The organism is Pelomonas sp. Root1444, from assembly GCF_001426885.1.
In the GTDB taxonomy this organism is placed as follows: Bacteria; Pseudomonadota; Gammaproteobacteria; order Burkholderiales; family Burkholderiaceae_C; genus Pelomonas.
On record NZ_LMFP01000011.1, the window covers coordinates 297,056 to 338,755 of the forward strand.

Below are 41,700 nucleotides of genomic sequence, written 5' to 3' on the forward strand. Positions count from 1 at the left end.
CTGGCATGCCCGGACGGGAAGCAATGCCCGCCGCCGCCGTCGCGCAGGCCCAGCGCCCAGTGCGACACGTAACGCGCGGCGCCGCCGAACTCGTGCAGGTCCCAGGGGCAGCTCGTCAGGCTGACACGCTTGATGAGCGACACCGCGGCCAGGCATGCGAGCGTCACGAGCAGCCAGCTCAGGCGCTCGCGCCGGTTCAGCGCCGGCAGCACCCGTGCCGGCCGCAGGTTGGCGAGCACGATGAAGGCGAGCACCAACCATGACAGCAGGCGGCCGCCCTGGTGGATGAACTGGCCCGTGAACCATGCATCGCGCCAGGCAAAGCCCGTGGCGCTGCCGACCTGGCGCATCGCCCACAGGTCCAGGCCGCTCGCATCCCACAGCAGCAGCGCCAGCAGGCCGGCGCCCAGCGACCACAGGCCCGTCGGCAATGGAGCGACGCGTGGGGGGTGGGTCGACAAGCGGGTCTGCATGGCGGCGGATTGTTGGGCGCACGATCCGCGGCAGGCTTGCACCTGGCTGGCACGACACCTCCCAGAAAACCCGCGGCCCGGCGGGCCTCACGCCCGCGCCGCCGCGCGGCCCTTGTCTACACTGGCCGCATGAGTGCTCCCCCCTTTGCCGCCGAGCGCGCCATCCGCATGGGCCGCGAGGCCCTGGCGGTCGAGGCCCGCGCCCTGAGCGAGCTCGGCCCGCGCCTGGGCGAAGCCTTCGCCCGCGCTGTCGAGGCCATGCTCGGCTGCCGCGGCCGCGTCGCCGTCATGGGCATGGGCAAGAGCGGCCATGTCGGCCGCAAGATCGCCGCCACGCTGGCCTCCACCGGCACGCCGGCCCTGTTCGTCCACCCCGCCGAGGCGGCGCACGGCGATCTCGGCATGGTCACGCCCGGCGACCTCGTGCTGGCGCTGTCCAATTCCGGCGAGAGCGACGAGCTCAACGCCATCCTGCCCGTGCTCAAGCGCCTGGGCATCCCCGTCGTCGCGATGACCGGCAGGCCCGAGTCCAGCCTCGCGTCGCATGCGGACGTGGTGCTCGACAGCGCCGTGTCCGAGGAAGCCTGCCCGCTGCAGCTGGCGCCCACTGCCAGCACCACGGCGCAGATGGCGCTGGGCGACGCCCTGGCCGTGGCGCTGCTGGACGCCCGCGGTTTCAAGGCCGAGGACTTCGCCCGCTCCCACCCGGGCGGCGCCTTGGGCCGCAAGCTGCTGACCCATGTGCGCGACCTGATGCGCAGCGGCGACGCCCTGCCCCGCGTGGCCGCCACGACGCCGTTCACGGAAATGATGCGCACGATGAGCGCCAAGGCCCTGGGCCTGGCCATCGTCGTCGACGCGGACGACCATGTGCAGGGTGTCTTCACCGACGGCGACCTGCGCCGCCTCATCGAGCAGGGCCACGACCTGCGCGCGCTGACCGCCGCCGAAGTGGCCCACCCCAAGCCGCGCACCGTCGGTGCCGAGGCGCTCGCCGTCGATGCCGCCGACCTGATGGAAGCCGCACGCATCACCGTCGTGCTGGTCGTCGACGAGGAGCGGCGGCTGCTCGGGGCGGTGAGCATCAACGACCTGATGCGCGCGAAGGTGATCTGATGGCGGCACTTCGCTTCCCACCCGAGCTGCTCGTCAAGGCCCAGGGCACCGGCCTGGCCATCAAGCTCGCCATTTTCGACGTCGACGGCGTGCTGACCGACGGGCGCATCTATATCGGCGAGCGCGGCGAGGAGTTCAAGGCCTTCAGCACGCTGGACGGCCATGGGCTGAAGTCACTGCAGCAAGCAGGCATCACGCCGGTGGTCATCACCGGCCGCGACAGCCCCGCCGTGCGCCGCCGCGTCGCCGACCTGGGCCTGATGCATGCCGCCTACGGCATCAAGGACAAGCTCGCCGCCGCCGAGCCCTTGCTGGCGCAGCTGGGCGCGAGCTGGGGCGAGGTGGCCGCCATGGGCGACGACTGGCCGGACCTGCCGCTGATGACCCGCGCCGGCTTCGCCTGCGCCCCGCCCGGCGCGCACGCCGAGGTGCTGGCCATCGCCGACCACGTGACACGCGCCCCGGCCGGCCATGGCGCCGCGCGCGAATGCTGCGACCTGCTGCTGATGGCCGCGGGCCACTACGAGCGCCTGCTGCATTCGCATCACGACACCCTCGACGGGGGCGGGCCGCCGGAGGCCGAGCGCCGGGCCGCTCCCGAGCCGGCCCCCATCCCCGCGGGGGATCGCTCGACGTACCCGTCGGGCGAGGGGCAAACATGACCCCCGCCGCGCTGCCGGTACCGACCCCGCGCCGCCGCCCGCCCCAACCCTGGCTGTGGCGCGTGCAGAGCCTGTTGTCCAACTACCTGCCGCTGCTGCTGATGGCCTTCCTGGCCAGCGGCACCTGGTGGCTGGTGAAGAACACACCGCTGATCGGCGAGCCCGGCGAGCAGGCCCCGCCGCGCCATGAGCCCGACTACCGCATGGTCAATTTCGAGATCCAGCGCATCGGCGCCGACGGCCGCCTCAACGTGCAGATCGCCGGCGCCGAGCTGCGCCACTTCCCCGACACCGACACCGTCGAGATCGACCAGGTGCGCGTGCGCGCCGTCGCACCCGATGGCAGCCTCGCCATTGCCGAGGCCAAGCGTGCCGTCAGCAACGGCGACGGCAGCGACCTGCAGCTGTTCGGCAACGTGCACCTGCGCCGCCTGCCGCCCGGCTCGGGCGAGAACGCGCCGGCCCAGCTCGAGGTGCGTGGCGAGTTCCTGCAGGCCCTGTCCAACAGCGAGATCCTGCGCTCGGACCTGCCCGTCACCATCCGCCAGGGCGGCGCGACGCTGCAGGCGCAGAACTTCGAGTACCGCCACCTGACCGGCCAGGTCCGCTTCACCGGCAGGGCGCAGGGGCAGATCGCCTCGCCGGCCAAGGGCAGGCCGTGACCGCCATCCAGGCCGAGCACGCGGATCGGCGCGCGCACCCGCGGGACCAGGGGCTTCAGTGACCGAGCTCGTCTTCATCACCGGCGCCTCCAGCGGCATCGGCCAGGCGCTGGCGCTGCGCTACTACCGCGATGGCGCGCGGCTCGCCCTGGTGGCACGACGCACCGCGGAAGTGGCGCGGTGGGCCGCGGAACAACGGCTCGACGCCGCCCGCTTCAAGGTCTACGGCGCCGACGTGTCCGACCTGGACGCCATGGCCCGCATCGGCCGCGACTGCATCGCGGCGCAAGGCCTGCCCGACGTCGTCATCGCCAATGCGGGCATCAGCATCGGCATGGACACGACGCAGTTCGACGACCTGGACGTGATGCGCCGCAGCTTCGCGACCAACAACGTCGGGCTGGCCGCCACCTTCCATCCCTTCGTGGCCGCGATGAACGCACGCGGCTCGGGCACGCTGGTCGGCATCGCCAGCGTCGCGGCCATCCGCGGCCTGCCGGGGCACGGCGCCTACTGCGCCAGCAAGGCCGCCGTCGTCGCCTATTGCGAAAGCCTGCGCGGCGAATGCCGGCCCTTCGGCGTGCGCGTCGTCACGCTGCTGCCCGGCTACATCGACACGCCGCTGACGCGCGGCAACCGCTACAGCATGCCCTTCCTGATGCAGGTCGACGACTTCGCCGACCAGGCCGTGCGCGCCATCCGCGCCCAGGTCAGCTACCGCGTCATCCCGTGGCAGATGGGCGTGGCGGCCAAGCTGCTGCGCCTGCTGCCCAACTGGCTCTACGACCGCGCGCTGGGCAGCCGGCCGCGCAAGAAGCGGGCGAGCGAGTAGCCAGCCGCGCGGCGGCCTCGCTACACTGCGCGCCTTCGGACCGAGAGCCGGCCCTGGACGGGCGGCGAAGGAGGACATCATGGCCAAGGTGCTTCACCCCTGCTAACGCCCTTGCGCTGACGCCCCAGTCAGCCGCACGCCGGTTGCCGCCCCAGAGCGCGCAGCCCACCTGATTCCCGCGGCCGCCCGATGGCGGTCGATCCCGGACGACCTTCATCCATGACCTCCCGCCTTCTCGGCCTGGGCCTGCTCGCCCTGGCCCTGCCCGCCTGGCCATCCAACGGCCCTGCCCATCCCACCGCACTGCGCCTGGATGCCGGCGCGGCCCCGCCCCTGATCGACGGCCGCCTCGGCGACGCGGCCTGGCAACGCGCGCCGGTGTACGAGCGCTTCGCGCAGTTCCTGCCTATCGACAAGCAGCCCGCTCGCTGGCGCACCACCGTGCAGGTGCTCGTCACCGATGACGCCCTCGTCTTCGGCATCCGCGCCTGGGACGCCGAGCCCGGCCGCATCCGCGCGCCGCTGGCCCGCCGCGACCAGGTTAAGGCCGACCAGGACTACGTGGCCGTCTTCATCGATCCGGTCGGCCACAGACGCACCGCGCAGTACGTGCGGGTGAGCCCCGCCGGCGCCCTCGAGGACGGCCAGTTCTCCGCCGAGGAGGACAGCGAAGACACGGCGCCCGACTTCGACGTCGAAGCGGCAGCGATGCGGCTGCCGGACGGCTACAGCATCGAGCTGCGCTGGCCGCTGGCGGCCCTGCGCTTTCCGCATGCCGGGGGTGCGCCATGGCGCGTCATGGTCGCGCGCAACATCCCACGCGAGGACCGTACGCTCAACGTCAGCGCGCCGGCATTGACCAAGGACGCGCTGAGCTTCATCGCCGAGCTGCAGCCGCTGGACGGCCTCGATGACCTGGTCGAGCAGGTGCGCGAACGCAGCTTCATCACGTTCCGCCCCGAGTTGACACTGCGCACGACTCGCGACAGCGACGAGGCCGGCACGCGCCGCGCCCGCAAGGCGTCGCTGGGCGCCGAGTTCAAGTGGCGGCCGCGCGCCGACTGGGTGATCGACGCGACGCTGAACCCCGACTTCTCGCAGGTCGAACTCGATGCGCCGCAGCTGGCCGGCAACACGCGCTTCGCGCTCAGCGTGCCTGAGAAGCGCGGCTTCTTCCTGGAGAGCGCCGACGTCGTCGGCCCGACCCAGCCCGACGAATCGGGCGAGAACCGCAGCCTGGCCGCCTTCTACACGCGCGCCATCACCGACCCCGAACACGGCCTGCGCGCGACCTGGCGCGGCGCCGGTGCCGAGGCGACCGCGCTGAGCCTGCGCGATGCCGGCGGCGGCCAGGTCCTGCGGGCCGGTGCCTTCGCGACGGGCAGCGGCCTGCAACCTGAAGGTTCGCAAGCGAGCTTCGCGCGGGGCCGCATGCAGTTCGGCGGGCTCGGGCTGGCCGGCCTGGTGTCGCTGCGCGACTTCGGCGAGGGCTTGTCGACCGAGGTCGTCGGCAGCGACGGCGTCTGGCGCGCCGGCGACAGCGACCAGTGGCGCGGCCACCTGCTGCTGTCACGCACGACGCTGGGCATCGCCGCCGACGGCCAGGTGCAGCGTGTCGGCCGCGAGCGCGGCCACCGCGCTTGGCTGGGCTGGCGCCACCGCGACGGCGACTGGGTGGCCAACGTCAACGTCGAGGAGGTCAGCCCGCGCTTTGCCAACGACAACGGCTTCGTCAACCAGAGCGGCATCCGCCGCGCCTCGGCCATGGGCTACCTGCGCCTGGGGCCGCGCGAATTGCTCGTGGACATGCACGAGAGCGAGGTCCAGCTGACGGTGCAGGAGACGCGCACGCTGGCCGACCCGCTGCTCGGCGTCGCGGGCGGGCAGGTCGTGGACCGGCTCTTCCAGCCCGGCTTCTGGTTCGCCGCGGCGCGCAACACCGGCGTCTGGGGGCATGTCGGGCTGGACAGCCACCGCGCGAAGAGCGGCGGCCGGCTGCACGCGACGCGCACGCTGCTGCTGGGCTTCGAGTCCAACCCCGGTGAGCTGCTGAGCTTTCTGATGGGCGAGGTCGAATGGGGCCGGCGCCTGGATGTCGACGCCGACCGCGTCGGCCTGGGCTTGCAGGCCGAGTTGCAGGCCAAGCTGCGCGCGCCGTTGCCGGCGGGCCTGTGGCTGGAGTTCGAGCAGCGCCTGGGCCTTGGCTGGGTCGAGGGGCCCAACGGCCAACGCGCCTTCACGGACCGCAGCGCGCAGAGCCTTGCCGTGTTGCACCTGAGCCCGCGGGATTCACTGCGGATGATCAGCCAGCACACCCATTTCACGCGCCGCGAGGATGCCAGCGTCGCTCTTGCTGCCGAGGACGGCCGCGACCGCCAGCTGTCGGTGATGTTCCAGCACCGTGTCGGCTTGTCGCGCCTCTTCAGCATCGGCCTGACCCGCGCCAGCGAACGCCCCGGCCAGGTCCGCCGTCGCGAACTGTTCGCCAAGTTGGCGCTGGGGTACTGAGGCCCTTCGGGCGGGCCAGCTTGGCGAACTGAAGGCGGGCACAAGCGGTCTGTGCGGACTGTTTGTCCTCGTCGCGGAAGGCCATGGACTTCTGCCCATGGCAGGCCGGCTCAGCAGCGTCGCATGGGGCGCCATGGCCGCGCCCCAAAAAGCACAAGGCGCCCGCAGGCGCCTTGTTCATTCATGCTGGGTCAGCAGGGCTTAGTAGCCACCACCGCCGTAGCCGCCACCGCCGCCGGAGCGACCGCCGCCGCCGTAGCCGCCACCGCCGGAGCGGCCACCGCCGCCACCGCCGTAGCCACCGCCGCCGCCGCCGTAGCCGCCGCCACCGCCGGAACGGCCACCGCCGCCGCCGCCGTAGCCGCCACCACCGCCGGAACGGCCACCACCGCCGCCGCCGTAGCCACCACCACCGCCGTAGCCGCCACCGCTGCTACCGCCGCCGAAGCCGCCGCCGCCGGAACGGCCACCGCCGCCGCCGAAGCCGCCCGGGCGCTCTTCACGAGGACGCGCCTCGTTGACGACGATGGCGCGGCCTTCGAGGGCCTGGCCATTCATGCCGTTGATCGCGGCTTGCGCCTCGGCATCGGAGCCCATTTCGACGAAGCCGAAACCTTTGGAACGGCCCGTTTCACGATCCATCATGACCTTTGCGGAGGTCACGGTACCGAACTGACCGAACGCTTCTTGCAGCGATTCGTCACGCACGCTGTAGGCCAGATTGCCCACGTAAAGCTTGTTTCCCATGGGGAAGCCCTTCTCTTCTCAAAACCAAAAAACCATGTGGAGCTTCAACCCATCGTGAACCATTCAAGCGAAGGTGCGGCGTCCAGACACAGGCAAATCATTATGGTGGCGAGGTCAAGGAATACGAGACGCCCCTCCCGTAAGTGTTGTTTTTACGAGCTAGCACAAACCCTGGCGGTGCGAAGCCTTCACCGCACCGTCATCGCTACCATCGCCGCCCGATGACGCCTCCCTTGATTTCCGCCCTCGCCCGCGTGCTCGCCAGCATCGACGCGCCACGCAACCTGCGCGCCCTCTACGCGCTGCTGGCCAGCTTCTGCATGACCGGCCTGCTGCTGGCGATGGCGCGCTCGGCGTTGGGGCGTGACGAGGGCTTCATCAGCGCGCTGTGGCTGGGCCTGGGCCTGGCTGTCGCCTTTTTTGGCGTCAACGCCACCGGCCTGATGTTGATGGACCAGGCCTGCGGTCGACGCGTTAGGGATCCGCAGGACGCGCTGTCCCAAGCGCTGCGCAGCGCCCATCGGGTGCTGCTGGCCCTGCTGGCCTGCGTGGCGCTCGCGGCCGTGGCGGTGCTCGCGCTGGCCGCCCTGCTGTGGGCAACGCACCTGCCGCTGGTCGGCGCGCCGCTGCTGGCCGTGGTGCTGCCGGCCGGCGTGCTGATGCTGGGCGGCATCGCGTTCGTGCTCGTCATCCTGGTGGGGCCGTTGGCAGGGCCGGCGGTCTGGGCCGGCCTGCGCAGCCGCGAGGTGCTGGCCTTTCTGCGCCACCGCCTGCGTCACGGCCTGCCCGAGACGGCGCTGTTGATGGCGGCCGTCTACCTGATGGTGGCGCTGGCGACGGCCGCCGTCAGCTTCGTCGTCGTCAGCGGCAGCCAGCTGCTGGCCGGGCTGGCCATCCTGGGCGCGGGGGTCGAGCTGCCGGCGCGCGAGCTGCTGGCCGGCGTCACGGGCCTGGGGCCGCGCGGCATGGGCGCCAGCGGCGTGCCGCTGCAGGGCGGCAACCTGGGCCTCGCGGCGCTGATTGGCGGCGGCGTCGTGTTCGCGCTGGCGCTGGTGTTGCCGACACTGGTTTGGCTGCGCGGCTGCTGCGCGGTGTACCTGGCGCTGACCGAGCCGGCATGAGCCCGCCGCGCATCGCTTCGCTCGTGCCCAGCGCGACGGAGACGCTGGTGGCCCTCGGCCTGGGGCCTTGCCTGGTCGCCCGCACCGGTTTCTGCATCCACCCCGCCGAAGCGGTCGCCGCCGTGCCCAAGGTGGGCGGCACCAAGGACGTGAACCTCGAGAAGCTGAAGAAGCTCGCCCCGACCCATGTGGTCGTCAACGTGGACGAGAACCGGCGCGAGACGGCCGAGGCGCTGCGGGACTTCGTGCCCCAGGTCATCGTTACGCATCCGAGCCGGCCGGAGGACAACCTGGCGCTGTTCGAGCAGCTGCGCGCCGCCTTTGCCGGCCAGCCCGGCGTCAATGAGCGGGCGGCCGCGCTGTCGGCCGAGTTCACGGCAGCGCTGGCCCGCTGCCGCGTACAGCGGTGGCTAGGCGAGCAGGTGCTGTACCTGATCTGGCGCGAGCCATGGATGACGGTAGCGTGCGACACCTACATCTCGACACTGCTGGCCGAGGTGGGTTGGCGCACTTGGCCCGACGTGCAGGGCGGCGAGCAGGGCGCCGGCCGCTATCCGGCACTGGACGGCAACGAGCCCTGGCTGCGTGGCATCGACCGCGTGCTGCTCAGCTCCGAGCCCTACCGCTTCGGTTCAGCGCACATCGCCGAGGCGCAGGCGCTGTGCCCGCAGGCGCGCGTGCAGCTGGTGGACGGCGAGCTGTTGAGCTGGTGGGGCGCGCGCGGCGCGGCCGGGCTGGACTACCTGCGCGGGCTCAGCCAGGCCACGTGATGCGATCGAGCAGCGCCTTGAGTTTTTCGGCCTTGCCGGGATTGAGCTGGGTCGCCCAGGCCACGCGGCCTTGCAGGTGGCGACGAAAGTCGGCATGCCCGTCGCGGTTCTGTCCGGCCGGGCCGTCGACGACACAGCGGTGCAGCACGGCCTTGAGCCGGTCGAACTCGTCGCGCGGCAGGTTGGGCCGGTCGTTGACGACGATGCCGCACACCGACTGGCGCTGCGCGATGCCGAGGCTGCGCGTCTTGCGCGGGTTGACGACAAAGCCCTCGTCCTCGGCGATCGCGGCGACCCAGGCGCCCACGCTGCGAACCGGCAGCGCCGCGGGGCCGGAGATGACGAGGTCGTCCGCATAGCGGCTGTAGCGCGCGCCGAAGCGCTCGGCCAGGCCCGTCAGGCGGGCGTCCAGCGCGAAGGCGCAGAGGTTGGCGACGGCCGGGGAGGTCGGCGCGCCCTGCGGCAGGTGCGGGTCGCGCAGGCGCTGGCGTTGCAGCCAGCCCAGCCGCGGCTCGGCACGCAGCCAGGCCTCCGGCGTGGCGGTCGTGCACAGCGCCGTCAGCGCACGGGCCACGGCGGTCGAGTAGCCCAGCGTCTTGAACAGCGCATGCACGCGCGCGGCGCGCACGGTCGAGAAGAAGTCGCCCAGGTCGAAGCGCAGGACCCGGCCCTGGCCGACATGCCGGGCCGCATGCTGCACGACCGAGCGGCCGCGCGCGTAGCCGAAGGCAGCGTCGTGCGGCGGCAGGCCGTTCAGCAGTTGGGCCAGCAGGCGGCGCTGCACCGCGCGCAGGTGCGGCTCGGGCACCTCCAGCAGCCGCCAGCCGGCGCCCTCGCCTCGCTTGGGGATCAGCGCCTGGCGGTAATGCTGCTGCGCCAGCGGCCGGCAGCGCTGCCAGTCGGTGGGCAGCGTCAGCCGCCACAGGCCCGCCGGCGTCATGCCCAGGCCGCGCGCCAGGGCACCGACGGTGGGCCAGTCCGGGCGCTCCAGGCCGGCAGGCGCCGGTGCCGGCGCGTCAGGCGCGCGCAGCAGCCAGCGGCGCGCCTCGGGCCGGGCCGCGCTGAACCAGGCCTCGGCAAAACCGTCGTGCGCGTCGACGCGCCGGGCCAGCGTCGCCACGTCCAGACGCCGCCAGACCTCGCCCGGCACGCGCGCCATCGCCTCGGCCAGCGCGGCCAGCCAGGGCGGGCGTGCATCCAGGCAGGCGGCCATGCGCGCCGCCAGGCCGCCCGCCTCGTGCGGACCGGCGAGCATCGCGCGGGCCAGCGCCCGGGCGGTCGTGGTGCGGGCAGCGTCCACCCTGTTCGTCTCCCTGATGACAAGGTGCGGCGCGCTGCCCGAGCGACGGGTGATGCGTGAGCTGCCTGGCGCTTTGCGCCACCGGGCTCGCGCCCTGCCGGACGAGAGATTCAAGACCCCCGGGGGTGCCCCGGAGTGCCCGCCCGTGAAGGCTGGCAAAGACCTCGGGCAGCGGCCGCGCGGCGATGGTAGCCGCCACAATCACCCGCCATGGACATCTACAAGCCCCTCGTCGCGCTGCTGGCCATCGTGAATCCGGTCGGCGTGGTGCCCTTCTTCATCCACTTCACGTCCGCGTTCTCGCGCGCGCAGCGGCGCCGCACCATCCTCGTCAGCGCCTGCACGGCCGGCATCGTCATCGCGCTCAGCGCCCTGTTCGGCCTGAAGATCATCGAGTTCTTCGGCATCTCGCTGGCCAGCTTCCAGGTCGGCGGCGGCTGCCTGCTGCTGATCAGCTCGCTGCAGATGCTCAACGCCAAGCCAGCCGAGGCCCGTCCGCAGGACGTGAGCGACGGCGACAACAAGGTGGACGCTGGCGCCAGCATCGCCGTCGTGCCGCTGACCATCCCGCTGCTGACTGGGCCGGCGACGATCTCGACGATGGTCATCTACGCGGACAAGACCCGGCACTGGTGGGAGCTGGCCATCCTGTGCGGCTACGGCGTCGTCGTCGCGCTGGTGACCTTCATCGCCTTCTCGGCCTCCAGCAAGATCGCACGGGTGCTGGGGCAGACCGGCATCAACATCATGACGCGGCTGATGGGCCTGATCCTCGCGGCGCTGGCGGTGGAACTGCTGGCCGACGGGCTGATCAAGCTCTTCCCGGTGCTGGCCGCGCGAACCGTGGGGTGAACATGCTCTTCGACCTGCCTCCGATCTGGATGGCGCCGATGGCCGGCGAGGCCGCCAGCGCCGCGCTCGTGGCCGCCGTCAGTGCGGGTGGCGGCTTCGGCCAGCTGGGCGCGGCCTACCTGAGCCCCGAGCGCATCGCCGAGACAGCCGCCGACATCCGTGCGCACACCGACCGGCCCTTCGGCATCAACCTGTTCTGCCCGCAGGCCTGGCTGCGCGACGACGAGGCGCTGGACGGCTACCTCGCCCGCCTGGCCGTCTGGCATGCCGAGCTGGGCCTGCCGGCGCCGCTGCGCCCGGAGCGCTACGAGGAGGATTTCGAGGCCCAGCTCGAAGCCACGATCGCGGCCCGGCCTGCCGTCATCAGCTTCGCCATGGGCGACCCGGGCGTGGCGCGGGTGGCGGCGTTGAAGGCCCAGGGCTTCAAGGTGGTGGGCACGGCCACGCAGGTGTCCGAAGGCCGCATGCTGCAGGCCAGCGGCGTCGACGCCGTCGTGGCCCAGGGCTATGAGGCCGGCGGACATCGCGGCGGTTTCCTGGGCAGCCCGGAAGGCGCGCTGATCGGCACGTTGGCCCTGGTGCCGCAGCTGGTCGACGCGCTCGACATCCCGGTCATCGCCGCCGGTGGCATTGCGGACGCGCGCGGCGTCGCGGCGGCGCGGGCGCTGGGGGCCAGCGCGGCGACCGTCGGCACGGCCTTCCTGCTTGTCGACGAATGCCCGTTGTCGCCGGCCTACCGCGCGGCGCTGCTGGCAGCGAGTGATGCCGACTCGACGTTGACGCGCGCGTTCTCCGGCCGCTTCGCGCGCGGCGTGGCCAACCGCGTCACGCGCGAGCTGGACGGCGTGGCACTGCCCGCCTTCCCGCAGCCGAACGCGGCCAGCCGGCCCATGCGCCAGGCGGCCGCCAAGGCCGGGCAGGCGGACTTCATCAGCCTGTGGGCCGGCCAGGCGCTGCCGCTGAACCGCGCGCCGGGCTCGGCGGCCGCGCTGGTGGCGGCACTTCACAAGGGCTGGCGCGCTTGAGCCTGCTGCTGCTGGAAGACGACCCGGCCATCGCCGACACCGTCGTGTTCGCGCTGCAGCGCGAGGGCTTCACGGTCGAGCACCGCGCCTGGCTGGCCGAGGCGCGCGAGCGGCTGCGCGAAACGCCCGCGCCCGAGCTGCTCATCCTGGACATCGGCCTGCCCGACGGCCATGGCCTGGACCTGTGCCGCGAGCTGCGCGCCGGGCCGCTGAAGGCCTTGCCCGTCATCGTGCTGAGCGCCCGCAGCGAGGAGATGGACCGCGTGCTGGGCCTGGAGCTGGGCGCGGACGACTACCTCGCCAAGCCCTTCAGCCCGCGCGAGCTGGTGGCCCGCGTGCGCGCGCTGCTGCGCCGCGCCCAGGCGGCACCGGCCGTGGCGGCGGGCTTCGTCGTCGACGGCGCGCGCGTGCGGCTGGACGGCGTGCTGCTCAACCTCACCAAGCTGGAGCTAGGCCTGCTGCTCAAGCTGCTGCAGGCGCCGCAGCGCATCCACTCCCGCGAGGTGCTGCTGGACGCCGTCTGGGGCACGAGCGCCGACAGCGGCGACCGCACGGTAGACACCCACATCAAGACGCTGCGCGCCAAGCTGCGCGAGGCGGCACCGACGCGCGATCCCATCAAGACGCATCGGGGCATGGGCTACTCGCTGGAGCCATGACGAAGCACTTCGCCTGGAGGTCCTGACATGCGCCTGGGCCTGCGCGTCTTCTTCGGCTTCTTCCTGATCGCCGGCCTCAGCGCCGTGCTGCTGCTGAAGGTCTTCCTGGCCGAGGTGAAGCCCAGCGTGCGCGAGGTCATGGAAGACCTGATGGTGGAGGCCGCCCACCTGCTGGCCGAGACCGCCGCGGACGAGATGGATGGCGACGGCCTCAAGCCCGGCAGCCGGCTCGGCGCGCAGCTGCAGCGCTACGCGAAGCGCGAGGTCGACGTGGCGATCTGGGGGGTGCGCAAGCAGAGCCTGGACCTGCGCCTGTACGTGACCGATGCGCGTGGCCGTGTCGTGCTGGACTCCGGCCAGCCGTCGGCCGTGGGCCAGGACTATTCGCAGTGGAACGACGTCGCCCGCACGCTGCGCGGCGACTATGGCGCGCGCTCGACGCGCTACGCGGCCGACGACCGCAGCACCATCCTCGTCGTCGCGGCGCCCATCTTGAAGGAGGGCCGCGTGCTGGGCGTCGTCAGCGTCGCCAAGCCGGTGGCCAGCGTGCAGCGCTTCATCGACCGCGCCGAACGCCGCGTGTTCTGGGCCGGCGCCGCGCTGCTGGCGGCCAGCCTCGTCGTCGGCGTGGCGGTGACGCTGTGGCTGGTCGCCTCGGTGCGGCGGCTGCGCCGCTATGCCCAGCAGGCGCAGGCCGGCCAGGCGATTGCGCCGCCGGCGATGCCGGGCGAGCTGGGCGACCTGGCGAACGCGATGGACGACATGCGCCGCCGGCTGGAGGGTCGCGAGCAGCTGGAGCACGACGTGCGGGCGCTGACGCATGAGCTCAAGAGCCCGCTGGCCGCGCTGCGCGCCAGCGGCGAGCTGCTGCAGGACGAGCTGCCCGCCGCGGACCGCCAGCGCTTTGCCGCGCAGGTGCTGGACCAGACCGCCCGGCTGCAGACGCTGGTGGAGCGCGTGCTGGCGCTGTCGCAGCTGGAGGCGCAGGTGGGCCTGGGCGAGCGGCAACGCCTGGCGCTGGCGGACTGGACCGACGCCCAGCTGGAGCACCAGGCGCCGCGGCTGGCGCGCAAGGGCCTCGGCGTCGTGTGGACGGCGCGCGACGCGGTGACGGTCGACGCCGATGCCGCACTGCTGGAGCTGGCCTTCGGCAACTTGCTCGTCAACGCCATCGACTTCGCGCCCGCCGGCTCGACGCTCGAACTCGCCGTCAGCACGACGCCGACGAGCGTGCGCCTGGCGCTGCGCGACCACGGCCCCGGCGTGCCGGCGGTGGCCTTCCAGCAGCTGGGCAAGCGCTTCTTCTCGACGGCGCGGCCGGGCAGCCTCGTCAAGGGCTCGGGCCTGGGCCTGGCGATTGCGCGGCGCGTGGCCGAGCTGCATGGCGGGCGGCTGGCGTTCGAGGCGGCGGCGCCAGGGTTGAAGGTGACGCTCATCCTGCCGCTCTGACTTCACGCTCGCTTCACGCACTTCGTCATGCGCTCACCACCGCTGGCGATGCTGGCGGCATGAACAAAGCCCTCCTCATCAAGCTGGCCATCCTGGCCGTCATCTCCGTCCTCATCTGCATCGTCCTCGCTCAGATCGGTGGGCTGGTGTACGAGCGCCAGCAACGTCAACGCGAGGCGACGCAAAGCGTCGAGCAATCGCTGGCCGGTCCCCAGGCGCTGGCAGGGCCGGCGCTGGTGCGCGCCTGCAAGGAAACCTGGACCTACATCTCGGACAAGAAGGAAATCACCGACTCGCGCGACTTCTGGCTGACGGCCACACCCTCGCAACTGCAGATCAATGGCGGTCTCAGCCCCGAAGAACGGCGACGTGGCCTCTTCAAGGTCAATACCTATGCTGCCCAGCTCAACATCGATGCGCGCTGGGACACGTTGGCCAGCCTGACGCCCAAGGCCGAGCACGCCAACGGTCGGCTCAGCTGCGACGACCCGGTTGTCGTCGCCGCGCTCAGCGACGCGCGCGGCATCCGCACCGCAGAGCTCAAGCGAGATGGTGTTGTGCTGGCGGTCTCTCCGGGCACACCGCATCCGTCGCTGCGTGGCAGCCTGCACGCCCGGCTGCCGGAACAGCGCCTGGACCAGCCGCTGACCGTGACGCTGAAACTCAACCTCGTCGGCAGCCAGCGTTTCGGTGTCGTGCCAGCCGCCGGCAGCACGCAGGTCACGCTGCAATCCAGCTGGCGACATCCCAGCTTCACGGGTCAATTCCTACCCATCGAGCACCAGATCGGCGTCAGCGGCTTCACGGCGCGCTGGGCCGTCTCGTCGCTGGCCAGCTCGGCGGCAGCCGATCTCGTGTCGGGCGGCGCGCTGCCCGACCTGTCGGAACGTTTCTCTCCCTACCGGATCGATGCACCTCAAGCGACGCCGAATCGCAAGGGTCTCGACGTCCTCGCCGTCGAACTCATCGACCCCGTGAACCCCTACGTCATGAGCGACCGCGCCATCAAGTACGGCCTGATGTTCATCGCGCTCACCTTCGTCACCGTCGGCCTGACCGAACTGCTGACGGGCCGGCGCGTCCACCCGGTGCAGTACCTGCTCGTGGGCCTGGCGCTGAGCCTGTTCTTCCTGCTGCTGCTGAGCCTGTCGGAGCACCTGCCCTTCCTGGTGGCCTACCTGATCGCGGCCGGCGCGGCGGCCGCGGTGCTGACGCAATACGCCGCGGCCATGCTGGGCGGCTGGCTGCGCGGCCTGGCGTTCGGCGGCGGCATCGCGCTGTTGTATGGCGCGCTCTACGTGCTGCTGAGCCGCGAGCAGACGGCCCTCGTCATCGGCGCGGTGCTGCTGTTCGCGGTGCTGGCGGCGGTCATGACGCTGACGCGCAAATTGGACTGGTACGGCATGGGCAGCGCCGTGCCGAAAGGGGAGTGAATTACGCTAGAGCTTGCTGCGCGCCGCGCAGCGCCCTGCACTGTCTTCAATGTCCGCACAAGGTTTCGACTACATCATCGTGGGCGCCGGCACCGCCGGCTGCCTGCTGGCCAACCGGCTCAGCGCCAACCCGCAAAAGCGTGTGCTGCTCATCGAGGCCGGCGGCAAGGACGACTACCACTGGATCCACATCCCCGTCGGCTATCTCCACTGCATCGGCAACCCGCGCACCGACTGGTGTTTCAGCACCGAGGCCGAACCGGGCCTGAACGGCCGCAGCCTGCGCTACCCGCGCGGCAAGGTGCTGGGGGGCAGCTCCAGCATCAACGGCATGATCTACATGCGGGGCCAGAGCCGCGACTACGAGCACTGGGCCGACGTGACCGGTGACGACACCTGGCGCTGGGAGCGCGTGCTGCGCGCCTTCCGCCGCCACGAGAACCACTGGCGGCTGGACAAGCCCGATACCGCGCCGGAGGGATTTGCCGAGATGCACGGCCACAAGGGCGAATGGCGCGTGGAGCAGCAACGGTTGCGCTGGCCCATCCTCGATGCCTTCGCCGCGGCGGCGCAGCAGGCCGGCATCCCGGCCACCAGCGACTTCAACGCCGGCAACAACGAGGGCGTGGGCTATTTCGAGGTCAACCAGAAGAAGGGCCTGCGCTGGAACGCGGCCAAGGCCTTCCTGCGGCCCACGACCTTCGGCCGGCCCAACTTCGAGCTGTGGACCGGCGCGCAGGTGCGCAAGCTGCGCCTGATGCGCGACGACAACGGCCTGCGTTGCGGCGGCGTGGAGGTGCAGACGCCGCATGGCATCGAGCAGCCGTGGCTCAACGTCGGCGGCGAGGTCATCCTCGCGGCGGGTGCCATCGGCTCGCCGCAGATCCTGCAGCTCTCGGGCCTGGGGCCGGCGGAACTGCTGCAGGGGCTGGGCATCAACGTCGAGCAGAACCTGCGCGGCGTCGGCGCCAACCTGCAAGACCATCTGCAGGTGCGCGCCGTCTACAAGGTGCAGGGCGCCAGGACGCTGAACCTGCGCTCCGCCTCGCTGCTGGGCAAGGCCATGATCGGCCTGGAGTACGCGCTGCGCCGCAGCGGCCCGATGAGCATGGCGCCGAGCCAGCTGGGCGCCTTCACGCGCAGCAGCCCGGAGAAGGTCTGGCCCGACCTGGAATACCACGTGCAGCCGCTGTCGCTGGACGCCTTCGGCGAGCCGCTGCACGGCTTCGACGCCTTCACGGCCAGCGTCTGCAACCTGAACCCGACCAGCCGCGGCAGCGTCGGCATCACCTCGGCCGACCCGCTGGCCGCGCCGTCCATCCGGCCCAACTACCTGTCCACCGAGGCCGACCGCCAGGTCGCGGCCGAGAGCCTCAAGCTGACGCGGCGCATCGTGGCCCAGCCGGCGCTGGCGGGCTTCAGGCCCGAGGAGTACCGGCCCGGGCCGCAGTACCAGACCGACGAGGACCTTGCCCGCCTGGCCGGTGACATCGCCACGACCATCTTCCACCCCGTCGGCACCTGCCGCATGGGCCGCAAGGACGACCCCGATGCGGTGGTCGATTCGCGGCTGCGCGTGCGCGGCGTGGTGGGCCTGCGCGTGGCCGATGCCAGCGTGATGCCGACGATCACGAGCGGCAACACGAACTCGCCGACATTGATGATTGCAGAGAAGCTGGCGGGGTGGATCACCGGCTGACGCCAGTCGGACGACCGGCACTGGGAGGGACGCGGGGGCCATGTTTTCGAGCGCAAAGCCGAGACTGAATCCGCCATGGCAGTCATGCTTGGCGGCCCGCCTCGCCGTATCTCTAGCTTGGGCGGTCTGCTGCGCCCTCGGCTTTGGCCTGCCGCCCTGGCAAGCAGCCCGTGCCGAACCTGCAGCGCCGCCCGCCAAGCCCCGCATGGAGTTCCGCTACTGGGACTGGGGCGCCACCCCGAAGCGCGACGACTACCAGTTCGCGCTGCTGACGCTGGCGCTGGACAAGACCACCAAGGACTACGGGCCCTACCAGCTCACCCGCGTGGTGAAGAGCTACTCCACCTCCCGGCTGCGGCGCGAGATCAACCGCGGCGATGTCGTGAACGTGCACGCCGGGCCCTGGCGGCCGCTGGAGACCAGCGACGACAAGTTGCCGGAGCGCAGCCTGCGCGTCAACGTGCCCATCTTCAAGGACTTGCTCGGCTACCGGAAGCTGCTGATCCGCCGCGACGACCTCGACCGGTTCAAGCGCATCGTGCAAGCGGACGACCTCAAGGAACTCGTCGTCGGGCAGGCCAACGGCTGGGTGGACGTCGAGATCTACCGGCACAACGGCTACCGCGTCAACGACATCGCCAACCCGGCCACGCTGTTGGACATGCTGGCCAAGAAGCGCATCGACTACATCCCCATCAGCCTGATGGACGTCGACACCATCCTGGCGAGCCGCCCCGAACTGGCCGAGCAGCTGATGCTGCTGCCCGACATCACGATCTACTTCCCGCTGCCGGTCATCTTCTACGTCACCATCCACGAGCCACGGATGGCGGAGCGGCTGGAGGCGGGGCTGAACCTGGCCCGGCAGGACGGCTCGTTGGAGCGCTTGTTCAAGAGCAGTTTCGCGCACGAGCTGGAACTCCTGCGCAACGGTACGCACAAGCGTTTCACGCTGACAAATCCCTTCGTTCCCCGGGAACTGGTGGAAGAGAAGAAGCCGCTTGAAGCCGCTGAGGGCGGTGCACATGCTGCGAGTTCGGCCAAAGGACGCTGGCAGGTAGGGCGTTGAGAGCGGCCAATGCGCCCGCCAATTTGACCGTTCAATACAATTAGATCTATATTTGGCGCCAATTTTGGAGCCAAATGATGGAAGCCATTCTTGCCGAAATCGCGGTCAGCATGTCCGAGTTCAAGAAGAACCCGGCTGCCGTGCTGCGAGAGGCCAACCACCGCCCGGTCGCGGTGCTCAACCACAATCGGGCGGCCTTTTACATGATTGAGCCGCGCCTGTTCGAGGCCATGATGGACGAACTGGCCGACCAGGAGCTGTACCGCAAGGCCGCCAGCCGCTTGGCCGACAAGGCGCGCGCCGTCGAGGTGGACATTGACGACCTCTGAGGGCGGCAAGGCGAAGCACAAGTACGCGCTTCGTTTCATGCCCGAGGCGCTGGAGGAATGGCACCGGCTCGATGGGTCAGTCAAGGCGCCGCTGAAGAAGCTGCTCGCCAAGCGCCTGGACAACCCGCGCGTGCCGGGCGGTGAACTGCATGGGCCGCTGGCCGGTTGCTACAAGATCAAGCTGCGACATCAAGGCGTGCGGCTGGTTTACTCGGTCGAGGACGACCATCTGATCGTGACCGTCATTGCCGTCGACAAGCGGGAGGACGGGGCGGTGTATGAAACGTCGCTGGCGCGTGTGTCGAAGGCCGCGGCGAAGGCGCAGGCGAGGCGGGACAAGCTGAAGGGGTAGGCGGCGGCAACACGAATTTGCCGACGTTGATGTTTCGGAGAAGTTCGCTCGAGGGTAGGCACGTGAGCAGTTCTACGAATGCCCTACCGCGACAATTCCGGCATGTCTCCAGCGTCCCCCCGCGTGCTTGCCGTCATCCCCCCGATGACGCAGCTGAACACGCCCTACCCGTCCACCGCCTACCTGACCGGCTTCCTGCGCTCGCGAGGCATCGACGCGCAGCAGGTGGACTTGGCGCTCGCGCTGGTTCTGGAGTTGTTCGCGCCCGCCGGTCTCGCGCAGATCCGCAGCACCGTCCAGGCCCTGCCTGAGCTCCAGCGCACAGCCCAGACCGCCTGGTTCGCCGCCGAATTCGGCACCATCGCCGCCGTCACGCCGCGCGTCATCGCCTTCCTGCAGGGCCGTGACCCGACGGTGGCGCATCGCATCAACACGCGCGCCTTCCTCCCCGAGGGCGCGCGCTTCGCGTCGCTGGACGCCTATGTCGACGAGGACGGCGGCGACCCGCTGGCCTGGGCCTTCGGCGCTTTGGGCCTGCAGGACCGCGCGCGGCACCTGGCGACGCTGTTCCTGAACGACCTCGCCGACGTGCTGCGCGATGCGGTGGACGCGCGCTTCGAGTTCGTCCGCTACGCCGAGTCGCTGGCCGCGGCGCAGGCGCATTTCGACCCGCTGGCCGACGCGCTCGCCGCGCCGCCCAACCTCGTCGACACGACGCTGCAGCGGCTCACGCTGGCGGCGCTGGAGCAGCATGCCCCCGACGTCGTGCTGCTGTCCGTGCCCTTCCCCGGCTCCGTCTACGCGGCCTTGCGCATCGCGCAGACGATCAAGGCCGCGCGGCCGGATGTCGTCACCGTCCTGGGCGGCGGCTACGTCAACACCGAGCTGCGCGAACTGGCCGAGCCGCGCCTGTTCGACTTCGTCGACTACGCGACGCTGGACGCCGGCGAACGGCCATTGCTGGCGCTGCTGGAGCACGTGGCGGGCAAGCGATCGAAGCAACGCCTCGTGCGCACCTTCTGGCGCGACGAAGGCCAGGTCAGGTACACCAACTTCGTCGAACCCGACATCCCCTTCGACGACGTCGGCACGCCGACCTGGGACGGGTTGCCGCTGGACCGCTACCTGTCGCTGCTGGACATGCTCAACCCTATGAACCGGCTGTGGAGCGACGGGCGCTGGAACAAGCTGACGGTGGCGCATGGCTGCTACTGGAAGAAATGCAGCTTCTGCGACGTGAGCCTGGACTACATCTCGCGCTACGAGGCCGCCTCGGCCGAGGTGCTGGTGGACCGCATCGAGGCCATCGTCAGGGAGACGGGTCAGACGGGCTTCCACTTCGTCGACGAGGCCGCGCCGCCCAAGGCGCTCAAGGCCCTCGCGGAGGAGCTGCTGCGTCGCAACGTCGCCATCAGCTGGTGGGGCAACATCCGCTTCGAGAAGACCTTTACGCCCGAGCTGTGCCAGCTGCTGGCCGACAGCGGCTGCATCGCGATCTCCGGCGGGCTGGAGGTCGCTTCAGACCGGCTGCTGCAGCTGATGAAGAAGGGCGTCAGCGTCGAGCAGGTGGCGCGCGTGACCAAGGCGTTCGCCGACGCGGGCGTGCTGGTGCATGCCTACCTGATGTACGGCTTCCCGACGCAGACGACGCAGGACACCGTGGACGCGCTGGAGTACGTGCGCCAGCTGTTCGAGAACGGCTGCATCCACAGCGGCTTCTTCCACCGCTTTGCCTGCACGGTGCACTCGCCCGTGGGCATGAACCCGGCGGAGTACGGCGTCACGCTGCAGCCGCTGCCCGCGGACGGCCGCTTCGCCAGGAACGACATCGCCTTCATCGACCCCACGCCCACCGACCACGACGGCCTGGGCCAGGGGCTGAAGAAGGGCCTCTACAACTTCATGCACGGCATCGGCATCGACAGCGACATCCGCAGCTGGTTCCCGGTGCGCGTGCCCAAGACCACCGTGCCGCGACGCTTCGTCGAACGCGCGCTCGCCACCCCACGCTGATGTTCACGTCCACCTTCACCTTCGCCAAGGGCGAGTACGACGCCGAGTTCTTCGCGCTCGACGAGCGCATCGCCCGGATCGCCCGCGCCATCCCCGGCTATCGCGGCGAAGAGGCGTGGGAGAACCCCGCCACCGGGCTGATCTCCAACGTCTACTACTGGGACTCGATGGACGCCCTGCAGCAGCTGATGAACCACCCATCGCACCGCGAGGCCAAGACGGCCCAGGCGCGCTGGCTGAAGGGCTACCAGGTCGTCATCGCCCAGGTGGTGCGCAGCTACGGCGACGGCGGCATCGCCCACCCGCTGAATCCCCAGAACGCAGTGCCCGACTGACTTTTGTGCAGTGCACAATCGTCGCATCCAAGCGGAGGTGCGGGCGATGCGGCGAGTCGTGTTCAACCAGAAGGGTGGCGTGGGCAAGTCCACGATCACGAGCAACCTCGCGGCGATCGCCGCGTCGCAGGGCAGGAGCGTGCTGGTCATCGACCTGGACTGCCAGGGCAACACGACGCGCTACCTGCTGGGCGAGGCCGCCGATGACGAGCGCACCGGCTCGGCGGAGTTCTTCGCGCAGACGCTGAAGTTCAGCGTGCGCGAGCACGACAACAGCGAGTTCATCAGCGAGACGCCGTGGCAGAACCTGCACCTGATGGCCGCCAGCCCCGAGCTGGACGAGCTGCACGGCAAGCTGGAGAGCCGCTACAAGATCTACAAGCTGCGTGAGGCCTTGCAGCGGCTGGACGGCCATTACGACGAGATCTGGATCGACACGCCGCCGGCGCTGAACTTCTACACGCGCTCGGCGTTGATCGCGGCGCAGGGCTGCCTGATCCCGTTCGACTGCGACGACTTTTCGCGCCGGGCGCTCTACGGGCTGCTGGAGGCCGTCGATGAGATCCGCGCCGACCACGCGCCGGAGCTGCGCGTCGAGGGCATCGTCGTCAACCAGTTCCAGGCCCGCGCCTCGCTGCCGCAGCGCACCGTGCAGGAGCTGCTGGACGAGGGCCTGCCGGTGCTGCAGCCCTACCTGTCCAGCAGCGTGAAGGTCAAGGAATCGCACGAGCTGAGCCGGCCCATGATCCACCTCGACCCGCGCCACAAGCTGACGCAGGAGTTCATCGCGCTGTACGAATCGCTGGGCAGTTAGGGCGCAGGCTTCCCCTCGGCGTCCCGCACCTCGACCTTGCGGCCGATGGCTTCCAGCTGCGGCTGCACCTTGGCCTTGTCGCCCACGGCCACGACGATGAGCTGGGCCGGGTCAAGATGCTGCCGGGCCGCCCGCAGCGCGCTGGCTGCGGTGACCGCGCCGTACTTGGCGGGCAGGTCGGTGACGGCGCTCAGCGGCCGGCCCACGGCCCAGTTGCCGGCATAGCCGCCGACGACGGCGACGTTGGTGTCGAACTGGCCCGGCAGCGACAGCAGCTGGGCGTTGCGCACGCGGCTCAGCTCGGCCGCGGTCATGGGCTTGGCGCGCATGCCCTCGATCTCCTTCCACATGTCGACGAGCGCCGCGCCGGTCACATCGGTGCGCACGCTGCCCCGGATGCCGAACTGGCCGCGCTCGCGGCCCATCGTGTAGCCGGAGAACATGCCGTAGGTGTAGCCCTTGACCTCGCGCAGCTGGTTGTTGATGCGTGACGTGAACAGGCCGCCCAGCGCCGCGTTCATGACCCCGATGTCGGCCGCGTCCGGGGCCGCCGCGAACGGGCCGGGGGCGACGACGGCCAGCGCCGTCTGCGGCGCGCCCGGCTTGTCGACCAGCACCGTGCGGGCAGCGATGGGCCCGGCCGGCGGCAGCGGCGCGGCGGGGGCGGCGTCGCCCACGGGCTTCCAGCGGCCGAACAGCGGCTCCACCAGCGCACGCAGCTCGGCCTCGCCGAGGTCACCGGCCACGACGAGTGCCGCACGCTCCGGGCGGTAGTGCCCTTGCCAGAAGGCGCGCAGCGCGGCGGCGTCGGTGGCCTTGATGCTGGCTTCGGTGCCCAGCGCGTTGGCGCCCAGGGGGTGTCCCTCCCCATAGGTCACGCGGTTGCCTATGGCATTGGCCAGCAGCGGCGCCTGCTCGCGCGCCTGGGCCAGCGCGGCCAGGCGCTGGGCCTGCAGGCGCTCGATCTCGGGCGCGGCGAAGGCCGGGTTGAGTGCCACATCGGCCAGCAGGGCCAGGCCTTGCCCGGCCACCGCCTTGAGGCCGGAGAACTCGACGCGCGCCTCCTCGCCGCCGGCCTGGGTTGTCAGCGTGGCGCCCAGTGCCGCGGCGGCTTCGGCAATCTGCTGGGCGCTGCGGGTCGTCGTGCCCTCGGGCAGCATGGCCGCGGTGAAGCCCGCGAGGCCCGGCTTGTCGGCGGGGTTGGCGCCCTGGCCGGCACGCACGACGAGGCTGGCGCTGACCAGCGGCAGCCCGGCCTTCTGCGAGTGGATGACCGTCAACCCGTTGGCGAGCTGGAAGCTTTGGGCCGCAGGCAGCGACAGCGTGCCGGCCTTGGCCGCGCCGGGCGGCTTGTTGCGCCAGGGCTCCGGCGCGTTCAAGGACTCGCGTTCGCCCTTGGCCGCCTTCGTCGGCATGGGCGGCGTGGCCACCTCGGCCGCCAGCACCTGCTCGCCCGGCTTGGCTTGCACGACGACGCGGGCATCCCGCTTCAACCATCGAGCCACCGTGGCGCTGACGGCGACCGGCGTCGTCTGGCGGTAGCGCGCCAGGTCCCTGCCGACGAAATCGGGGTCGCCGGCCATCTGGTTGTAGTGGTTGACGAGGTCGGCCAGCATGCCCACCTTCTCCATGTGCTGCAGCAGCTGGGTCTCGATGACGGCCCGCGCCTGCGCCAGCTCAGCCTCGGTGGGCGGCGTCGTGGCCAGCTTGGCGACCTCTGCATCGACGAGGGCCTCGATCTCATCGAGCGAGGCGCCGGGCCGCGCGACGATCTCGATGTCGAAGACCGAGCTCAGCGACTGCGATTGCTGGCTGACCTGCACGCTCTGCGCCAGTTGCCGGTCGCGCACCAGCAGGCCGTACAGCCGGCTGGCCTTGCCGCCGCCCAGCACATGGGCGGCGACGTCCAGCTCGGCGTCGCCGGCCGCGAACATCGGCGGCGTGTGCCAGGCCAGGTTCAGGCGCGACAGCTCGATGCGGTCGGTCACGACCAGGCGGCGCTCCTTCGTGATCACCGGCATGGCGACCTTGACCTCGGGCGGCTTCGGGCCGGCCTTGAGCGTGCCGAAGTACTTCGTCACCAGCGCCTTGGCCTGCTTGGGATCGAAATCACCGGCCAGCACCAGCGTGGCGTTGTTGGGCCGGTAGTAGGTGCGGGCGAAAGCCTTCACGTCCTTGAGCTGGATGCCCTGGATGTCGGCATGCGAGCCGATGACCACCGCGCGGTAGGGGTGGCCTGCCGGGTAGAGCGCCTGGTACATCGCCTCCTCGACGATGCCGTAGGGCTGGTTCTCGGTGCTCTGGCGGCGCTCGTTGCGCACCACGTCCTGCTGGTTGGCCAGCGCCACCGAATCGACCTCGTCGATCATCCAGCCGAGCATGTCGGCCTTCAGCCACAGGCCCAGCGCCAGCTGGTTGGACGGCAGCGTGAAGAAGTAGTTGGTGCGGTCGAAGTTGGTCGAGCCGTTGGCATCGGTGCCGCCAGCGGCATCGACGAACTTGTCGAACTCGCCACGCGGCACGTGGCGGCTGCCGGCGAACATCAGGTGCTCGAACAGGTGGGCGAAACCGGTCTGGCCCGGGGCCTCGTTGCGCGGGCCGGCATGCACCCACAGGTTGAAGGCGACCAGCGGCAGGCGGTGGTCCTCCACCAGGATGACCTCGAAGCCATTGGGCAACGTGAACTTCTCATGGCGCACCGCGAGCCGGCCGGCCTCGGTGCTGACGGCGCCCGGCACGGGCGGCGCCGACCAGACGGGCAGCGCGGCGGACAGCGCGCCGGACAGGGCCAGCAAGGCCACCAGGCGGCGGGGGGCGGGAGCGTTCATGCGGGTCAGTCCTCGAAGAGCGATGCAGGGATTGGGCAGCCGGCGCCGCGCGGCGCAGAAGTGCCGGCAGTCAGGGCGGCGGCTGCCAGGGTGAGATCCACGCCAGCAGCGCCAGCCACAGCGGCGCGGTGGCGACATACAGGCCGGTGGAGACGACGGTCGCGGCCGTCACCTCGGCCTCCAGCGCGCGGTAGCGCTGCGCGAAGATCAGCGCGTTGGAGCCGGTCGGCAGCGCGGCGATCATGACGATGACCGCCAGGGGCATGCCGGTCAGCCCGAGGCCCCAATGCGCGACCGCGAGGACGACGGCCGGCATCAGCAGCAGCTTGGTGGCCACCAACCCGGCCAGGCCGCGCCAGGTGCGCGGCCAGCCGTAGTAGGCCAGCGACATGCCGATCAGCGTCAGGCACAGCGGCACGACCGCCGTGCCCAGGCTTTGCAGCGCCTCGTCGGCGACCGCCGGCAGCGGCAGGTCGGTCGCGTTCCAGGCCAGGCCTGCCAGCACCGGCAGCACGACCGGATGAATGACGGTGTTGCGCACCGTCTGCAGCAGCGTCGCGCCGAGGTTGCCAGAGGCGCGGTCGCGTGCCAGGTCCAGTTCGACAAGGGAGGTCAGCAGCGTCAGGATGCACAGCGCATGCAGGCTGACCACGGCGATGTGGATGGCCAGGCCCTGCTCGCCGAACACGCCCGCCGCCACCGGCAAGCCCACCTGCAGCGTGTTGCCGAAGCCCGCGGTGATGGCCTTGACGCTGGGCACGACGACGTTCTCGCCCGGCTGGCGGCGCCAGCGCTGCCAGGCGTAGAGCAGCGCGATCAGCACCAGCACCGGCGCGAAAAAGGCGCCCAGGAAGGCCCAGGGCAGCGCCGACGTGTCCAGTCGCGCCGTGGTGCGGAACAGCAGGGCCGGCACGAAGATGTAGAAGGCCGCATTGGCCAGCACGCGGGCAGGGTCGCCCGGCTCGCCCGGCTGGCTGCCCGCCTCGCCCCCGCCCAGCCAGCGCATGCGGCCGACCGCCCAGCCGATGGCCACCGCCACCAGGATGGCAAGCAGTTTTGCTGCGATGGCCCAGGTCATCGTGCCCCTCGTCCAATCCCGCTGCGCTGAACGCGCGCGGGCTTGGACGGTCTTGCAGACCGCGCTGCGGGCAGTGCCGCAGCTCTTCGGCAGGCACATGCCGCCCACTGGGCGCCATGTGTCCGGCCGAAGCCCCCGGGGGGACGGCGATGCTTGCCGGTTCGACCGGCAAGCACATCGCCCAACGCGGGCCGGCTTGGGGCGGCCCGGCGCTCGGCCCGCAAATCGACCGGTAGCGTCATGCGAGCGCCACCCGCAGCTCGAACGTGAAGCAACTGCCCTGCCCCGCCGTACTCTGCGCGAGGATCTGGCTGCCCATCATGCGCATCAGCTGCTGGCTGATGGACAGCCCCAGGCCCGTGCCGCCGAGGTGGCGCGAGGCATCCGAGACCTGTTCGAAGGCCTGGAAGAGGCGGGCCTGCTGCGCCGGTGTCATGCCGATGCCGCTGTCCGTCACCTCGAAGCGCAGGCGCACATGCCCCCCATGCGGCGGTTCGACGACCGAGGCCGAGAGGCTGACCGTGCCGCTGTCCGTGAACTTGACCGCGTTGGACAGCAGGTTGAGCAGCACCTGCCGCAGGCGCTGGCCGTCCACGAGCACCCGCGCGGGCAGGCGGGGATCGACATCGATCACGAAGCTCAGGTTCTTCTGCTCGGCGCGCAGCCGCACGCTGTCGCAGGTCATGTCGATGAGCGCGCGCAGGTCGGCCGGCGCGAGCTTGAGCGAGACCTTGCCGGCCTCGATGCTGGCCATGTCCAGCACGTCGTTGATCAGCTCCAGCAGGTGCAGGCCGGAGTCGCGCATCAGCTGCAGGCGCGCCTGCTGCGCCGGCGGCATGGTCGTCTCCATCTGCATCAGCTGCGTGAAGCCGAGGATGGCGTTCAGCGGCGTGCGGAACTCGTGGCTCATCGTCGCAAGGAAGCGGCCCTTCGCGAAATTGGCGCTCTCCGCACGCGTCTTGGCCTCCTGCAGCTCGGCGGTGCGCTCGGCGACGAGTTCTTCCAGGTGGTCGCGGTGCCGCGTCAGTTCGGCCTCGGCCTGGTGGCGCAACGAAATGTCGCTGACCATGCCCTCGATGCGGCGTTGCCCGCCCTCGACATCGACCCAGTGCGCGCTGAGCTCCACCCACAACGGCCGGCCGTTCGCGCCGCGCAGCTGCAGTTGTGCCTGCTGCACCTTGCCCTGCTCGCTCATGATGGCGGACACGCGCTGCAACTCCTCGCGGGCGATGCCGGTGACCTCGCTGAGCCGCCGGCCCACCGGGTTCTGCGCGCCCAGGCCCAGCATCTGCGTGAAGGCGCGGTTCATGCTCAGCACGCGGCCCTGGGCATCGGCCTGGAAGATGCCTTCGGTCGCGTTCTCGAACAGGCTGCGGTAGCGCGCCTCGCTGGCGCGCAGGCCTTCGGAGGTGATCTGCACCTGGTCGGCCGCGCTGCGCAGCTTCAGGCTCATGGCATTGAAGCGCGCGGTCAGCTCGCCGATCTCGTCCTTGCGCTCGACGGTCTCCTGCGCGCCGAGGTCACCGCGTGCCACACGCTGGGCCAGCGCGCCCAGCCGCGCCACGGGCCGGCGCACCAGCCAGTCCACCAGCAGGAAGCTGGCGACGACGATGCCGACGACCATCACGGCCAGCAGCTCGACGACGAACAGCCGGGTGCGGCGGATCTGCTCGTCGACGTGGTCGCGCGTGAAGGTCAGCACCGCCGACGCGACCTGCGCGCCGGGCGCATCCGCCGCGGGCTGGTAGGCGATGGCGAACTGGCGCCGCAGCGGCCCGTGGGTCGGCTGGGTGCGCTCGCGCTTGGCGAGGCCGCCGCGCAGGCCCAGGCCCTGCAGCTCGATGGCATGCACCTCCGGGTCGGCCATGACGGCGTCGAGCAGGTTCTCGATGGCCACATGGTCGAGGTTCCAGATCGGCCCGGCAAAGCCACGCTCGATGAGGCCGGCCATGCGTGCCTCGCGCTGGCCCAGCGCCTGCATCAGCTCGTCTTCCTCGCGCGACGTCCACGTCCAGCCGACCATCAGCACCAGCAGGCTCGCGACCAGCGCAATGCCGGCCGTCAACCGGGCCTGTATGCCCAGCCGCACCGGCGGCCGGTTCACCTCACGACCTCCGGGCCGGTGGCTCTGGGCAGGTGCGGCCGGCCTGGATGCATCGGCGTGTCAGCAGGTGAAAGGAGATTCGGCGTGCCCGAAGGGCGGCAAGGCGGGCATGCTGGATTTCCTCTCACCCTCTCAAGCCTTGGCTGTCTTGCGCGCGGCCTTCTTGGCGGGCGCCGCATCCTTGCCGGCCGCCTTGCCCGCAGGCTTGCCCGCGCGCGGCTCGAACTCGAACACGACCTTGCCTTCCTTCTTGTCGTAGGCGAGGAAGGCCTTGAACTTGCGTCGCGTCTTGTTGGAGACGAAGTTCTCCAGCAGGTCGGTCTTGCCCGCGGTCAGCAGCTTGTGCACCTGGGCCGGCTCGATGGGCTGGGTCAGGATGACCTTGCCGGTCTTGAAGTCGCAGGTGACGGTCTCGCCCACCGAGCGCTCGCAGACGTAGTTGGCCCCATGCTCGTAGACATGGCCCGCGCACTTGGGGCAGGCCCCGAGCGAGTTCTGGCCGGAGAAGTCCACCGGCTCGCCATCGCCTTCGGCCTTCTTGGCGTCCTCGCCGAAGTCGAACTCCAGCTTCCAGTTCTGGATCTCCTCGTCGTACACCAGCGCCAGCTCCGCCGTGAACGGCCAGCCCGCCTTGGAGCGGAAGCCTTCCAGCGGGCCGATCTTCTTGTCACGCAGGAAGGTCTCGACCTCGTTCAGCTCGAAGCTGCGCCCGCCGGGGATCTTGCCGATGGAGAAGCCGCAGGCGTCGCTGCCGTCGCCGCTCTTGCCGGTGCAGGTGAAGCGGCGGTAGTTCTCCTTCACGACGCCGCCGCACTTGGGGCAGGGCGTCTTCAGCGTCGCGTAGTCGCCGGGGATGGTGTCGCGGTCGTAGCCCTTGGCCTTGGCGACCATCTTCTCGGTCATGGCCGCGATCTCGGCCATGAACTGCTCGCGCTTGAGCTTGCCCTTCTCCATCTGGGCGAGCTTGCTTTCCCAGTCGCCGGTCAGCTCGGGCTTGGTCAGGTCCTCCACCTCCAGCCCGCGCAGCAGCGTCATCAGCTGGAAGGCCTTGGCCGTCGGGATCAACTCGCGGCCTTCGCGCAGCATGTACTTCTCGGTGATCAGGCCTTCGATGGTGGCCGCGCGCGTGGCCGGCGTGCCCAGGCCCTTCTCGGCCATGGCCTCGCGCAGCTCGTCGTCGTCGATGAGCTTGCCGGCGCCTTCCATGGCCGACAGCAGCGTCGCTTCCGTGTAGCGCGCCGGCGGCTTGGTCTGCAGTGCCTTCACGTCCACGCTCTCGGTACGCACGACTTCATTGGGCTGCACCGGCACGAGGTTGGCGTCCTCGTCGTCCACGTCCTTGCCGTAGACGGCCAGCCAGCCCGGCTTGACCAGCACCTTGCCGTTGGTCTGGAAGTGATGGGTGTGGCCCTGCGCCCCCACCTTGGAGATGCGTGTCGTGACCAGGAACTCGGCCGGCGGGAAGAACACGCCCAGGAAGCGCTTGACGACCATGTCGTACAGCTTGGCCTCGATCTCGGTCAGCGCCTTGGGCGCCTGCAGCGTCGGGATGATGGCGAAGTGGTCCGACACCTTGGCGTTGTCGAAGACCTTCTTCGTCGGCTTGATGTAGCCCTCCTTCAGCGCCTTGGCCGCGTGCTGCGACAGCGCACCCAGCGGGCCCGGCAGGTCCTCGGTGGCCAGCATCTTGGCCGTGTCCTTGGCCACGGCCAGGTAGTCCTCGGGCAGGAAGCGCGAGTCCGTCCGTGGGTAGGTCAGCACCTTGTGCTTCTCGTACAGCGCCTGCGCGATGGACAGCGTCGTCTTGGCCGAGAAGCCGAAGCGCGAGTTGGCCTCGCGCTGCAGCGTGGTCAGGTCGTACAGCGCGCCGCAGCTGGTGGTGCTGGGCTTGCTCTCTTCCGTGACGGTGGCCGGCTGGCCCAGCACCGCCTTGGCGATGGCGTCGGCATCGGCCGCGTTCCACATACGGTCGGCGCGGCGCTCCAGGTCGTCGTTCTTCTTCCACGCCGGGTCGAACCACTTGCCCTCGTACTGGCCGGCCTGGGCGTCGAAGTTGGCGCGCAGCTCCCAGTAGTCGCGGGACACATGCTTGCGGATCTTCTCCTCGCGCTCCACGACGATGGACAGCGTGGGCGTCTGCACGCGGCCGACCGTCGTCAGGAAGAAGCCGCCGTCGCGCGAATTGAAGGCCGTCATGGCGCGCGTGCCGTTGATGCCCACCAGCCAGTCGGCCTCGGAGCGGCAGCGCGCCGCGTCGGCCAGCGGCAGCATCTGCGCGTCGCTGCGCAGCTTCTCGAAGCCCTCGCGGATGGCGGCCGGCGTCATGGACTGCAGCCACAGCCGCTGCACCGGCTTGTTCAGCGGCCCCTTGGCCGGCTGGGCGTACTGCTGGATGAGCCGGAAGATCAGCTCACCCTCGCGGCCCGCGTCGCAGGCGTTGATCAGCGCCGTCACGTCCTTGCGGCGGATCAGCTTGGTCAGCGCGTTCAGCCGCCCCTTGTTCTTGTCGATGGGGTTCAGGTCGAAGTGCGGCGGGATGACGGGCAGGTTGTTGAAGCTCCACTTGCCGCGCTTGACGTCGAACTCCTCCGGCGCCGCGATCTCCACCAAGTGGCCGACGGCGGAGCTGACGACGTATTGCTCGTTCTCGAAGTGGTCGTCATGCTTGTCGAACTTGCCCGCCACGGGAGTCAGCGCGCGGACGATGTCCTGCGCCACGCTGGGCTTCTCGGCAATGATCAGGGTCTTGCTCATCGGTCTTTCTCAAACGCTGTTCAGAGGGCGAAGGACATGAAATCCCCTGCCTACAATCCGGGCCTCGCGCGCACGCTCACGCACACGCGCACCCATGAAATCACCGTACCACAGCGCCGATGCCGCCAAAAACCCCACGCCGCAAGATCGAAGTCCGTGAGTCCGGCGTGCACGGGCGCGGCGTCTACGCGGTGGCGCCCATCGCCGCGGGCACGCGCATCATCGAGTACACCGGCGAGCGCATCACGTGGGAAGAGGCGCTGGACCGCCACCCCCACGACCCCAGCCAGCCCAACCACACCTTCTACTTCCACCTCGACGGCGGCCTCGTCATCGACGCGCTGTACGGCGGCAACGACGCACGCTGGATCAACCACGCCTGCGAGCCCAACTGCGAGGCCGACGAGGCCGATGGCCGCGTCTTCATCAACGCGCTGCGCGACCTGGAGCCCGGCGAAGAGCTGTTCTACGACTACGGCCTGGTGCTGGACGAACGCCACACGGCCAAGGTCAAGAAGCAGTTCGCCTGCTGGTGCGGCGCGCTGACCTGCCGCGGCACGATGCTGGCGCCCAAGACCCGGAAGTCAGGCCGCTGACGCCATGGAACGGCGCCACCTCGCCGAATGCGGCTCGACCAACACCGAAGCGCTGGCCCACCTGCGCGACGGCGGCGGGCCGTTGCTGGTGTCGGCCAGCCGCCAGACCGCCGGCCGCGGCCGCCTGGGCCGGGCCTGGCTGACCGACCACGCGGGCGATGACGCGTCGCTGACCTTCTCCGTCGCCCTGCCCATGCCCGCCGGCCTGGACCTCTCCGGCCTGTCGTTGGCCATCGGCTGCACGGTCGCCGACGTGCTGGACCCGGCCGGCGAGCGCATCCGCCTGAAGTGGCCCAACGACCTGTTCCTGGACGGCGCCAAGCTCGGCGGCATCCTCATCGAGACCGTGCCCCTGCCCGATCAGCGCCGCGGCGTCGTCATCGGCATCGGCCTCAACCTGCGACCGCTGCCGCCCGAAGCCGACCGCAGCGCCTTCACCAGCGGCCATGCGGCGCTGCAGGCGCTGGACCCGGCGGCCACCGCGAGCGCCACGCTGGACCGCCTGGCGCCCGTGCTGCGTGCGACGCTGGCCGATTTCGAGACACTGGGCTTCGCGCCCTGGCAGGCCGCGTTCGCGCGCCGCGACCTGGCCGCCGGCCGGCGCGTGCGCGTCGGCGAGCAGACCGGCATCGCGCACGGTGTCAGCCCGCGTGGTGAACTGCTGCTGGCAACCACCGCCGGCATCCTGCCGATGAGCGGCGGCGAGCTGAGCCTCAGATTGGAGACCTCCCTGTGATGCGCGTCGTCGTGCTGGTGCTGCTGGCGGTGAACGCCGTCTTCTTCATCTGGTCACGCGGCTGGCTTGACATGGTCACCGGCGTGCCCGCCGACGGCGGCCGCGAGCCGCAGCGCGTCGCGGCGCAGCAGCACCCCGAGCGCATCCAGCCGCTGGCCGCCAGCGCCGTCGCGGCCCTGGCCCAGCGCAGCTGCCTGGAGCTGGGCCCGCTGGAGGGCGATGCGGCGCTGGCCGCCGCCCAGGTCGCGCTGAAGGCCGCCGGCGTCGAGCCCCAACTGCGCAGCAGCGAGCAGGCCGGCGTGTGGGTGGTGGCGACCATCAAGCTCGCCGACCCGGAATTCCGCGCCCGCAAGGAAGCGACCTACAAGCAGCTGCGCCTGAACTACGAGCCGCTGGAAGGCCTGCCCGCCGAACAGCCCGCCTTCGTGCTGAGCCGGCATGCCACCCAGGCCGAGGCCAACGCCGAGATCGCAGCGCTGGACAGGCGCGGGCTCAAGGGGCTGCGCGTGCTGGCGTTGAAAGCCCCGCTCACCCGCCACATGCTGGTCATCGAGCAGGCCGACGGCCTGCTCGCGACCCGGCTCAAGGCCAGCAAGGACCCCGCGCTGGCGGCCGGGTTCAAGGCCTGCGCGGCGACTGCCGCGTCGGCCGCCTCAGCGGCGTCCAGCTGACCGCCGCAGCGCCAGTGCCGCCAGCAGCAGGGCGGCCAGCCAGGCCACGCTGGCCGCGCCTCCACCGCCACCGCCGCTCGTCGTGGCCGGCGGCGTGACGACCGGAGGCGCCGTCACGTTGACGATGGACGTCTGGCTGTAGGTTTGCCCCAGGTTGTCGGTTGCATCGACGCGCACCGCGAACGTGCCGCCGCCCGTCGGCGTGACGGTCGCCGTTGTCAGGTTCGCCGACGCCAGGCCATTGACGATGCCGCCGCCTTGCGTCACCACCCAATTGGCCGACACGATGGCGCGGTTGGACGGCAGGCCCACGGGCGAGGCAGTCAACGTCAACGTCTGGCCGGCCTTCAGGCCGCTCGCGGGTGACTCCGTGACGGCGATGGCGCCTCCGCTCAGCGCCAGCGCGGCGTCGACGGCCTTGGCCGCATCCACCATGCCTGCGCCGCAGGTCGACGTCGTGCAGTAGCACTCGTCCTGCGGCACCGTGTTGGGCGCCGTGCAGGCGGGCACGCCGGCCGTGCCGCCGCTCGTCGGGAAAGCACGCGCCGTCGACTTGAGGATCTGCGTCGCCTCGGCCGACGTCAGCCCCGGCCGCACCGAGGCCATCAAGCCGACGATGCCGCTGACGATGGGGGCGGAAAAGCTGGTGCCGACCGAGGCATTGCTGCCGGTGTAGCTGGCGTCGGCCAGGGTCGGCGCCGTCGTGCCGGCGTTGGTCGTGCTGACCATGGGATAGAGGCAGGGCTGGCCCGCACTGACGTTGATGCAGTTGCCGCCCGGCGCCGCGATGGTCACCTCCGGCCCGATGCTGGAGAAGCCCACCTTGGTCCCGACATGACGCAGGCCCGTCACCGTGATGACCCCGGGGCAGTTGCCCGGCAGGCCGACCGCCTGGCCCTCCGAGTTGCCTGCGGCGATGACGACAGTGGCGCCGGCAGCATTGACCTGGGTGATGGTGTCTTTGTAGAGGGCCGCGGTACCCGTCGTGCCGGCGCAGCTGCCGCTACCGCCCAGACTCAGGTTGAGCACCTTGGCCTTGAAGGCGTTCACCGGCAGGCCTGGCACATCGACACCGGCGGCCCATTTCATGCCAGCCATGATGTCGCTGTCGTAGCCACCGCACTTGCCGAGCACGCGGATGGGCATGATCTTCAAACCCCAGCCGACACCCGCCATGCCCACCTGGTTGTTGCTCACCGCCGCAATGAGGCCCGACACGCGGGTGCCGTGCCATGAGCTGTTGCCCAGATCGCTGGTATCACAGCCCGTGCCCAGCTGCTTGCCATCCAGGTCCGCCTGGCTGACCCAGTCGCCCGGGTCGGAAGGGTCAACGTCCGGGCCGCCGCCGTCGTTGGCAATGGCCGTCGACGTCGATCCCGGGCTGCCGTAGCCGATCATGTCGTAGCCTGGGACGAACTTGCCAGCAAGTTCGGGATGGTCCAGCCGCACGCCGGTGTCCAGCACCGCCACCACGACGCCGGTGGACCCCGTCACGGTGTCCCATGCCGCCGGCGCGTTGATGCTGGAGACGACCTGGCCGGGTGTGCTGCTGGGCTTCTTCAGATACCACTGGTCGATGGTGCGGGCCTGCACGCCGCTGACCGTCGATTCCGGGTTCACGTCGGCCCCGCCGAACAGCGGGTCATTGGGCAACAGAAGGTGCTTGCGCCGCTGGTCCACCGCCACCAGCTGGACTTCCGGGTCGGCAGCCAACCTTCTGGCCAAAGCCTCACTCGTCGTTCCCCTGGCGACGACCACATGCGTGCGCTCATCCAGGCTGATGCCGGCCTGCAGCCGCTGGCCGGTGCGCAGGCCCAGCGCGGTGGCGCGCGTCTGCGCGACCTCGCGCGCCTCGCCGCGCGTCGCCCGCAGGCTGAGCGCCTTGGCGCGCACGCTGTCGGCCTGGGGCTTGAAGCGCACGATGACCCGCGCGTCGGCATCGGCCTGGGCCCAGGCCGGCGCGACCGGCAGCACGGCGACGAGGGCGATCAGCAGCGGGCGCAGGGACGTCATGGCAGCAGCTCATGCGGAGGCAGGGCGGTCAGTTTAGGCGTCGCCGCTCGCGACAGGGCGCAACAAATGTCGCAGCCGCATGACTTCTCGGCGCGCCGTCAGCCCGGCGCGGCCGGGCGTCGGGCCGCGGTCAGGCGGTCATGCCTGGGCGCGGTTGGCGGCCAGCGAGCGCTCCTGGTCGGCCTTGCGGTCGGCCGCCACCTTCTGCGCATGCGGGCGCTCGCCGATCAGCTTGGCATAGGGCTTCCAGTCCACGCCGCCAGCCTGAAGCAGGTCTTCGCCATAGATGATCTTGGTGGCCATGCCCACCAGCGGCAGGCTGACCCAGCCGGCGCAGTCGGCCATCGTGAACGTGTCGCCCGCCAAATAGGGGCCGAACCGGGCCAGGCGCCTGAAGGCCGTGATGTTCTCGGGCAGCACGCGGGCGACGCGCTTCTTGGTGCCGTCGCTGACCTGGCCGCCGAAGAAGGCCTCGGCGTACAGCTCGCGCGCGACCAGCTCCAGGTGCAGGTCGACGTAGGTGATGAGCTCGCGCACCTTGGCGGCCTGGAAGGGGTCGGCCGGGATGAGCCGCGGCGTGTCCGGGTAGGCGGCTTCCAGGTAGTCGACGATGACCTGGCTCTCGCACAGCGCGCCCTGCGGCGTCCTGATGAAAGGCACCTTGCCCAGCGGCGAGCAGCTCAGCACGGCGTCGTCGTGGGAATGCGTCTTCACGTACGCCTCGGAGAAGGGGATGCCCTTCTCCAGCAGGGCGAGCTTGACCTTGTTGTAGTAGTTGGACAGCGGGATGCCGCAGAGCGTGATCATGGGTGTCTCCTGAAGGAATGCGGCAGTCTATGCAAGCGCACGGCGCTGCCCTGGCGCGACCGGGACACCCGCCACTCCACAAAGCTGGGGATGCCTGCCAGGTCTTGCCGACCTACCGTCGCGCCGCGACCGGCATCAGGCCGGTTGTTCAGGGAGATTGTCATGAGCGAGTTGAACCGTCAGGTGCTGCCGGGGCGCTGGCCTCGCAGCTTGGTCGCCGCTGCCGCTTTGAGTGCCGTGGCGGGCTGCGCCTTCTTCGATCCCTACGTGGGCATTCCGGCCAAGGCGCCGGACGGTTGGAAGGACGAGCCGGTTCAGTTCGCCGGCCATGCGAACGAGGAGATCGCGCGCGTGGAGGCGGTGCGCCAGGACTATCTGGGGCGCATGCAGCAGATGGGCCGCACCAAGGCCGCCTTCGCCACGGGCGCCACGGTGCTGACCGGCTGGGCGCTCTACAACACGCTCAAGCCCAATGCGCCGGGCGTGACCGAGACGCCGCATGGCGACAAGCTGCGAACGGCGCGGCTCGGCGCCGTCGTCGGCACTGCCTACGGCCTGAGCCAGTACGCGGTCAACAAGGACCAGGAGTCTGCCTACAACGACGGCTACAGGGCGTTGACCTGCCTGCTGCGCCAGTCCGCACCGCTGTTGATGCCGCTGGACGCCAGAGGGCAGGCAGACAGCAAGGAGACGCTGGAGGCCGATCTGGCCCACCTGCTGAAGCAGATCGAGACCTTGCACAAATCAGTGGCGGCCGCGAAGGTGGGCCTTGCCGAAGGCCGGGCCGCGGCGCTCCAGGCCGAAGCCCAGAAAGCCGTCGAGAAGGTCGAGAGCAACAAGGCGCTGCCCGATGCGGGCAGACCGTCGTCCAGGAAGCTCAGCGCCGAGCAGTTGTCCGCGGCCGTCGGCGAGAGCAGGGCCGCGCTGCCGGCCGACGTCAGCGACCGCCCCGGCCTCGAAGCCCAGATCCGTGCCGCCGAAACCGCGCTGGCCCGGGCGCGCAACGCGTGGAGCGACGGCCAGGCGCTGCTGAAGGCGGTGTCCGGCTCGGGCCGCGAGATCCGCGAGCGCGCCCACACCATCGTGAGCACCATCAACGGGCTGATCCACAGCACGCAGGTCGACATCCAGGCCGCCGACGCCTCGCTGACCAAGGCGCAGGACATCGTGTCGGGCTTCATCAAGATCGGCACCTCCACGGCGGGTGACCAGGCCGAGAAGGCGGCCGATGAAAAGACGGCGGAGGACAAGGTGGCCATGCTCGTGTCCGCTGCGGCGCCATCTGCCGCGCAGGTCAGGGCGCCCCGCTTGGCCGCGGCAGGTGGCCCAGGGCTACTGATCCTGGGCGGCTCTTTGGCGGCCGCCACGCTGGCGGGCGCCGAGGCGGCTGCGGCTTCATCAGCGGCGGCCTCGGCGGCCAGGCCGGCAGCCAAGGCCGCGCCCAAGCCTGCTGTGGCACCGGCCGGCACGCCGTTGACGGTGAGCGAGCTGCAAAAGCTCACCGACCTGATGGGGAAGACGCTGAAGGACGCCAAGGAGCGCGAGGCCAAAGAGGCGCAGGAGAAGCTGGTCGGCGGTTACGTCAGCAAGCTCAAGGAGCTCGCGCAGCCGAAGAACCAATGCAAGAGATCGGGAGGTGGCGATCGTTGCGACAGCGCCGCGCTGGCCGAAGGGATCGAGGACTTGTACGCCAGGCGCCGCCCCGTCGTCGCCACCATCCTGCATTTCCGCGCCCAGGCTCGCGCGGTGCGCCGCATCAGCGGCTGCCCGTCCGATGTGGGCGTGCGCGTGACCCCGAACGAAACCACCCTCGTCAGCGCCGGGGACAGCATGACGTTCATCGTCAACCAGCCCAAGCCCGGCCTGCCCGTCACCGTGCTGCAGGGCGCGCAGGGCGACGACCTCGCCGTGCTGAAGACCACCTCTTTGGGGGCCGCCGGCATGCAGGCGCAGATCCAGTTCAGCAAGAAGGCCAAGGGGCGCTACACCTTGTTGACCACCGACTCGACGGGCGAATACAGCGAGAGCGTGCTCATCGTCGTCAAGGCCGCCAGCGCATCAGAGGCCGCAGAGAAGCCGAAGCCTGCCGCCTCTGCCGCGTCGGCAGCCGCGCCCTGAGCTCAGCGGTTCACCAGCACGATGCCCGCCGCCAGCGCGGCCAGCGCCGCGACGAGGCGGGCACTGATGCCCTCCCCCAGCAGCAGTGCGCCAGCCAGCAGCCCGAACAGCGGCGTGCTGAGCGTGAACACCGCAAGCTTGGTGGCGGCGTAATGGCGGATCAGCCAGAACCAGGCGAGATAGCTGGCGAAGGACACGATGACGGCCTGGAAGCCGAACAGGCCCAGCAGCCGCGGTGACCAGTGCACGGGCGGCGGCTCGCCGGCCCACACGGCGGCCGCACACAGCGCCACGGCCGACACGCCGAGCTGGTAGAGCAGCGTCTTCTCGGCGGCGGCCGAACTCAGCCGGGTGCCGCGGATGGCCAGCGTCGTGCCGCCCCACAGCACCGCCGCGGCCACGCCCAGCAGGTCGCCCCACCACTGCCGCGGCGTGCTCGGCGACGAGAAGCCCTCGGCGAACGCGAAGGCCACCGCCGCGAACGCCACCACCAGGCCGGCCCACTGCCTGGCCGACAGCTTCTCGCCGTGCGCGATCCACGGCATGCCTAAAGCGACGACGAACGGCGACAGGTAGATGAACACCACCATGCGCGAGGCGCTGGTGTATTGCAGGCCGACGAAGATGCAGGCGAACTCCGCCGCGAACAGCAGGCCGGCGAGCAGCCCGCCGCCGAGGCTGCCGTCACGCTCGAACAGCCGGATGCCGCGCGACGCCGCCCACAGCCACACCAGCAGCCCCGCCACCACGGAGCGCAGCCCCGCCTGCCACAGCGGCCCGATCTCCGTCAGCGCGGCCTTGGCGGCGACCTGGTTGATGCCCCACAGCAGGCAGCACAGCAGCAGGATGGCGATGGCGCGGGCATCGAGGTGGGACTGGCGGGTGGCGGCGTTCATGGCCCCTATGCTGCCAGCATGATCAAGGTGACCATCCTCGGCGGCGGCGTGATGGGCGCCGCCACAGCCTGTTTCCTGGCGCGCGACCACGGCGCGGCGGTGACCGTCGTCGAGCGCGACCCCAGCTATGCGCGGGCCTCCAGCTCGCTGTCGCTGAGCTCCATCCGCCAGCAGTTCTCGCAGCCGGTCAACATGGCGCTGTCGCGCTGGAGCATCGAGTTCCTGCGCCGCGTGGCGGACGAGCTGGCCGTGGGCGACGACCGGCCCGCACTCGGCCTCGTCGAGCCGGGCTATCTCTACCTGGCAACACCGGCGGGCGCACCGACGCTGCGCGAGCTGCACGCGGCGCAACGGGCCGAAGGTGTCGACGTCGCGCTGCTGAACCCGGACGAGCTCGCGACGCGCTTCCCGTGGCTGGCCGTCGACGACCTGGCGCTGGGTTCGCTGGGCCTGAGCGGCGAGGGCTGGTTCGACGGCCCGGCCTTGCACCGCGCCTTCCGGCGCAAGGCCATCGCCTGCGGGGCGCGCTTCGTCGCCGCGGAGGCCGTCGGCTTCGACATTGCGGGCGACCGCGTCACCGCCGTGCGCTGCGCGGACGGGTCGCGCATGGGCGGCGACGCGGTCGTCATCGCCGCCGGCGCGTGGAGCGCACCGCTGGGCGCGGCGCTCGGCGTCACGCTGCCGGTCAGCGCCAGGAAGCGCGATGTCTTCGTGCTGGAGACGCCGGCCGCCCTGCCCGGCTGCCCGCTGGTCATCGACCCGAGCGGTTTCTGGTTCCGCACCGAAGGGTCACTGGTCCTGGCCGGCGGCCCGCCGCGCGGCGAGGATGCCGACGACACGCCGCTGGATGCCATCGACCTCGGCCAGTTCGACGCGCAGCTCTGGCCCACGCTGGCCGCCCGCGTGCCGGCGCTGGAGGCGCTGCGCGTGCGCTCGGCCTGGGCCGGCTACTACGAGATGAACGCCTTCGACCACAACGGCCTGGCCGGCCGCTTGCCCGGCTGTGCGAACGCCTTCACCGCCTGCGGCTTCTCCGGCCACGGCATGCAGCAGGCACCGGCGGTGGGCCATTCGATGGCACGCTTGATTGCCGGGCTGGACGCACCGCTGATCGAAGCGCTCACGCCGCAGCGGCTGCTGGACGGCCGGCCGCTGATCGAGGCCAACGTCATCTAGAGACCGAGGCTTCGGCGATCCATTTTCGAGTTCGCGACAGCCGCGCCGCATGAACTTTGCGGGCCGAGCGCCGCGCCGCTCCCAAGCCGGCCCGCGCTGGCGATGTGCTTGCGGCTCAATGCCGCAGGCATCGCCGTCCCCTCGGGGGCTTCGGCCGGACACATGGCGCCCCAGTGGGCGGCATGTGCCTGCCGAAGAGCTGCGGCACTGCCCGCAGCGCGGTCTGCAAGACCGACCAAGCTCGCCTGCGTCCAGCACGGCGGGATTGGGCGAGGGGCGGCTTCAGTTCAGCGATTGCGCACGCGCTTCTTGGGCGGCTCCTGCATCCGCACGTAGCGCGTGGCCGTGAGTGCGTCCGACACCGCGCTGGTCTTGTTGTCCACATAGCCCCAGCCGCGCATCGCGGTGCGCACCTCGGCGTCGGACGGGCTCGCGCCCGGCCCCTTGGGATGCACGACCCAGACGGTCTTGCAGATCATGTCGGCATGGAACTCGGCCATGCGCGGCAGCTCGGACGGCTTGCTCAGCACGGCCACCAGCATGCGCGCCTCGCGCACGTTGGTGGTGATGCTGCCGGCCAGCGCCTCGGCGAGCGCCGGGTCCAGCGGGCCGACGGTCGGGCCGATCAGCAGGGCCGGGTTGTCGGCGCTGACGCCCAGCTTGGCGGCCAGCGTGGGCGGGGGCGTCTGCAGTTTCTTCAGCCAGCGCTCGCCTTCCTTCTCGCCGAGCGCCAGGGCGGCCTCTTCCTCGCCCGCGTGGAAGCGCAGCTCGCCGTCTTCCAGGCGCAGGTTGAGCAGCGCGGCGATGTCCCAGCGACGCTTGATGTCGCCACGCAGCACGATGGCCGTGGATTCGAGCAGGGCGGTGACCTCAGCGGTCTCCGTGCCCACGCGGGCGGTGCAACTGGCTTCACGTCCCATGCGGGTTCCTTGGCGATCTTGATGGTTGAATGGCCGCCATTGTCAGCGCCCAGGCGAGCAGGCCGGCAACGGCACCGCTGAGGTGGGCGAACGGCGCGACGGCGAAGTCGAAGCCGGCGGTGCTGCGCAGCACGGGGCCGAGGGGGTCTTCGAGCGCGAGCTTGAGGATGAGGCCGAGGGCGATGCAGGCGCCGATCAGGCGCTCACGGTTCGGGCGGACCAGCAGTGAAAGCGCCGCGATCGCGGCCAGCGCGTGGAGTTCGCCGGAGAGGCCGGCATAACGCTGCAGTTCGGGGCGCAGCAGCAGGCCGAGTTGCGTCAGCGGCAGCGCGATGAGGCCGGCGATTGCTTCTCGTCTGCCCAGGGCGGCGCGGTGGCCCAGCAGGGCGAGGACGGCGCAGCCGGCGAGGTTGGCGGCGAGGTGGGTGGGGGTCCAGTGGACGAAGGCGGCGGTGAGGGCGCGCCACGGTTGTGTCGCGACGAGGCTTGGCTGCCAATCGAGCCAATCACGTGGCATCAGCCAACCGAGTATGGAAAGGACCGCACCTGCGGCGCACAGTGCCAGCCAGCTCCACCGGCGCCTCATTGCGGAGATCCGTGCCGGGAGTTCGCCCCCAAATACCCAGTATCGAATACCAAGCAGCCGGCCTCGGCCGGCTGTTGCATTGGACTGTTGGCTGTTGGCTGTTCCGCATCACCCCTTTGGAGCCGCCGAGCATGGCAGGGCATTGAGGCGCGAGCGAAGCTCGCTTCTAGAACTGACTCGCGACGCTTGTTTGAACG

At 70.6% G+C, this 41,700-nt stretch carries 37 protein-coding genes (1 of these 37 running past the window's edge); 24 read left to right on the top strand and 13 right to left on the bottom strand.

The genetic code is table 11. The features are described from left to right. Positions 1-473: the 5' portion of a phosphatase PAP2 family protein gene (locus ASD35_RS12905; protein WP_056875341.1), read on the bottom strand. It extends 235 nt beyond the left edge of the window; the window shows 473 of its 708 coding nt (coding positions 1-473); the start codon lies at positions 471-473; the stop codon falls past the left edge of the window. Between the two features lie 129 nt (positions 474-602). Here ASD35_RS12905 and ASD35_RS12910 point away from each other — a divergent pair, with 129 nt between their 5' ends. The 5 genes from ASD35_RS12910 to ASD35_RS12930 all read left to right on the top strand — a co-directional run bounded on the left by ASD35_RS12910 (position 603) and on the right by ASD35_RS12930 (position 6,253). Then, complete coding sequence (locus ASD35_RS12910) at positions 603-1,589, top strand: SIS domain-containing protein (protein ID WP_056875342.1); 987 nt, start codon at positions 603-605, stop codon at positions 1,587-1,589. After that, the gene (locus ASD35_RS12915; RefSeq protein WP_082580123.1) at positions 1,589-2,251 is read left to right on the top strand and encodes an HAD family hydrolase; all 663 of its coding nucleotides are present in this window, start codon (positions 1,589-1,591) and stop codon (positions 2,249-2,251) included. Before ASD35_RS12910 ends, ASD35_RS12915 begins: the two co-directional genes overlap by 1 nt. After that, positions 2,248-2,913, top strand: a complete 666-nt coding sequence (gene lptC / locus ASD35_RS12920; RefSeq protein ID WP_162254455.1) for an LPS export ABC transporter periplasmic protein LptC — start codon at positions 2,248-2,250, stop codon at positions 2,911-2,913. Before ASD35_RS12915 ends, lptC begins: the two co-directional genes overlap by 4 nt. Positions 2,914-2,971: 58 nt before the next feature. Further along, positions 2,972-3,745 (top strand): SDR family oxidoreductase, encoded by a 774-nt coding sequence (locus ASD35_RS12925; RefSeq protein ID WP_056875343.1) that lies wholly within the window; start codon positions 2,972-2,974, stop codon positions 3,743-3,745. Between the two features lie 219 nt (positions 3,746-3,964). Next, a complete protein-coding gene (locus tag ASD35_RS12930; protein ID WP_056875344.1) occupies positions 3,965-6,253 on the top strand; it encodes a carbohydrate binding family 9 domain-containing protein in 2,289 nt (762 codons plus the stop codon). A 201-nt stretch (positions 6,254-6,454) separates the two neighbouring features. On the opposite strand, the gene ASD35_RS12935 is transcribed toward ASD35_RS12930, so the two are convergent. Beyond that, positions 6,455-7,000 (bottom strand): RNA-binding protein, encoded by a 546-nt coding sequence (locus ASD35_RS12935; protein WP_056875345.1) that lies wholly within the window; start codon positions 6,998-7,000, stop codon positions 6,455-6,457. A 221-nt stretch (positions 7,001-7,221) separates the two neighbouring features. Between ASD35_RS12935 and ASD35_RS12940 the strand changes: the two genes are divergently transcribed. Together ASD35_RS12940 and ASD35_RS12945 are read left to right on the top strand one after the other, a co-directional pair. Continuing rightward, positions 7,222-8,121, top strand: a complete 900-nt coding sequence (locus tag ASD35_RS12940; RefSeq protein ID WP_157275528.1) for a hypothetical protein — start codon at positions 7,222-7,224, stop codon at positions 8,119-8,121. Beyond that, a complete protein-coding gene (locus ASD35_RS12945) occupies positions 8,118-8,891 on the top strand; it encodes a helical backbone metal receptor (RefSeq protein ID WP_056875347.1) in 774 nt (257 codons plus the stop codon). The genes ASD35_RS12940 and ASD35_RS12945 overlap by 4 nt, the downstream gene beginning before the upstream one ends. Here ASD35_RS12945 and ASD35_RS12950 read toward each other — a convergent pair. After that, positions 8,875-10,191: a reverse transcriptase family protein gene (locus tag ASD35_RS12950; protein ID WP_056875348.1), complete on the bottom strand. Its 1,317-nt coding sequence runs from the start codon at positions 10,189-10,191 to the stop codon at positions 8,875-8,877. The two genes, ASD35_RS12945 and ASD35_RS12950, sit on opposite strands and share 17 nt — an antisense overlap. A gap of 210 nt (positions 10,192-10,401) precedes the next feature. On the opposite strand from ASD35_RS12950, the gene ASD35_RS12955 reads away from it, so the two are divergent. From ASD35_RS12955 to ASD35_RS13010, 12 genes are all read left to right on the top strand, one after another. Next, positions 10,402-11,043, top strand: a complete 642-nt coding sequence (locus tag ASD35_RS12955) for a MarC family protein (protein ID WP_056875349.1) — start codon at positions 10,402-10,404, stop codon at positions 11,041-11,043. A gap of 2 nt (positions 11,044-11,045) precedes the next feature. Continuing rightward, complete coding sequence (locus ASD35_RS12960; protein ID WP_056875350.1) at positions 11,046-12,068, top strand: nitronate monooxygenase family protein; 1,023 nt, start codon at positions 11,046-11,048, stop codon at positions 12,066-12,068. Then, positions 12,056-12,727, top strand: a complete 672-nt coding sequence (gene creB / locus ASD35_RS12965; RefSeq protein ID WP_056875439.1) for a two-component system response regulator CreB — start codon at positions 12,056-12,058, stop codon at positions 12,725-12,727. Before ASD35_RS12960 ends, creB begins: the two co-directional genes overlap by 13 nt. Positions 12,728-12,754: 27 nt before the next feature. Further along, on the top strand, positions 12,755-14,176 hold the full coding sequence (creC, locus tag ASD35_RS12970; protein WP_056875351.1) for a two-component system sensor histidine kinase CreC: 1,422 nt from the start codon (positions 12,755-12,757) through the stop codon (positions 14,174-14,176). Positions 14,177-14,235: 59 nt separating this feature from the next. After that, positions 14,236-15,609 carry a cell envelope integrity protein CreD gene (gene creD / locus ASD35_RS12975; protein WP_056875352.1) on the top strand — a complete coding sequence of 458 codons (1,374 nt, stop codon included), beginning with the start codon at positions 14,236-14,238 and terminating at the stop codon, positions 15,607-15,609. A 49-nt stretch (positions 15,610-15,658) separates the two neighbouring features. Next, positions 15,659-17,308 carry a GMC family oxidoreductase gene (locus ASD35_RS12980; RefSeq protein WP_056875353.1) on the top strand — a complete coding sequence of 550 codons (1,650 nt, stop codon included), beginning with the start codon at positions 15,659-15,661 and terminating at the stop codon, positions 17,306-17,308. A 205-nt stretch (positions 17,309-17,513) separates the two neighbouring features. Beyond that, a complete protein-coding gene (locus tag ASD35_RS12985) occupies positions 17,514-18,377 on the top strand; it encodes a hypothetical protein (protein WP_056875354.1) in 864 nt (287 codons plus the stop codon). Between the two features lie 77 nt (positions 18,378-18,454). Further along, a complete protein-coding gene (locus ASD35_RS12990; RefSeq protein ID WP_056875440.1) occupies positions 18,455-18,706 on the top strand; it encodes a type II toxin-antitoxin system Phd/YefM family antitoxin in 252 nt (83 codons plus the stop codon). Positions 18,707-18,743: 37 nt separating this feature from the next. Next, positions 18,744-19,058 carry a type II toxin-antitoxin system RelE/ParE family toxin gene (locus ASD35_RS12995; RefSeq protein ID WP_056875441.1) on the top strand — a complete coding sequence of 105 codons (315 nt, stop codon included), beginning with the start codon at positions 18,744-18,746 and terminating at the stop codon, positions 19,056-19,058. A 102-nt stretch (positions 19,059-19,160) separates the two neighbouring features. Then, positions 19,161-21,071 carry a radical SAM protein gene (locus ASD35_RS13000; RefSeq protein ID WP_056875442.1) on the top strand — a complete coding sequence of 637 codons (1,911 nt, stop codon included), beginning with the start codon at positions 19,161-19,163 and terminating at the stop codon, positions 21,069-21,071. Then, entirely contained in the window at positions 21,071-21,406 is a 336-nt protein-coding gene (locus tag ASD35_RS13005) for an antibiotic biosynthesis monooxygenase (RefSeq protein WP_056875355.1), read from the top strand. Before ASD35_RS13000 ends, ASD35_RS13005 begins: the two co-directional genes overlap by 1 nt. Positions 21,407-21,452: 46 nt before the next feature. Then, the gene (locus tag ASD35_RS13010) at positions 21,453-22,220 is read left to right on the top strand and encodes a ParA family protein (RefSeq protein ID WP_056875356.1); all 768 of its coding nucleotides are present in this window, start codon (positions 21,453-21,455) and stop codon (positions 22,218-22,220) included. On the opposite strand, the gene ASD35_RS13015 is transcribed toward ASD35_RS13010, so the two are convergent. The 4 genes from ASD35_RS13015 to ASD35_RS13030 all read right to left on the bottom strand — a co-directional run bounded on the left by ASD35_RS13015 (position 22,217) and on the right by ASD35_RS13030 (position 30,984). Next, entirely contained in the window at positions 22,217-25,048 is a 2,832-nt protein-coding gene (locus tag ASD35_RS13015) for a pitrilysin family protein (protein ID WP_056875357.1), read from the bottom strand. The two genes, ASD35_RS13010 and ASD35_RS13015, sit on opposite strands and share 4 nt — an antisense overlap. A 70-nt stretch (positions 25,049-25,118) precedes the next feature. After that, the gene (locus tag ASD35_RS13020; protein ID WP_056875358.1) at positions 25,119-26,126 is read right to left on the bottom strand and encodes an AEC family transporter; all 1,008 of its coding nucleotides are present in this window, start codon (positions 26,124-26,126) and stop codon (positions 25,119-25,121) included. 238 nt (positions 26,127-26,364) lie between these two features. After that, complete coding sequence (locus tag ASD35_RS13025; RefSeq protein ID WP_157275529.1) at positions 26,365-28,230, bottom strand: ATP-binding protein; 1,866 nt, start codon at positions 28,228-28,230, stop codon at positions 26,365-26,367. Between the two features lie 132 nt (positions 28,231-28,362). Beyond that, a complete protein-coding gene (locus ASD35_RS13030; protein WP_056875360.1) occupies positions 28,363-30,984 on the bottom strand; it encodes a DNA topoisomerase III in 2,622 nt (873 codons plus the stop codon). Positions 30,985-31,103: 119 nt separating this feature from the next. On the opposite strand from ASD35_RS13030, the gene ASD35_RS13035 reads away from it, so the two are divergent. From ASD35_RS13035 to ASD35_RS13045, 3 genes are read left to right on the top strand one after another with little or no spacing between them, the layout of a single operon-like run. After that, positions 31,104-31,580 (top strand): SET domain-containing protein, encoded by a 477-nt coding sequence (locus tag ASD35_RS13035; protein WP_056875361.1) that lies wholly within the window; start codon positions 31,104-31,106, stop codon positions 31,578-31,580. Between the two features lie 4 nt (positions 31,581-31,584). Beyond that, on the top strand, positions 31,585-32,316 hold the full coding sequence (locus tag ASD35_RS13040) for a biotin--[acetyl-CoA-carboxylase] ligase (RefSeq protein ID WP_056875362.1): 732 nt from the start codon (positions 31,585-31,587) through the stop codon (positions 32,314-32,316). After that, positions 32,316-32,987: a hypothetical protein gene (locus ASD35_RS13045; protein WP_056875363.1), complete on the top strand. Its 672-nt coding sequence runs from the start codon at positions 32,316-32,318 to the stop codon at positions 32,985-32,987. Before ASD35_RS13040 ends, ASD35_RS13045 begins: the two co-directional genes overlap by 1 nt. On the opposite strand, the gene ASD35_RS13050 is transcribed toward ASD35_RS13045, so the two are convergent. Both ASD35_RS13050 and ASD35_RS13055 read right to left on the bottom strand, forming a co-directional pair. Further along, positions 32,970-35,000 carry a S8 family peptidase gene (locus tag ASD35_RS13050; RefSeq protein ID WP_056875364.1) on the bottom strand — a complete coding sequence of 677 codons (2,031 nt, stop codon included), beginning with the start codon at positions 34,998-35,000 and terminating at the stop codon, positions 32,970-32,972. The genes ASD35_RS13045 and ASD35_RS13050 overlap by 18 nt on opposite strands. Positions 35,001-35,138: 138 nt before the next feature. Further along, positions 35,139-35,807, bottom strand: a complete 669-nt coding sequence (locus ASD35_RS13055; RefSeq protein WP_056875365.1) for a glutathione S-transferase — start codon at positions 35,805-35,807, stop codon at positions 35,139-35,141. A 162-nt stretch (positions 35,808-35,969) separates the two neighbouring features. Between ASD35_RS13055 and ASD35_RS13060 the strand changes: the two genes are divergently transcribed. After that, positions 35,970-37,925 (top strand): hypothetical protein, encoded by a 1,956-nt coding sequence (locus tag ASD35_RS13060; protein WP_056875366.1) that lies wholly within the window; start codon positions 35,970-35,972, stop codon positions 37,923-37,925. Positions 37,926-37,927: 2 nt separating this feature from the next. Here the strand turns inward: ASD35_RS13060 and ASD35_RS13065 are convergent, their stop codons facing one another. After that, positions 37,928-38,821 (bottom strand): DMT family transporter, encoded by an 894-nt coding sequence (locus ASD35_RS13065; RefSeq protein ID WP_056875367.1) that lies wholly within the window; start codon positions 38,819-38,821, stop codon positions 37,928-37,930. 18 nt (positions 38,822-38,839) lie between these two features. On the opposite strand from ASD35_RS13065, the gene ASD35_RS13070 reads away from it, so the two are divergent. After that, positions 38,840-39,997 (top strand): FAD-binding oxidoreductase, encoded by a 1,158-nt coding sequence (locus ASD35_RS13070; RefSeq protein WP_056875368.1) that lies wholly within the window; start codon positions 38,840-38,842, stop codon positions 39,995-39,997. Here ASD35_RS13070 and ASD35_RS28550 read toward each other — a convergent pair. From ASD35_RS28550 to rrtA, 3 genes are read right to left on the bottom strand one after another with little or no spacing between them, the layout of a single operon-like run. After that, positions 39,994-40,236: a hypothetical protein gene (locus ASD35_RS28550; RefSeq protein WP_162254456.1), complete on the bottom strand. Its 243-nt coding sequence runs from the start codon at positions 40,234-40,236 to the stop codon at positions 39,994-39,996. The genes ASD35_RS13070 and ASD35_RS28550 overlap by 4 nt on opposite strands. 48 nt (positions 40,237-40,284) lie before the next feature. Next, complete coding sequence (locus ASD35_RS13075) at positions 40,285-40,917, bottom strand: hypothetical protein (protein WP_056875369.1); 633 nt, start codon at positions 40,915-40,917, stop codon at positions 40,285-40,287. Further along, positions 40,907-41,503 carry a rhombosortase gene (rrtA, locus tag ASD35_RS13080; RefSeq protein ID WP_082580126.1) on the bottom strand — a complete coding sequence of 199 codons (597 nt, stop codon included), beginning with the start codon at positions 41,501-41,503 and terminating at the stop codon, positions 40,907-40,909. Before rrtA ends, ASD35_RS13075 begins: the two co-directional genes overlap by 11 nt. Between the last annotated feature and the right edge of the window lie 197 nt (positions 41,504-41,700).

What these genes read in the sequence shown, in the direction of transcription:
- ASD35_RS13000 (WP_056875442.1), top strand. Translation starts at nt 19,161, where the DNA reads ATGTCTCCAGCGTCCCCCCGCGTGCTTGCCGTCATCCCCCCGATGACG.
- ASD35_RS13070 (WP_056875368.1), top strand. Translation starts at nt 38,840, where the DNA reads ATGATCAAGGTGACCATCCTCGGCGGCGGCGTGATGGGCGCCGCCACA.
- lptC (WP_162254455.1), top strand. Translation starts at nt 2,248, where the DNA reads ATGACCCCCGCCGCGCTGCCGGTACCGACCCCGCGCCGCCGCCCGCCC.
- ASD35_RS13055 (WP_056875365.1), bottom strand. Translation starts at nt 35,807, where the DNA reads ATGATCACGCTCTGCGGCATCCCGCTGTCCAACTACTACAACAAGGTC.
- ASD35_RS13035 (WP_056875361.1), top strand. Translation starts at nt 31,104, where the DNA reads ATGCCGCCAAAAACCCCACGCCGCAAGATCGAAGTCCGTGAGTCCGGC.
- ASD35_RS12910 (WP_056875342.1), top strand. Translation starts at nt 603, where the DNA reads ATGAGTGCTCCCCCCTTTGCCGCCGAGCGCGCCATCCGCATGGGCCGC.
- creC (WP_056875351.1), top strand. Translation starts at nt 12,755, where the DNA reads ATGCGCCTGGGCCTGCGCGTCTTCTTCGGCTTCTTCCTGATCGCCGGC.
- ASD35_RS13050 (WP_056875364.1), bottom strand. Translation starts at nt 35,000, where the DNA reads ATGACGTCCCTGCGCCCGCTGCTGATCGCCCTCGTCGCCGTGCTGCCG.
- ASD35_RS12980 (WP_056875353.1), top strand. Translation starts at nt 15,659, where the DNA reads ATGTCCGCACAAGGTTTCGACTACATCATCGTGGGCGCCGGCACCGCC.
- ASD35_RS13010 (WP_056875356.1), top strand. Translation starts at nt 21,453, where the DNA reads ATGCGGCGAGTCGTGTTCAACCAGAAGGGTGGCGTGGGCAAGTCCACG.
- ASD35_RS12990 (WP_056875440.1), top strand. Translation starts at nt 18,455, where the DNA reads ATGGAAGCCATTCTTGCCGAAATCGCGGTCAGCATGTCCGAGTTCAAG.
- ASD35_RS12945 (WP_056875347.1), top strand. Translation starts at nt 8,118, where the DNA reads ATGAGCCCGCCGCGCATCGCTTCGCTCGTGCCCAGCGCGACGGAGACG.
- ASD35_RS12930 (WP_056875344.1), top strand. Translation starts at nt 3,965, where the DNA reads ATGACCTCCCGCCTTCTCGGCCTGGGCCTGCTCGCCCTGGCCCTGCCC.
- ASD35_RS13020 (WP_056875358.1), bottom strand. Translation starts at nt 26,126, where the DNA reads ATGACCTGGGCCATCGCAGCAAAACTGCTTGCCATCCTGGTGGCGGTG.
- ASD35_RS13075 (WP_056875369.1), bottom strand. Translation starts at nt 40,917, where the DNA reads ATGGGACGTGAAGCCAGTTGCACCGCCCGCGTGGGCACGGAGACCGCT.
- ASD35_RS12955 (WP_056875349.1), top strand. Translation starts at nt 10,402, where the DNA reads ATGGACATCTACAAGCCCCTCGTCGCGCTGCTGGCCATCGTGAATCCG.
- ASD35_RS13005 (WP_056875355.1), top strand. Translation starts at nt 21,071, where the DNA reads ATGTTCACGTCCACCTTCACCTTCGCCAAGGGCGAGTACGACGCCGAG.
- ASD35_RS13030 (WP_056875360.1), bottom strand. Translation starts at nt 30,984, where the DNA reads ATGAGCAAGACCCTGATCATTGCCGAGAAGCCCAGCGTGGCGCAGGAC.
- ASD35_RS12960 (WP_056875350.1), top strand. Translation starts at nt 11,046, where the DNA reads ATGCTCTTCGACCTGCCTCCGATCTGGATGGCGCCGATGGCCGGCGAG.
- creD (WP_056875352.1), top strand. Translation starts at nt 14,236, where the DNA reads ATGAACAAAGCCCTCCTCATCAAGCTGGCCATCCTGGCCGTCATCTCC.
- ASD35_RS12915 (WP_082580123.1), top strand. Translation starts at nt 1,589, where the DNA reads ATGGCGGCACTTCGCTTCCCACCCGAGCTGCTCGTCAAGGCCCAGGGC.
- ASD35_RS12935 (WP_056875345.1), bottom strand. Translation starts at nt 7,000, where the DNA reads ATGGGAAACAAGCTTTACGTGGGCAATCTGGCCTACAGCGTGCGTGAC.
- rrtA (WP_082580126.1), bottom strand. Translation starts at nt 41,503, where the DNA reads ATGAGGCGCCGGTGGAGCTGGCTGGCACTGTGCGCCGCAGGTGCGGTC.
- ASD35_RS12995 (WP_056875441.1), top strand. Translation starts at nt 18,744, where the DNA reads ATGCCCGAGGCGCTGGAGGAATGGCACCGGCTCGATGGGTCAGTCAAG.
- ASD35_RS12940 (WP_157275528.1), top strand. Translation starts at nt 7,222, where the DNA reads ATGACGCCTCCCTTGATTTCCGCCCTCGCCCGCGTGCTCGCCAGCATC.
- ASD35_RS13060 (WP_056875366.1), top strand. Translation starts at nt 35,970, where the DNA reads ATGAGCGAGTTGAACCGTCAGGTGCTGCCGGGGCGCTGGCCTCGCAGC.
- ASD35_RS13065 (WP_056875367.1), bottom strand. Translation starts at nt 38,821, where the DNA reads ATGAACGCCGCCACCCGCCAGTCCCACCTCGATGCCCGCGCCATCGCC.
- ASD35_RS13040 (WP_056875362.1), top strand. Translation starts at nt 31,585, where the DNA reads ATGGAACGGCGCCACCTCGCCGAATGCGGCTCGACCAACACCGAAGCG.
- ASD35_RS13045 (WP_056875363.1), top strand. Translation starts at nt 32,316, where the DNA reads ATGCGCGTCGTCGTGCTGGTGCTGCTGGCGGTGAACGCCGTCTTCTTC.
- ASD35_RS12985 (WP_056875354.1), top strand. Translation starts at nt 17,514, where the DNA reads ATGGAGTTCCGCTACTGGGACTGGGGCGCCACCCCGAAGCGCGACGAC.
- ASD35_RS13015 (WP_056875357.1), bottom strand. Translation starts at nt 25,048, where the DNA reads ATGAACGCTCCCGCCCCCCGCCGCCTGGTGGCCTTGCTGGCCCTGTCC.